At 38.2% G+C, this 54,206-nt stretch carries 38 protein-coding genes; 6 read left to right on the plus strand and 32 right to left on the minus strand.

All coding sequences use genetic code 11. The annotated features are described in order from the left end of the window. Positions 1–3,628: InlB B-repeat-containing protein (locus KHM83_RS15475; protein WP_213237948.1), on the minus strand; the 3,628-nt coding region annotated here is incomplete at its 3' end. Between the two features lie 293 nt (positions 3,629–3,921). Between KHM83_RS15475 and KHM83_RS15480 the strand changes: the two genes are divergently transcribed. Next, positions 3,922–4,548 (plus strand): TetR/AcrR family transcriptional regulator, encoded by a 627-nt coding sequence (locus KHM83_RS15480; protein WP_213237949.1) that lies wholly within the window; start codon positions 3,922–3,924, stop codon positions 4,546–4,548. Further along, positions 4,538–5,929, plus strand: a complete 1,392-nt coding sequence (locus tag KHM83_RS15485) for an MATE family efflux transporter (protein ID WP_213237950.1) — start codon at positions 4,538–4,540, stop codon at positions 5,927–5,929. Before KHM83_RS15480 ends, KHM83_RS15485 begins: the two co-directional genes overlap by 11 nt. A 94-nt stretch (positions 5,930–6,023) precedes the next feature. On the opposite strand, the gene KHM83_RS15490 is transcribed toward KHM83_RS15485, so the two are convergent. Further along, positions 6,024–7,703, minus strand: coding sequence for an SWIM zinc finger family protein (locus tag KHM83_RS15490; RefSeq protein ID WP_213237951.1), 1,680 nt, complete (start codon positions 7,701–7,703; stop codon positions 6,024–6,026). A 126-nt stretch (positions 7,704–7,829) separates the two neighbouring features. After that, positions 7,830–9,173 carry an RNA-binding domain-containing protein gene (locus KHM83_RS15495; RefSeq protein ID WP_213237952.1) on the minus strand — a complete coding sequence of 448 codons (1,344 nt, stop codon included), beginning with the start codon at positions 9,171–9,173 and terminating at the stop codon, positions 7,830–7,832. A 488-nt stretch (positions 9,174–9,661) separates the two neighbouring features. Between KHM83_RS15495 and KHM83_RS15500 the strand changes: the two genes are divergently transcribed. Then, on the plus strand, positions 9,662–10,870 hold the full coding sequence (locus KHM83_RS15500) for an ATP-binding protein (RefSeq protein WP_213237953.1): 1,209 nt from the start codon (positions 9,662–9,664) through the stop codon (positions 10,868–10,870). Positions 10,871–10,916: 46 nt separating this feature from the next. Here the strand turns inward: KHM83_RS15500 and KHM83_RS15505 are convergent, their stop codons facing one another. The 22 genes from KHM83_RS15505 to KHM83_RS15610 all read right to left on the minus strand — a co-directional run bounded on the left by KHM83_RS15505 (position 10,917) and on the right by KHM83_RS15610 (position 35,503). Then, positions 10,917–12,347, minus strand: a complete 1,431-nt coding sequence (locus KHM83_RS15505) for a hypothetical protein (RefSeq protein WP_213237954.1) — start codon at positions 12,345–12,347, stop codon at positions 10,917–10,919. Continuing rightward, the gene (locus KHM83_RS15510; RefSeq protein WP_213237955.1) at positions 12,344–15,721 is read right to left on the minus strand and encodes a P-loop domain-containing protein; all 3,378 of its coding nucleotides are present in this window, start codon (positions 15,719–15,721) and stop codon (positions 12,344–12,346) included. The genes KHM83_RS15505 and KHM83_RS15510 overlap by 4 nt, the downstream gene beginning before the upstream one ends. A gap of 266 nt (positions 15,722–15,987) precedes the next feature. After that, positions 15,988–17,154 (minus strand): nucleotide sugar dehydrogenase, encoded by a 1,167-nt coding sequence (locus tag KHM83_RS15515; RefSeq protein ID WP_213237956.1) that lies wholly within the window; start codon positions 17,152–17,154, stop codon positions 15,988–15,990. A 104-nt stretch (positions 17,155–17,258) separates the two neighbouring features. Next, positions 17,259–18,272, minus strand: a complete 1,014-nt coding sequence (locus KHM83_RS15520) for an NAD-dependent epimerase (RefSeq protein WP_213237957.1) — start codon at positions 18,270–18,272, stop codon at positions 17,259–17,261. Positions 18,273–18,293: 21 nt separating this feature from the next. Continuing rightward, positions 18,294–18,965: an SGNH/GDSL hydrolase family protein gene (locus KHM83_RS15525; RefSeq protein WP_213237958.1), complete on the minus strand. Its 672-nt coding sequence runs from the start codon at positions 18,963–18,965 to the stop codon at positions 18,294–18,296. Between the two features lie 31 nt (positions 18,966–18,996). Then, positions 18,997–19,434 carry a serine O-acetyltransferase gene (locus tag KHM83_RS15530; protein ID WP_246543146.1) on the minus strand — a complete coding sequence of 146 codons (438 nt, stop codon included), beginning with the start codon at positions 19,432–19,434 and terminating at the stop codon, positions 18,997–18,999. A gap of 42 nt (positions 19,435–19,476) precedes the next feature. Then, positions 19,477–20,709, minus strand: coding sequence for an oligosaccharide flippase family protein (locus KHM83_RS15535; protein WP_213237959.1), 1,233 nt, complete (start codon positions 20,707–20,709; stop codon positions 19,477–19,479). 55 nt (positions 20,710–20,764) lie between these two features. Continuing rightward, positions 20,765–22,027, minus strand: coding sequence for an O-antigen ligase family protein (locus tag KHM83_RS15540; RefSeq protein WP_213237960.1), 1,263 nt, complete (start codon positions 22,025–22,027; stop codon positions 20,765–20,767). Further along, complete coding sequence (locus tag KHM83_RS15545) at positions 22,024–23,127, minus strand: glycosyltransferase (protein WP_213237961.1); 1,104 nt, start codon at positions 23,125–23,127, stop codon at positions 22,024–22,026. The genes KHM83_RS15540 and KHM83_RS15545 overlap by 4 nt, the downstream gene beginning before the upstream one ends. Positions 23,128–23,159: 32 nt before the next feature. Further along, entirely contained in the window at positions 23,160–24,302 is a 1,143-nt protein-coding gene (locus KHM83_RS15550; protein ID WP_213237962.1) for a glycosyltransferase, read from the minus strand. Between the two features lies 1 nt (position 24,303). Next, a complete protein-coding gene (gene wecB, locus KHM83_RS15555; RefSeq protein ID WP_213237963.1) occupies positions 24,304–25,428 on the minus strand; it encodes a non-hydrolyzing UDP-N-acetylglucosamine 2-epimerase in 1,125 nt (374 codons plus the stop codon). 3 nt (positions 25,429–25,431) lie between these two features. Then, positions 25,432–26,541, minus strand: a complete 1,110-nt coding sequence (locus tag KHM83_RS15560; protein WP_213237964.1) for a capsular polysaccharide biosynthesis protein CapF — start codon at positions 26,539–26,541, stop codon at positions 25,432–25,434. Next, the gene (locus KHM83_RS15565; protein WP_213237965.1) at positions 26,541–27,560 is read right to left on the minus strand and encodes a polysaccharide biosynthesis protein; all 1,020 of its coding nucleotides are present in this window, start codon (positions 27,558–27,560) and stop codon (positions 26,541–26,543) included. The genes KHM83_RS15560 and KHM83_RS15565 overlap by 1 nt, the downstream gene beginning before the upstream one ends. After that, entirely contained in the window at positions 27,561–28,787 is a 1,227-nt protein-coding gene (locus KHM83_RS15570) for a glycosyltransferase family 4 protein (RefSeq protein WP_213237966.1), read from the minus strand. A gap of 43 nt (positions 28,788–28,830) precedes the next feature. Beyond that, positions 28,831–29,868: a GNAT family N-acetyltransferase gene (locus KHM83_RS15575; protein ID WP_213237967.1), complete on the minus strand. Its 1,038-nt coding sequence runs from the start codon at positions 29,866–29,868 to the stop codon at positions 28,831–28,833. Positions 29,869–29,900: 32 nt separating this feature from the next. Then, complete coding sequence (locus KHM83_RS15580) at positions 29,901–30,851, minus strand: PLP-dependent aminotransferase family protein (RefSeq protein ID WP_213237968.1); 951 nt, start codon at positions 30,849–30,851, stop codon at positions 29,901–29,903. Beyond that, positions 30,841–31,335, minus strand: coding sequence for a GNAT family N-acetyltransferase (locus KHM83_RS15585; protein ID WP_213237969.1), 495 nt, complete (start codon positions 31,333–31,335; stop codon positions 30,841–30,843). The genes KHM83_RS15580 and KHM83_RS15585 overlap by 11 nt, the downstream gene beginning before the upstream one ends. After that, positions 31,322–31,996 (minus strand): sugar transferase, encoded by a 675-nt coding sequence (locus KHM83_RS15590; protein ID WP_281415065.1) that lies wholly within the window; start codon positions 31,994–31,996, stop codon positions 31,322–31,324. Before KHM83_RS15590 ends, KHM83_RS15585 begins: the two co-directional genes overlap by 14 nt. Before the next feature lie 17 nt (positions 31,997–32,013). Then, entirely contained in the window at positions 32,014–33,144 is a 1,131-nt protein-coding gene (locus KHM83_RS15595; protein ID WP_213237970.1) for a DegT/DnrJ/EryC1/StrS family aminotransferase, read from the minus strand. Between the two features lie 328 nt (positions 33,145–33,472). Beyond that, entirely contained in the window at positions 33,473–33,733 is a 261-nt protein-coding gene (locus KHM83_RS15600; RefSeq protein WP_213237971.1) for a type II secretion system protein, read from the minus strand. Between the two features lie 13 nt (positions 33,734–33,746). Beyond that, entirely contained in the window at positions 33,747–34,781 is a 1,035-nt protein-coding gene (locus KHM83_RS15605) for a virulence RhuM family protein (protein ID WP_213237972.1), read from the minus strand. A gap of 167 nt (positions 34,782–34,948) precedes the next feature. Continuing rightward, positions 34,949–35,503, minus strand: coding sequence for a winged helix-turn-helix transcriptional regulator (locus tag KHM83_RS15610; protein ID WP_213237973.1), 555 nt, complete (start codon positions 35,501–35,503; stop codon positions 34,949–34,951). A gap of 251 nt (positions 35,504–35,754) precedes the next feature. Between KHM83_RS15610 and KHM83_RS15615 the strand changes: the two genes are divergently transcribed. The 3 genes from KHM83_RS15615 to KHM83_RS15625 all read left to right on the plus strand — a co-directional run bounded on the left by KHM83_RS15615 (position 35,755) and on the right by KHM83_RS15625 (position 39,949). Continuing rightward, entirely contained in the window at positions 35,755–37,113 is a 1,359-nt protein-coding gene (locus KHM83_RS15615; RefSeq protein WP_213237974.1) for a GumC domain-containing protein, read from the plus strand. Then, on the plus strand, positions 37,113–38,420 hold the full coding sequence (locus KHM83_RS15620) for a hypothetical protein (RefSeq protein ID WP_213237975.1): 1,308 nt from the start codon (positions 37,113–37,115) through the stop codon (positions 38,418–38,420). The genes KHM83_RS15615 and KHM83_RS15620 overlap by 1 nt, the downstream gene beginning before the upstream one ends. 314 nt (positions 38,421–38,734) lie before the next feature. Then, entirely contained in the window at positions 38,735–39,949 is a 1,215-nt protein-coding gene (locus KHM83_RS15625; RefSeq protein ID WP_213237976.1) for an ATP-binding protein, read from the plus strand. A gap of 30 nt (positions 39,950–39,979) precedes the next feature. On the opposite strand, the gene KHM83_RS15630 is transcribed toward KHM83_RS15625, so the two are convergent. The 7 genes from KHM83_RS15630 to KHM83_RS15660 all read right to left on the minus strand — a co-directional run. After that, positions 39,980–44,422 (minus strand): hypothetical protein, encoded by a 4,443-nt coding sequence (locus tag KHM83_RS15630; RefSeq protein ID WP_213237977.1) that lies wholly within the window; start codon positions 44,420–44,422, stop codon positions 39,980–39,982. Further along, complete coding sequence (locus KHM83_RS15635; RefSeq protein ID WP_213237978.1) at positions 44,406–45,161, minus strand: DUF6063 family protein; 756 nt, start codon at positions 45,159–45,161, stop codon at positions 44,406–44,408. The genes KHM83_RS15630 and KHM83_RS15635 overlap by 17 nt, the downstream gene beginning before the upstream one ends. After that, entirely contained in the window at positions 45,151–46,656 is a 1,506-nt protein-coding gene (locus KHM83_RS15640) for a replicative DNA helicase (RefSeq protein WP_213237979.1), read from the minus strand. The genes KHM83_RS15635 and KHM83_RS15640 overlap by 11 nt, the downstream gene beginning before the upstream one ends. Then, positions 46,646–47,662, minus strand: coding sequence for a Wadjet anti-phage system protein JetD domain-containing protein (locus tag KHM83_RS15645; RefSeq protein WP_213237980.1), 1,017 nt, complete (start codon positions 47,660–47,662; stop codon positions 46,646–46,648). The genes KHM83_RS15640 and KHM83_RS15645 overlap by 11 nt, the downstream gene beginning before the upstream one ends. Positions 47,663–47,752: 90 nt before the next feature. Next, positions 47,753–48,076, minus strand: a complete 324-nt coding sequence (locus KHM83_RS15650) for a nucleotidyltransferase domain-containing protein (RefSeq protein ID WP_213237981.1) — start codon at positions 48,074–48,076, stop codon at positions 47,753–47,755. 3 nt (positions 48,077–48,079) lie between these two features. Then, positions 48,080–48,481 (minus strand): nucleotidyltransferase substrate binding protein, encoded by a 402-nt coding sequence (locus KHM83_RS15655; RefSeq protein WP_213237982.1) that lies wholly within the window; start codon positions 48,479–48,481, stop codon positions 48,080–48,082. Between the two features lie 660 nt (positions 48,482–49,141). Next, the coding region (locus KHM83_RS15660; RefSeq protein WP_213237983.1) for an InlB B-repeat-containing protein at positions 49,142–54,206 on the minus strand (5,065 nt) is incomplete at its 5' end.

Genomic DNA, 54,206 nt, shown 5'->3' on the forward strand with positions numbered 1-54,206 from the left:
AACCGGTAAAGGTATGACCCGTCCATGTTGGATCTGCTGGTGCCGTTGCGGCGGAGCCGTAGTTGACGGATTCTGTTTTCAATTCTGTGCCATCGTGATCTTTGAAGACGACGTTATAACTATTGATGTTATACTGTGCTGTTACGGTTAATGCTGATGTAATGTTATCATATGCCACATCCCAGCCTGTGAAGGTATAACCCGTACGTGTCAGATCTGATGGCGCGGTGGCGGCGGAACTGTAGTTAACGGATTCTGTTTTTAGCTCTGTTCCTTCATAGTCTTTAAAGACGACATTGTAACTGTTGATCGTGTATTGTGCTATTACCGTTAGCGCCGATGTAATATTAGTATATGCGACATCCCAGCCTGTAAAGGTATAACCTGTGCGGCTTGGATCCACTGGAGCAGTTGCTGCTGAGCCATAGTTGACGGTTTCTGTTTTTAATGCTGTGCCATCGTGATCATTAAAGACGACGTTGTAACTGTTGATGTTATACTGCGCTGTTACCGTTACCGCTGATGTAATGTTATTATACGCAACATCCCAGCCTGTGAACGTGTAACCTGTGCGGCTTGGATCTGTTGGCGCGGTTGCGGCGGAGCCATAGTTGACGGACTCTATTTTTAATTCTGTGCCGTCGTGATCTTTAAAGACAACATTATAACTGTTGATGCTATATTGTGCTGTTACCGTTAGCGCCGATGTAATGTTGTTGTACGCCACATCCCAGCCTGTGAAGGTATAACCGGTGCGCGTTGGCTCTGATGGCGCGGTTGCGGCGGAACCGTAGTTGACGGATTCTGTTTTTAGTACCGTTCCTTCATAGTCTTTAAAGACCACATTGTAACTGTTGATTGTATACTGCGCCGTTACGGTTAGTGCCGATGTAATGTTGTTGTACGCCACATCCCAGCCTGTGAACGTGTAACCAGTACGTGTTGGATCCACTGGGGCTGTTGCCGCGGAACCGTAGTTGACAGACTCTGTTTTTAATGCTGTGCCATCGTGATCATTAAAGACGACATTGTAACTGTTGATGCTGTACTGTGCCGTTACCGTTAGCGCCGACGTGATGTTGTTGTACGCAACATCCCAGCCGGTGAAGGTGTAACCTGTGCGTGTCGGATCTGATGGTGCTGTTGCGGCGGAGCCATAGTTGACCGATTCTGTTTTTAGTTCCGTTCCTTCGTAGTCCTTAAAGACGACATTATAACTGTTGATCGTATACTGCGCCGTTACGGTAAGTGCCGATGTGATATTATTGTACGCCACATCCCAGCCTGTGAACGTGTAGCCAGTGCGGCTTGGATCTGCTGGTGCCGTTGCTGCGGAGCCATAGTTGACGGATTCTGTTTTTAGTTCCGTTCCTTCATAGTCTTTAAAGACGACATTGTAACTGTTGATGCTGTACTGTGCCGTTACCGTTAGCGCCGATGTAATATTATTGTACGCCACATCCCAACCTATGAATGTGTAACCAGTACGTGTCGGATCTGATGGCGCTGTTGCTGCGGAACCGTAGTTGACAGACTCAGTTTTCAATTCTGTGCCATCGTGATCTTTGAAGACGACGTTATAACTGTTGATGGTATATTCTGCCGTTACCGTTAGCGCCGACGTAATGTTATTATATGCCACATCCCAGCCGGTGAACGTGTAGCCAGTGCGGCTTGGATCTGCTGGTGCCGTTGCTGCGGATCCATAGTTGACGGATTCATTTTTTAGCATCGTACCATCATGGTCTTTAAAAGTAACCGTATAGCTATTAATTGTATACTCTGCCGTTACCGTCAACGCCGATGTGATGTTATTATACGCCACATCCCAGCCCGTGAACGTGTAACCAGTGCGTGTCGGATCTGCTGGTGCGGTTGCGGCGGCGCCATAGTTGACGGATTCTGTTTTCAATTCCGTTCCTTCGTAGTCTTTAAAGATGACATTATAACTGTTGATACTATATTGTGCCGTTACAGTTAATGCCGATGTGATATTGTTATACGCGACATCCCAGCCTGTAAAGGTATAACCTGTACGGCCTGGATCCGCTGGCGCGGTTGCGGCGGCGCCATAGTTGACGGTTTCTGTTTTTAGTTCCGTTCCTTCGTAGTCCTTAAAGACGACGTTGTAAGTGTTGATCGTGTATTGGGCAGTTACCGTTAAATCTGTTGTGACATTATTATACGCCACATCCCAGCCTGTAAAGGTATAACCTAAGCGGGTTGGATCTGTCGGTGCGGTTGCGGCAGCGCCATTATTGACCGTTTCTGTCTTTAAAGTTGTGCCTTCGTAATCTTTAAATGTTACTGTATGTGTATTGGAGGTATAAGTCGCTGAAACTGTTAAGTTTGCTGTAATATTCGTAAAAACCGTATCCCAACCTGAAAAAATATAGTTTTCACGCGTTGGATCTGTTGGCGCTGTTGCTGCCGAACCATAGTTAACGGTTTCTGCTTTCAGTGTCGTGCCGTCATGATCTTTAAAAGTCACCGTATAGCTGTTGATACTGTACTGCGCCGTTACGGTTAATGCTGCTGTGATATTATCATATGCCACATCCCAGCTCGTGAATGTATAACCCGTTCGCGTTGGACTTGGAGTTGGTGCCGTTGCAGCGGCACCATAGTTAACGGATTCTGTTTTCAGTGTCGTGCCGTCATGATCTTTAAAGGTGACGGTATAACTGTTAATACTGTACTGCGCTGTTACCGTCAAATCAGAGGTGATATTATCATATGCTACATCCCAGCCTGTAAAAGCATAACCTGTACGTGTTGGATCTGAATCCGGCGGTGTCGCCGATGTACCATGATTAACAGTATCTGTTTTTAAAGTTGTGCCATCATGATCTTTAAATGTCACCGTATAGGTACTTATGGTGTAGGTTGCTGTTACCGTTAAATCTGAAGCGACATTTGTAAAAGCGGTATCCCAACCAGCAAAATCATAGCCTGTACGTGTTGGATTAGCAGGTGCAGTGGCATCATTGCCACCATAAACAGATTCTGTCTTCAATACCGAACCTTCATAATCTTTAAAAGTAACCGTATACAGCGTTGGCGGTACTGCTGACGACTCTCCAATTGTAAAATTAAGAATATTAAAATTGTTATGATTTGTATCCGTATCCGCCTGAATTGTATACGTAATTCTAAATTTATCAATCGGCTGATTCGCCGCAACTGAGTAATCAATATTGAGATCTACTTCATTCGCTTCGTTCAATTTCGTATACGGTGTTGTTTGAAATACCTGGACACCATCTAAATAGCCTGTAACGGTTACGTCATAATAGGATCCATTGTTCGAATCATCATAATCACCCATATAAATATGCGCTAATTGAAAATTATCCAGACCATTTTGTGCAACCATATCAAAATATACAGTTTCGGTGATATTTTCACTACTGCTTATAAAAGCACCATATTGATCTGCATTCAAACCAGCCCTAGAAGCTGATAAATTAAAATACCTATCACCGCTATCAATAGAGCCATCATCTTTAACCGTTGCATCGTTAAACGTCTGTACGCCATCCGGCAACGCTTCCGTAAAAGCCAATTGTATTACTAGCCCAACACTTATTAAAGCTAAGATGATCAATACCTTCCCCAATTTTTTCATTAGTACACCTCCAAAAGGCTTATTCTACATGATCCATTTATATAGCTAAAGTTCGTTTATTAGTTCATTCAGAGTATTCACTTCAAGACTTCTCTCTTATTAGTGAGTAACGACATTGTACCTAGTTTTTACCCAATAAACACACATCAAACTAAAATCATGCAAAAACGCACTTGTTTTTTCAGAGGAGAACAAAATTGACAAACTAACACTGTTAGTTTAGAATAGAGTAGATTAATGCATATTATTAATTTTGGAAATTATTAATTTATTCGTATACAAGGAGTTTTCCAATGCGCAAAAAAGGATTGTCCTCAGAACTGATTGTCGATGCCGCTGTAGCATTGATCAAAGAAAAAGACAGCGCAATTTTTTCTGTCCGAGAATTGGCATTAAAACTGGATGTCAAAGCGGCGTCGCTCTATAATCATATTGCTAGCGTTGACGATGTCAATTTGAAAGTGGCGGAACGCGTCTCAGATAAAATTAACGACCTCCTCGTCGAAGCGACAGAAGGCAAAAATCGTGAAGATGCCATCCGCGCTATGGCATATGCCTATTACCACTATGCACTGGAAAATCCGCAACTCTATCACTTTATCATTGGACTTCCTGCTCTGGATCAGGACAATGGCATCGGCAAAGTGGGCAAACAGAGCATTCGAGTTATACGGGCACTCATTCATCGCTATCGTATTTCCCATGAAGAAGCGGTTCACTTTTCGAGATGTTTCAGAGGGGCACTGCATGGGTTTGTCATGCTTGAAACGACGGGATATTTTACTTGTTACGGTTTAAGCCCCGAAAGCAGCTTTAAATTTTTAATAGACGGTTACACGCGCTGGATTCAAGATTTAGAGAATCATCACATGCAATCAAATGACATCACAGAAAGGGATATGACAACAAATGAAACATGAACTCACCGCTAGAGAAAAGCAAATATTTATCGAAATGCCCCCGCTTCAATCCGTATTGACACTTGTTGTTCCCACCGTACTCAGCCAAGTGATCATCGTCATCTATAATCTAGCTGATACGTATTTTGTCGGTCGTGCCAATAATCCGTCCATGGTTGCTGCCGTTGCCATTTGTATGCCGCTTTTATTAATGATTACCGGCATGGCAAACTTATTTGGTATCGGGGGGTCAAGCACGATCGCTCAAAGTTTGGGCACCAATAATTTCAAAAGGGCGCGAAGCGTTTCTGCATTTGCCATTTGGGGCGCTGCCGGCATTATCCTTACATATTCTCTTGTATTGCTTTTTTTTAACCGTCCAATCTTAATGCTTTTAGGGGCCAATGCAGATACTTTCGGCTATTGCTACCACTATATGTTTTGGATTACCATCATCGGTGGGCTTCCAACCATTATGAATACGTTGCTTGCGCATCTCATCCGTTCAGAGGGGGCTTCAAAGGAAGCGAGCTTTGGCGTCTCCATGGGTGGCATTATTAATCTCTTTCTTGATCCGCTCTTTATGTTCGTCATATTACCGCCTGGACATGAAGTCACAGGTGCTGCAATGGCAACCATGGTTTCAAACTTCGTTGCAACAGCTTATTTTCTCATTTATATCTATCGTCACCGCAAAGGCTCTGTACTGTCTTTTAATCCTAAGTACATCTCTTTGGGCGACAGGATTCCAAATGACGTTATTTCAATTGGTTTACCTTCCTTCTTTATGACTATCCTCGCCAGTTTTTCTAATGCGGTCATCAACAATTTGTTTGCCCACGAAAGTTCAGCTGCCATTGCCGGCATGGGAGTTGCCAAGCGAATCAATATGCTCTCTTTCCGTGTGTCGACCGGAATCACTCAGGGATCACTGCCGCTGATTGCTTACAGCCATGCCGCTGAAAATTATGATCGCATGAAAAAAGCCATCGTACGCGCTGCGATGCTCGCCGTTGGCTTTTCTTCTATTTATATGTGTCTTTCTTACGCTTTTGGAACACATCTTGTTCGCTTCTTTATTAATGATGCCGATACGATCGCCTATGGTTCTCGATTTATCCGCATTATTTGCTTTGCCCTGCCGCTGGCTTCAACCTCAATGATTGCCATGATGCTGTTTCAAGCAACATCCAATCGTTTGCAAGCCACGTTAATGTCCATGCTTCGGAAGGGCATTCTTGATGTGCCGCTCATGTTTATCTTAAACGGTTTTATCCCACTCTACGGCGTCGCCTACGCAACGCCGATTGCCGAAGTCATTTCATGTCTTACAGCTGTGGTGCTGGTTAGTAAATACCTGCGGAATTTGGCAACGCCGGAATCGGAAGTGGGGACATTGTAAAATTTTTTACACATTTATTCTTATTTTATTTTCTCGAATCATTTTGACAGTATTTGCTATGGCAACAAGCAAAAGACTACCAAATTGGCACGTTTTATAACGTTCTTTTATTAAGCTCATCCATCATGGCTGGTCTATTTGCATAGGCAAAGCGCCAGCGCTTAACAATTTCATCAACCATCGCCTTGCCGCCATCAAGTGTATTCATATGGCGTAAAATGCTCACCAGCTGTTGATAATGTTTTCTTCCTCCGGTGTGCACTGCCATTTTGTTGACTTCTAAAGCGTATTTCTCCAGAATCTCTTGAGGGTACAGTGCAATCAGTGACGCTTCATATGCGCCCAGCATATAAAGCCCGTTTGTCTGCAATACTCGCGTCAACAGTCTATCGAAGAGGTTCTCTTCAATTAAAAGCGGCTCAATGTTCGCATACTTTGGCAGTTCATTAAAAATATGTTCTCTCATTTCAAGCCATGTCTCATGACGATATAATCCTTTCAGTTCTCTAAAATAATCGAGTTCAGCTGGGCTGTCCTTTAGAACAAGCTGCCACAATTGCGCTTTATATGCCTCTTGATTATTCGTTTTTTGATACAAGTTCTTAAGCTTAATACTGTACCTATGCAGTAGGCCTCTATAGGCTGAATCCATCTGGTAGCTTTCTTTCAAAACACAGATGGCTTCATGATCATTGCCACTTTTGATGCAATGCTCAATATAAACTTCTCGAACATCGGATAATCGCCAGTGCGCTTTTGCATACGCCTTGATTTCTGATGCATTGCAATGTGTCTTCTCCATTAACCCCATATGCTGCTGCGCCCAATAACCCGCGCGATGCTGTTGATACCAGGAATCGCTATTCGATACTTCATTGTCGTGTACTTTTTGGTCCGTTAGCTTTAGCTTTTCTTGAATGAAAAACGGCTCTTCAAAAAATGTCATTAACATGTTTTCCAGATAGCTTTCCATATAGTCCACAATTGAACCATCCAGATGCTCAACGAACCATTTGAAAAATGCTTTTTTCGTCTCAAAATCTGATTGGTTTATCAGTTTCTGCCATATTTCATTGCAATACGCTGCCAGCACACTTAAGCACCCGCTCGAATCATCCATATCCACTTGAGAAATCGTTACAAACACATAAGATGTCAATTCAAATGCCGAAATATTTTCATGGTTTGTAATCATCATCTCTACATGAGCCTCTAACAGTTCATATAGTTCGTCTATCAAACGATTTGCTTCATTATAATTGATAAACCCATGGCGATCTGTATATTGATCGATGATGGTATCCACTTGTTCTTTGTATCGGTCAAGATCTTTCGGTGATAACGCCATCTTCATGTACTGCTTAAATTGCAAAAACATTTTTTCATCTGCAGCAAGCATCTCAACCAGAAACGTCTTTAATCGCCCCACGTCTGCATTTGTAACAGCAACGATCACTTCATCTTTGACTGAGGTATTCACCACTTTTTGTATGTCAAGCATCTCCTGATGTTCATCTTGGAACTCAGAATCCCATTCATACAATACTGCCGCCATATGCTTGCAAAAATTCCCACTCCCTGCATATGGACATGAACAATCCATTGATAACACCATACCATCTTCCACCTGGATTTCAACTTCATAATCTTCTGAGCCATATACCGCAGCAGAAATAATGCCATCCTGTATTTCAAAAGATTCGACGGCGCCCTCACAGTAGTAGTCATAGCCTCTGTCCAGTATGTGCTTTTGAAACATTTTTTGCCAGTTCATTTGAGTCATCACCTATCCCACCAATCTTTTTGATATTAACGTAAAATGCGACTGCATCCATTTGTCAAAGTAACGCAATGTGCCTTCTAAAACCATCCGTCGATTACCGGTCGAAACCGGAAGATTTTATTTCGTCCGATCATAGGTCTTTAGCACGTATGTCGTTGCCCTCCCTCTCCCAATCTGAGCTATTAAGTTGAGTTCTCTTAAACGACCCAACAAGTCAATCGTTTGAGACTTCTTAAGCCCTAGGGCGTTTTCAATCGCTGATCGACTCAGCGCATCCCCTGTTTTGAGCAACGTATAAATCATCTGTTCATTTTCATTTAGATTATATGCTTCTGAGTCGACCGGACGATAATACTTTTCTTCCGGTTGATTCGTTTTTGGCAATATCACAACAATGCTATTTTCGTTGATTTCAAACAACGGCTTTTTATCATAATTGCGATAGTTTTCTTTAATCCTTCGAATACCTGTCGCTAATTTCTCAACGATTTTTAGTCTTAAAAAAATATCTGCCATAATTTGATTTCTAGGTATGGATACCCGACCATCTAAATATTCGCTTTCTGAAATACCTACTGGAAGACCACCCGGGGAAACGATCTCAATACGGTTCCCAAATATTTCAATACGAATATCAACTTGCCGCGAATAGTCTCTATGCACAATTGCATTGGCAACGGCCTCACGATATGCTACTAAAGGAATTTCCTCTACTGTTTCTCTGTAAGGTCCTTTGATAACTTCGGCAATATTTATATGCTTCCTATAAAAAGCGATACAGTCATCGTACTGTTCCAAGACAGAAACGTTTTCTAAATTTTGTCTATCCTTTATACGCGTAACGCTTTCATCTTCATAGGCAACTAATTGAATTTTAGAAGATTTTAGCGGATTCGCATCTGACAAAAGTGCAGCTGCATTATTAAAATGTCCCTTAGATTTCAATCTTAAAGTGACGAGCAAATCATCTGAAACATTTATAATATCCATCTTTTGGACCATTTTTTCTTCAAGTTTCTTAAATGTCAATTTTTGATTTTCCGACGGCAGTGTCTCAAAACTCAAATTTCTTCCAAGCAAAATCAGTTCTTGGTATGCATGACGGTCTACTTGAACACTTGAGGTATCCATTCGCTTATACGCCCTATTCTCTAGTAAATACGGCGTTTGGTCACCTTTGTATACCTTCAGCACCACAACCGTTTTATCTTGTATTAACATTTCGTTTATTTCATAGTAGGGCCTTGGTTTAATCGCATCATTTATAGCATTTTCAATACTTAAACGGATATCTGCCGCATCAATAACCCCTACGACAATCCCTTTATCATCTAATCCTACAACAATATGGCCATCATGATAATTTGCAAAAGCACTCACAGTCTTCAGCATTGTTTTTGTATAATCTCTCTTATATTCAACATATTTAGATTCACCTAACAGCAGTTCAGAAATTATCAATGGTCATCCTCCATTCTTCCGGTCGAAACCGGAAGATTTTTTTTCTTCCGGTTATAGTTTATCATGAATAGCCATAAGTGGCAATTTGAAATCGCAGCTACTATACCACTTTCCACCATTATCGTAAGATATGTTAAATGCTAACCCTATAGCCTCGAATAAGGATAACCGATTTTATAATATAACCTGAAAACATTTTATGAATCTAATTATTTTTATGGTTATAACCATAAAAACTTTATTTAGGAAAATACTGTGAATGATACAATACTTTTAACCCTTCGTTCACTGCCAGACCATCTAGAAGCCAAGAAAACGCTCGCCGCGTCAGATTTCTTACTTCAAGCTGATTGCGTGTGTATTCAGCAGCCCTCACATTTGATTTTATAACATAACAAAAGCATGATTTTAAATCTTTTTCGAGTATAGTCGAATAAATATTGATATTATTTGTTTTTTCGTCTATACTCCATTTAAGAGGTGGTGTTATGAAAAATAGAAATCTTTATCTTAATCAGCTCATTCAGTTCAGGGACAAAGAATTAATTAAGGTAATCACCGGTTTAAGACGTTCAGGTAAATCAACCCTACTTTCACTTTTCGAAAATTATCTGGTCGCTAGCGGTGTTGACAGGAAACATATTATCCGGATGAACTTTGAGTCATTTGAGTTCGATGAAATTACCAGTTATAAGGAACTCCATGCATACATTAAAAAACACATTAATGACACAAATAAAAAACATTATATTCTTCTTGATGAAGTCCAACAGGTATCTTCATGGGAAAAGGTTATTAATTCTTTCCTCGTTGATGCTAATGTCGACATCTATATAACCGGGTCAAATGCATATCTTTTATCTTCAGAACTTTCCACATTGCTATCGGGCAGGTATGTTGAGATTAAAATGCAGCCGTTATCCTTTAAAGAGTATCTAGATTTCTTGGAATCAGACAAAGAAATGAGTCTCCAAGAAAAATTTAATCAATACCTGACGTACGGTGGACTTCCCACTGTCGTTCAACTACTAGATAGTCCAGATACAATCGGTCCTTTCCTAGAAGGCATCTACAATACTGTGCTTATGAAAGACGTTATTGAAAGAAATGGTGTCCGGGATGCCGCCCTTCTTGAAAGTATTTTGAAATTTATTGCTGCCAATATCGGCAGTATCGTCTCCACTAAAAAAATAAGCGACTATCTAACCAGTAGTGGTAGAAAAACAACGAGTGATACGATTGATAATTATCTGAAGATGCTTGAAAATGCATTTATCATCTACAAAGCAAATCGCTACGACTTAAAGGGGAAGATGTTTCTAAAGACACTTGAAAAGTATTACATCGTGGATATGGGTATCCGTAATAGGCTGACAGGCCTACGTAACACAGATTATGGCCATGTTTTAGAAAATATCGTTTATCTGGAACTATTAAGACGTGGCTATGAGGTGACTATTGGAAAAATTGCTTCCTTGGAAGTTGATTTTGTCGCCTCAAAGACTAACGAAAAAATCTACTATCAAGTTTCAGCTACAATTATGGATGAGAAAACGAGAGTTAGGGAGCTTAGACCTCTAGAATCCATCTCTGATAATTATCCAAAATTCATACTCACCATGGACCAAACACCATTCAATGATTTCGCAGGCATTAAAGTGATCAATATCATCGATTTCTTACTTGAGTCATTTTAGCTCCTTAATTGGGGCTTTTTCTATTAAGTTCTCAAATCCGCAGCATTTAATCCTTCTCAATCCCCTTTATCTTACGATAAACCAAAAATGCACCAATAAGCAGTGCACCAAATACAATCGTCGTTATGGGGAGATTGCCATAAGGTACATGAAGCTCATCTAATAGTTTGCAAATCAGATCTGCCAGATCGCCGCCGCCAAGTAAAACGGCTAAAAAAGGGCCCAGTTCTGTGATCTGCTTGATTCGCTGCTCTTTTACCTTGTCCTCTTCCTGATTTAGAATATCTGTAATGGCATCAAGGCCAGTGATCTCAAATTCCAGTTCTTTTAGCAGTGCATCAATCCCCAGCGTCTTTTGCACTTCTAAGTAAAAGCGATGATACAGACTATTGTTTGAAATATCCATGTAAACGCCTGTAAGCATTAACGCTGCGATATCACTTCGGATTTTAATGAGGTTTGCCCGAATTTCCTGCTTATGTTTTTGAAAATCCCGTCCCCTCATTTTGTTATTAATCTCTGCGCCGATATGAATCAGGGTAAACCGCTGGTTTAAAATCATCAGGTAAATATAAAAATAGAGATTGGCGATGCCCAGTGGATTGGAAGCTGCAAAGCTGTTTTCCAAAAATGTATTCGTCGTGGAATCCTCGCCCAAAACACTAATATTGGCAATTCCTTCACGGGAAACACTCCACATCAGGTTATCAAAATGCTTGATCAAGCTCGCTTCAACACTCTGTTCACTGCAATTATATGAATGCTTATAACCTTTTCCAAGAAGATATGCCCTTCTCTCTGTCTCCGCTATTGGACCATCAGTGTTGGTCAGCAAGACAGTAGCGAAAACAAGTGCTTCTACGGGATAATGAACTGACGGTTGATCCTTCATCTCCTGTCCGCCATCTTCTAAAAAAGACGTAATGGTCAAAGGGGACAAAACCGCATCAAAGAGTGCAAAGAGATCGACGTTAGAAACCTCAAAATCATCCTTGCCTTTCTTTTCGTGGTATTCTAGGCTTCGGAGCTTATTCGTCTTGAGTGCCTGCAAAAAGTAACTGGCACCAATATATAAATCAAGATCATCATGACGAATATCATACGTTGTCACCAAAAAACCCATGCCTGAATGAAACAGATAAAGTTCTACCTGATCAATATTGAATACATACTTTTCATGCCCCGTTTCCTTGGCATTGCCTTCAATGACAAAAAAATCCTTTCTGCGCTTGTTAACGGGGAAAAAATGCGGCAGTGTGCCATTATCGACACATTTGAATTTCTTCAAAATATTATTTTCTTGCTTTAGATTTTGCTTGATGTAATCGTGAATTTTCGTCGACCCCTGCAACACATCATCTACCGGCACAAATCTCTGATCATTTGAAAAAACCGTGTCCAGCGTTTCAAAATCATTCTCGAACCGAAACGGCAAAATATGGCGTGTAATCGCTTTGCTAATTTGAGCTTGCTTCATATGCCGCCTCCCTCTAATAAACCTTTCAAAATAGCCTTCGCCTTGCGCGTATAGTAAAGATTGCCGTTATCGCGCATCGTTTCGAAACTTCTCTCCAAGAAATGAATGCCCTCATCTTTTGCATGATGGGTAATCAGCCACTCACCGTAAACTAAGAACTCTCTGGCTATTGATTCGGTTCTTAACAGAGAAGCGCCATTCAGCATCTCACTAAACATCTCTTTCGTCTTCGCATGATTGCCCTTAAATATAAAGGCTCTTGCCTCCAGTTTTTGTTTGGTTGACACTGCACCATACTTTTTAAACCATTCATTTTTCATGGCATCCTGATAGTTGTCGAAAAACAGCTGTTCATTTTTTTCGGCAAAGGCAATCATCGCGACATGGACATACAAATTGCAAATCCACCTTCGCGCCCTTTGATCCGTCAGTTTATGGCTCTCAAAGCAATGCATGGCATCATCTAATCGTTTCAAGCAATCTTCAGCCGGTAATAAATCTGCATGATAACGGTAAACATCCAGCACACAATACGAAATATAATACCCTACAAGATCATCAACACGCTTTGACGCCTCACCGCTTTCACTTAAAAAGTCTGACGCCGTTGCCATGTCGCCTCTTAAATAGTAAATATAGCCAATCTCATATTTCGTCTGCGCCAGCAGTGATTGATTCGATGTATTTGCCGCTAAACTTTTCTGGAGCCACTGCATCGCATCCTCAAGCTTTTGTTCACGTCGTAGCAGCCCGCCCAGATACTGACACATGCCGCTGACTGTTTGGCCATCCAGATGCACGTCGGCTTCTTCTGAAACACCCGCTAATAAGAAGTTTTGATAGAAGCTGCGATCCTGTCGATACATGAGAAAGGCATTGATCTGCTCTAGACTGATACCATTTACGTTTCTCTGCATCTTCTCGAAATGCTTTAAAAAAGCACGAACGATTGCTTCACCGTTATTGTCGACTGACAGCGCCAACCGATACGTATCATAAAAGTCATCGACAATGGCTTCCGGCATTTGAGCGGCTAGTTTCCGCATCATGAATGCATCATCCTGCAAAAACGCCATTAAATCCGTTAGTGCACTTTCATAATTCATTTCAATCAAATGCCGCATGCCCCAGCGTTCGATATACCGCTTCAGCACATCAGACAGCATTTGATAATCTTTGATCATGCGGTAAAAGGCGCGTTCGCTGCTCTCGGTGATATAGCGATTGGTCGCATTTACCTTTAAATGTTCATATAAACTATGATGGTAAAGAATATAGCCGTAATCCCCATCTGAACGGCTCACAACTCTGAGCATCATCATCAGTGTTCGCATCATACCGGATACAATATGCGCTGCATCCATATTGTCAATGAGAAGATCCCGCTGAATAAGATAGGCTTTGATAAACGATTCCGAAACGGGCTCTTTTGAGACGGCAATACAGCCAATGGCAGGGCTTTTTAACTGACTGACAAAATCGGTGCCCGACTGTACCAATAATTGCTGGTAATACTGATCAATGGACTGCGGCAATGGATAACTGCCGTCAAATGCCTTAATCTTGCCCGACAGAATGTCCCCAACTAAGTATTTAAGATAGATTGGCAGTCCTTTTGAAGCGCGAATCGCATGTTCGATAAAGGGATTGATGACTTCATCGTCATGGTCTACATCCGTTAAAATCAGTCTTTTGCGCAGCCGTCCCATTTTTTGGATCAGCAATTCCCGCACATCATCTCTCGACATCGACGGCACGCCTTCTTTAAAAATGCTAAGGCAAGTTGCTTCATTAAATTTCTCTGTGATATTGGAACGCCCTGCACAGATCCATTGGACGTTCGGCAGAATCAGCCCATTTTGTATCATATCAATAACCGACAAATCATTTCTGCTTAGTTCATCCATCCCATCGAGCATAATCACTACTTTATGATCTTCTTTAATCTGCTCCAGTAATGCAGATAGCGTCCCCAGTGTAAAATCTTTGGTTTTAACAGATGCCTGCCTGTAAATACCATCCCACTGCATAAGTCTTTCCGCTAAAAAAGTGATTAATGACTTTTTTGAGCAACGGTCGTCACCGGATCTAAAGCGATAACCCAGCAAACAAACAGAAGGATCACTATTATTTTTCAGCCAATCGTAAACACTCGACAAAATGTAGGATTTTCCCGCACCGGCATTGCCGTGTATCCAAAGAATACGGTCTGAAACGGTTTTGGTGGTCTCAATAATCTTATCGCGCTCATTGGTTCTGCCAATGCATTCAGCGGCATCTTTCAGAAAATCCTGTTCAAAACCTCTAATTATAAAAGGTTTTTGCTGTTTTCTCTCGAATGAATCTGTGGAAAAAAGTTTTTGAAAGGACTGTAGTGCTTCTGTTCCTGATTCTACTGCAAAAAGAACATTTGAACCAATCGGTGTATAATTTAGCGCTATTTCGCCGCGTCTGACATAGAGGTTTTGCCGAATAACCGTATGTTCATCTTCATCTGAAAGGTCATTCGCTTCAATAAAAGAAAATGGCCATAATGTACGAAACCCGTGTGCTGTTTCAACAAAGACATGTTTCTGATCATCTGCATGTGCTGCTATCGCAGATAACGGTCGTTTAACTTTCGGAAAGTCATTCTTATTGCCCACTAAACGCCAATAATGTGCTGTATCCCCTTCAATTTCTGTATATAAATTCAGTGCTTTAATGGTCTCAAGCGACATGACAAATGCTTCAAAATGAGGAATCCAGAATTCACAAAGCTTCTTACTCTTGCCCATCGACTGCCCGCAGCCGTGAGCCAGCTGATTACGCATGCCGATAAGCGACGACTGATCCTCTGCGCCGCTTACAAAGGGCTCCACGATTTCCCAATATGTATTCGCTAACGTAACATAATGCACACTTAACTTTTCAGAAAAGACAAAGCGCGCCATTTCACGCCATTTTCCCAGCGTTGGGTATTCCACCAGTCGCCTTAATTCCGGTAGCACTTTCTGCGCCAATACTTCATCACAGCTCAATTCTGCGATAGCGATGATCACCATGAGCCGAATGGTCAGCTCGGTAAAATCACAGATATGCCACAGCTTTAAGGTATAATTTTGTTCTTCCTCGTACTCTCCTAAAACAGGCGCTAAAACAAAAGGAAATTCATCCTTGTTAAAGGGAACTTCCTCTTTTGACTGCATTGATGCACGCCATGTATCTTCTTTAAAAGCGCTGATAATCTTTGCAGCTTTTCCCAGTGACAGACCAATCGCCCTGAGATCTGCCGCTGTGAGTTCTGCCATGATCTCAAGTGTGATCTCTTCACTTTGGAAAAGTGCTATGAATTCTTCGTTACCTGTTGCGAGTAGGAAATCTTCTATGGTCATGGGGCCTCCGATGATTTATAGTCACAATTATTACAATAATTAATCGACTTTTACATCATTCCACAACCATTAACATAAACGGTAATGGCTGTAGGGGGAATGTGAAAAAGAAAGCTGGGTTTTATTGCATCACCTTCTGATAAAAAGGAATTTTTTCAATCGTTGCTTTATGGAATTTCCCAATAATTAGAATGTCGGGGTGGAGATAGTCTCGATATACTATCATGTTACAAAGGATTAAGATGAAGCTAAATCAAGCTTCTCCATTAATCTCTGCTAAATAAATCTCTTGTGTAGACCTTGTCAACCACATCTTTAATTTCATCGGACAGTCTATTTGCTACGATAACATCAGAGATCTTCTTGAACTCATCAAAGTCCTTAATCACTCTTGAATGATAGAACTCATCTTCATGAAGTGCAGGCTCAAATACAACGACCTCAATACCTTTAGCCTTTATACGTTTCATGACACCTTGAATTGCAGACTGACGGAAGTTGTCAGAATCCATCTTCATGGTAAGTCTGTATATACCAACGATCTTAGGCTGTCTCTTAATGATCATATCTGCGATATGGTCTTTTCTTGTACGGTTAGCATCAACTATCGCAGACATCACGTTTTGAGGCACGTCTTGGTAATTCGCCAGTAACTGCTTTGTATCCTTTGGCAAGCAATATCCACCATAGCCAAAAGAAGGATTATTATAGTGTGTACCAATGCGTGGATCAAGGCCTACACCCTCAATGATTTGTTTTGTATCCAGCCCTCTTACTTCTGCATATGAATCAAGCTCATTGAAATAAGCTACTCTAAGTGCAAGATAGGTGTTAGCAAATAACTTGATCGCTTCTGCTTCTGTTGCACCTGTATAAAGAATCGGAATATCTTTCTTTATAGCTCCTTGACCCAAGAGTTCAGCAAACACTTTTGCTCTCTCTGACTGCTCACCCACTACAATTCTTGATGGATAAAGATTGTCATATAAAGCCTTGCCTTCTCTTAAGAACTCTGGCGAGAAGATAATGTTCTCAGTGTCAAACATTTCTCTTACTTTTTCTGTATATCCAACAGGTACTGTTGATTTAATAATCATCACAGCATCTGGATTGATCGATAATACATTTGCAATTACAGCTTCAACAGTTCTTGTGTTGAAGTAGTTTTTCTCTGGATCATAGTTCGTTGGTGTTGAAATGATGACATAGTCCGCATCTTTATAAGCCTCAAAATTATCTGTAGTTGCTATTAAGTTGAGATCTTTTGTTACTAGATACTCTTCAATTTCAGGATCGATTATTGGAGACTTTTTATCGTTTATCATGTCAACTTTGTCTTTAATTATATCCAAAGCGATAACCTCATTATGCTGTGCTAAGAGTATGGCATTGGACAGACCAACGTAACCTATTCCAGCTATTGTTATTTTCATTGATTCTTACCCCCTTGTTATGTAAGGTCTCAAAAACCAAGACCTAATAATTCATAATCGAAAATGGCTATTATTATCATTTAACCTATTTCCAATTCTGAAACTTACTTTTCTACTTTATAATACTCTTCATACCATTCAATAAACTTCTTGAGGCCATCCTCAATACTTGTAAATGGTTTAAAGTTAATGTCTCTCTCAAGATCAGATACATCAGCATATGTCCTAAGAACATCTCCAGGCTGCATATCCATGTAGACTTTCTCTGATTCTTTTCCAATTGCAGATTCTAAAGCGTTTATAAATCTCATGAGTTGCACAGGGTTGTTATTACCAATATTATAAATTTTGTAAGGCGCAAAGCTTGTACTTAAATCGTCCTTACTTTCATCCCAGTCTTTATTGGCAGCAGGCGCTTTATCAACCAGCTTTACAATCCCTTCTACAATGTCATCAATATAAGTAAAGTCTCTTTCCATCTTTCCATGATTAAAGACTTTGATAGGCTTTCCGGCTAAGATGTCCTTTGTGAATGAGAAATAAGCCATATCTGGTCTTCCGTATGGTCCGTAAACTGTGAAGAATCTAAGTCCTGTTGTTGGAATACCATAAAGATGACTGTATGTATGAGCCATCAACTCATTAGACTTCTTAGTTGCAGCATAAAGTGAAACCGGATGGTCCACATTATGATTTGTGGAAAATGGCGCTACCTTATTGCCACCGTAGACAGAGCTTGAAGAAGCATAAAGTAAATGCTCTACTGGATAATTTCTGCAAGCCTCTAAGATATTCATGAAACCAATAAGGTTTGAATCTACATAAGCATAGGGATTCTCTATAGAGTACCGCACTCCTGCTTGAGCCGCTAAATTTATGACGTGAGTAGGCTGGTATGTTTCGAAGATACTATCTACTACAGCCTTATCTTTTAAATCTACTTTATGAAAATTGAAGTTATTATATTTACCTAGGATTTCAAGCCTGGATTGTTTTAGGCTTGGATCGTAATATTCATTCAAGTTGTCAATTCCTATTATCTGATAGGATTGATCTAGTAATTTCTTTGAAAGGTGAAAGCCGATAAAACCGGCTGCACCTGTTATTAGTATTTTCACTTCTGATTACCTCCATCTATGTTAATATTCCCTTAAATACTCAGTTGCTTTTTTTGCTACAACTTTATGCCCATAGGCGTTTAAATGATATCCATCTGAAATGTAAATGCGCTCTAATTCTTCGTTATCCATTAGGCTATAAGGATCTATCAAATTATTACCAAATACTTTTCGCAACACTTCATTGTATTTTGAATATCTATCACTAATCAAAGGTGATTTTTCTCTATACTTTCTACTGGGTTTTGCTATTGCGACAGCAAAAATCTTAGAATTATTAAATTGTGAACAAAACCTATTAAGGTTATTTTCAAACCGATTAATATCCACATATGAAATATCTCGAACAATACTTAGTTTTGAATAATACTTTTTTATAGTTTTACTTAAAATCTTGCTGATAATTCCCAAGTGACTAACTATGCTTAATTCTCTTTTGCTTAATACACGTGGAGCACAATCTACTATGCCTACTTGCAAAATGATTATATCTGGTTTATACAATACAAACTCCTTCTGTAACATTGAAATTAATGCATCCGTATCAAATCCATTTTTAGTACTATAAAAAAATTCACTATCCTGCATATAATCTTTTGCTACCTGATAGCACCATGTATCATCAATATTTATAGTTTCATCTTCATTCCTTGGTGCGCCAAGAGAATCAGTAATAAAAAAAAACCTTTTCAAAATAACAACTCCTTCTAATCAAGTTAATGAATTAAGAATTTTCAGCATTATTGCTAATTACTTTTGCAGGTACTCCTACTGCAATTGAATTATCAGGAATATTATGAAGAACAACTGCATTTGCTCCAATTTGCACATTGTTACCTATCGTTATATCTCCCAGAATACACGCTCCTGCTCCAATTAAAACATTATCTCCAATTCGTGGCGGGCCTTCCCCATTTCTACTTCCAATAGTAACGTTTTGATATATTTTTACATTGTCACCAATAGTTGTGCGACCATGAATCGTTACCCCTAGCCCATAATGTGCAAATACAATATTACTTCCTATAACAACTGATGCAGGAATTTCGCACGAAAATAAAAATCTCGTCAAATAGTTTAAAAATGAAGTTAATCTTGTCATTCTCATCTTATATATTCTCTGTTTAAATCTAAGTAGTTTAACAAATTTTTGTTCATTCATCGGATCACCTCAATATATTTATTTCTTCATATTTAACTCTTTTCATTTTCTCTTTAAAATCATTTTTAAATTCGTAAAATCATTTTTCGTTATTAGAACAATCTTAGATATTGGTACTGAATTTTCTTTGCAAAAATATATTAGTATTGAAATACCGCTAAATGCATAAGATATCACTGAGGTTATTGCAGCCCCTATAATACCTATTTGAGGGATCAAGAAATAATTCAAAATAATATTAAGAACCACTGATATAAATAATATTGTAAAGGTAAATATTTTTTTCCCATCGATTATTAAAATACTACTAATTAACTTAAAAAAAGTCATTGGTATCATGCCAGCTATGGCTACAATTGCAATTATTGCGGAATATGAAAAATCATTGCCATATAAAAGGGTAATGATGCTATTTCCAAATATTATAAAACTTAATAAAGTGATAATATTAATATATAAAGTTATTCTAAGAGCTTTTATTGTTTCATTCATCAAATTTTCTTTAGTACTTCTTGAAAATAATACTTCTTGAATAACATTGGGGATTATACCAATAATGTCAGCGAAATTTACACCAACTGTATAAATACCTATGTTACGGTAATCTAATAAATCCTTTATTATGAAAATATCAACTTTATAATTCAACGTACTTAACAATACTGTAAACATTGGTAATATTCCAAAACGAACTACTTTAAGCATAAAAGGAAAACTAAAATTTTTAACACTAAATTTATAATCCAGTGTTTTAATCGCTAAAATAGCAAAAATAATTTCTTGTAAATATAATAGGGCAAATGTAATATAAACACTTGGCTTAAATATCGAATAGACAATCAATAATCCAGCACTGTATAAAAACAAAGTAGTAATTGTTAAGATATTCTTAATCTTTAAATTCTCGACAAGAGAAATAAAACTTACTTGACGAGAAAAAACCATTATCGGTATCAAGAGGTATATAATTAATACATTTTGGCTCTTGGTTAATAAGGAAAACAAAGATACGAGGAAAATGTTAATAATAAATAAAACAATAGTCAAATTTAAAAAAGCATTCTTCACGTTTTCAATTTTGTTTTTTTTAAAGTTTGGATAAGCTTGATACACACCTAGATTCAGTATTATAACTGCAATATTTATAACATTTAAATAATAAGCATATTCTCCTTTCAATACTGGTCCTAAATACCTATTAATGATTATTGTATTAAGCAACGTCATCAAAAACATTAGTGCTTTTATAGCAAAAGCAAATTTATAATCTCCCATTTTTCCAATCCAATTCTTGAAAGAGTTTATACTCATTTATAATTTGTCCTCTCTCTTATATATAATTTCCATTTTTAAGCTTTTTTTCTTTAGTGACTGACGCTAGATAAATCGCAGATAATGTTATAAACAGATTAAAATGCAGCACATTATACATTGTTGAACCATAATCAGAAATTAAACTCATAATCAAAAATGAGATGAAAAAGTATGACATATGCAAATTAGTTTTATTCTTTAATAACCAAATCTTAACAATGAGATAGATATAAATCCAATACCACCCAATAAACATTATTAATCCACCACTTATAAGCATTTCAATAAAATTATTATGAGCATGAATATATCCAAGCCCAATTTGGTTAAATAACAACCTAGAACTTCCTATACCATAACCAATAAATGGTTTTTGAGCGAATAATAAAAACCCCTCTTTAATTAACGAAAATCGATATTGATCAGAATTCAGCGTAGTCTGATCTACATTTGTTGTATCAAGGAACATACTCAACATAGCCTCTACTCTATAACCAAATACATTATAGATTAAAGGGATTTTAATCGATAAAAAAATAGCTAAAAATAGTATTAATCCACTCAGAACAACGTATGTCAAGAGTTTAGTTGCCTTTTTATGGTTCAGCAAGTATCCATAAATAACGAAAAAAATCAGAGGCAATAACACAGCTTTCCTTCCGCCTGTCATCATGTTCAAGAATAATGATGCTGTCGTTAAACTGATAAAGAAAATTTTATTCTTTCTAGAATAAAAAGTATACCAAATTAAAATTGCAGAAATCAAAATCGAGTAATATGAAAAAGCAGTCGCACCTCCAAACTGTTCTCCCAATGCTCTAGTTCCCAATCTACCACCATTTCCAAATGCTGTCCATTGAGAAAACAATACAAATAATGTAAAACATGATCCCCAAAATACAAAATATCTTAATACTTTTTCTACACTTGCTGTTGCTAAACTTTCATTAGTGAAATATTGAGAAAAAGAGAAAATAATCACAAAAGTCGTAAAGACCGTATAGAGTATTCCATAGTGTAATTCTTTCGCATAAAGAAGGGAAAATGCAGAGAGAAACAAAAACCCAATCTGCCAGATTATTCCTTTGTTTATTGATATCCTTCCACCAAGAAATACTTTTGCAACAAAATATAAAATGAAAAATAAACCCATCATTATATAAACAAAACTAGGTAACAATTTATCAAAAATAAAAGCTCCAATAAAAAGAAACATTACAACATCAGCCATATTATCAAAATTAAGTATATCAAATTGCTTTAGGAATTTTCTTTTCATTTTTGATCTCCATATTGTTTATTTAAAATAAACTGTTCCCATTCAAAATATATTTTATTTCGATCTAAACGGTTAATAATTTTTCTAGCATTATGTCCCATGTTACTAGCTTCAATTGGATTTTTTACCATAAACATCATAGCATTCGCAAGCTCCAAATAATTCGATTTCTCTACTAACAAGCCATTGTAATTGTTTTCTATAAGAAACTTTGCCCCTCCTGGACTACAATCGGTTGATATCACTGGAAGACCAATTGACATGGCTTCGATTAATGAATTTGGGATACCTTCAAAGTCAGAAGATAGAACAAACATAGAAGCACCCTTAATTAATTCAATCACATTAGGGTGAGCACCGGCTATCTGAACTTTATCGCTTAAATGTAATTCTTTGATCATTCTGCGAATCTTTACTTCATCGGGCCCATCGCCATATAAAACTAGTGTATAATCCTCATGATTTTTTGAAAATTCATTAAATGCTTTTATTAATAAATCCTGCCTTTTTTGATATATCCATAGTCTTGCTACAGAAACGATGACCCTCTTACGTGCACCAATATGCTCAGGAAATTCAATATTACTTGGAACTGGATTGGGTATAACTTTACTCTTATTAATTATTAATTTTTGAAAGAAATCTCTTGCACCTTCTGTTTGAAAAACAATCCCGTCGGCACGATTAAATAAAATTCTTTTAATTGTCTTCAAATAAAACTTATTATAATAAGGATCACTTCTTTCAGATATAATAATTTTTCTTTTTCTAGCTTCTTTGCTCAATAAAACATTAATATTGACCATATCATTAAAAGAAATAATAATATCACAATTACTATTTATAACTGCATCATCAATTATTTTTATACATCGACTTCTATAGATAATATTCCTTTTTATCCAATTTGATTGGATCCCCTCAATTTCACTAGTCTTAATTTCAATGTCTTTGTTGATTTGATCCTGTATCTGAATATGATTACTATAAATAAACATAGATACAGAGTGATTCTTTTCTGCTAATGCATTAGCTAAGTCGACAAACCTCCTAGCAGCTCCTCCATATGTCAATGTTTCGGCAATAAACAAAATTTTCAATTAAATTCTCCTTTGCACCAAATTATTAATAATCAAAAAATATTGTAGTAAGATAAAATGTTCTCCGAAACATTTGATTTTTCCTTACCGTACATAAAAGCTTTTTTTGAATATTTTTGGAATTCTGCATTAGTCATTTCCTGATTGTATTGCAATACTTCAATAAATTTCTTGTTATTCTGCAGCTCAATATCCCAACCAACTTGTGCCTCTTCTAGGTTTCTCCAAGGTGTTTGATCACTTATTATTACTGGACAACCTCCAATTAGCGCCTCTGAAATAACATGACCAAAATTCTCTCCTAAAGTTGGAAATAAAAATACATGATGCTTTTTAAAGACGTTAATTATTTCTTCGTGATTTATAATGCCCTGATAGACCACTTTAACATTTTTAGGAAGTAAAGTTATCTCTTGTTTACAATCATTCCAATATTCATTATCCTCAATTGGTCCATATATATTAAAAATAACAGTCCCACTAATTTTACTTAACAACTGGATTGCTAGCTTTAAATTCTTTTTCGGATGTATCCGTGAAACAAATACAACACTCAATTCACCTTTAGATTTTTTTAAATTTTTATCATAAGTTAAATTGCTATAATTAGCTGTTAGATTATTTGCGACGACTATATTAATCTCATCTCCAAATACTTTCTGGATATGCACTTTTTCTGAGTCAGCTGTTGCATGCCAACACAAGTTTTTATATAGTCCAAATATCTTTGAAACAGATATAAATAATCTCTTTTTATTACTTTTTAACCCAAGGGCTCCAGGAAAAAACTGCCCTCTCGGAGCAACTATAATTTTATCAATATCTAATTTTTTAAATTTATTTAGTATAAGAGGTACTATCGAAAATTTATAATCAAAAAAGCTATTTAGATACATCGTTTTGCAATATGAACTGTCTATAATTATTTTCGTTTTTTTTAAATCCAATGTTGAAACGTCTGTATAATAAACATTTGCTTTCCCTACTCTAATCCATTTGTCGATTTCAATATCTTCAAAAGGTTTACTATCCCCAAGATCTCTATCAGTTGCAACAATATAAAAATCAAATTCATCAGATAGATTATCAACAATATTTTTAATTGATTGAATAGGCCCTCCACCTTTTACACTTGGCAGATAATAACCAGCCATGATTAGGACTTTTTTCTTCATTCTATTTCCCCCAAACCACTCTATTCACATAATCTGTATAAGATAATATAATCCTCAACACTTTATCAGACACATTAAGCATACTATAATCTTCAACCAATCTTAAAGTATCTTTTTCTTGAGTCTCTAATATCTCTAGCCCTTGAAGAATTCTCTCTTTCTTTAGTCCAACCATCATTACCGAAGCTTCTTCCATTGCTTCTGGTCTTTCATGGGCTTGTCTAATATTGAGTGCCCTAAATCCAAGAATTGATGACTCTTCGCTGATTGTTCCACTATCACTAAGAGCGGCCTTTGCATATTTTTGAAGTTTCACATAATCATTGAATCCAAGAGGCTTCATAGTTTTAACCAATGGATTGAACTCAATTCCTTTTGCTTCAATCATCTTTCTTGTTCTTGGATGTGTACTCACGATCAAAGGCATCTGATATTTTTCTGCTATCGTGTTTAAGCTTTCTACTAAATCCATAAAGTTCTGCTCAGAACTGATATTCTCTTCTCGATGAGCAGAAACCACAAAGTATTTCTCAGTTTCAAGTCCTAATCTTTCAAGTACATCCGATTTCTCAATATCATCTTTTCTTGAATTAAGAACTTCAAACATCGGGCTGCCAGTCTTAATTACTCTATCTGCAGGAAGTCCTTCTTTTAAAAGGTACTCTCGTGCTATATCACTATATGTTAGGTTGATATCAGCCGTATGGTCCACAATTTTTCTGTTTGTCTCTTCAGGTACTCTCTGATCAAAACATCTGTTTCCTGCTTCCATATGAAAGATAGGAATATGTCTTCTCTTAGCCGCTATTGCACATAAACAGCTATTTGTATCTCCAAGTACTAAAAATGCTTCAGGCTTTACTTCTTCAAGAATCGGATCAATCGTTACTAGAATATTCCCTATAGTTTCTACTGCGGTTCCCGTTGCAGCGTTAAGAAAGTAATCCGGCTTCTTTAAGTTAAAGTCATTAAAAAAGACTTCATTAAGTTCATAGTCATAGTTCTGTCCTGTATGAACAAGAACATGATCAACCGCTTCACATTCATCTAATTTATTAATAACAGCTGACAGTCTGATTATTTCTGGTCTAGTACCAACAACTGTCATGACTTTTAATTTCTTCATCAGTTATACCTCCAAATAATAAGTATCAGGCTTTTCAGGGTCAAATGACTCATTAGCCCACATAATTGTTACCATATCTGAACTTCCAAGATTCTCTATGTTGTGTGTATAACCCGTTGGGATATCAACGACTTCCATCTTGTCACTATTTACGAAATACTCTAACACTTCATCTGATTCTATTTTTCTAAACCGGATAACACCCTTACCACTTACAACTAGAAACTTCTCATTCTTCGTGTGATGCCAGTGATTACCTTTTGTAATTCCAGGTTTTGATATATTTACTGAAACTTGGCCACGTTCAGGCGTCTTAATGAATTCAGTAAATGATCCTCTCTGATCAACATTCATCTTTAAGTCGTAACTAAACTTGTCTTCTGGCAAGTAGCTTAAATATGTACTGTAGAGTTTCTTTGTAAATGCATCTGCCATATTAGGAACTGATCTATCTTCTCTACTCTTTTTGAATGAATAAATTAAATTTACTATTTCACCAAGAGTAATAGTATGTACTACAGGTACTTCACAAAATAGGTCTACTTTTTTCTCATTTCCCTCTATTGCATCAATCAGTTCATTAACTACATCATCTATATAAACAAGGTTCATTATTACGCTTGAATCGTTCACTTTAATAGGTAAATCATTAGCAACATTATGACAGAAAGTAGCTACGGCACTGTTGTAATTTGGTCTACACCATTTACCAAACACATTGGAGAATCTATAAACGAGAACTTTTGCCCCTGTTTCTTCACCATATGAAAACAGAAGGTCTTCCCCTGCCTTCTTACTTTCACCATAAGGATTTTCTAATTTAGCTTGAGTGGAAGACGAAATCATCACTGGGCAGGTGTTATTATGTTTCTTGAGCGAATTTAATAGATCTGAGGTGAACCCAAAGTTACCCTCCATAAATTCAGATTGTTCTTTTGGTCGATTTACTCCTGCAAGATGAAATACAAAGTCAGCTTCTTTACAGAACTCATCAAGTAAAGAAGGATCTGTATCTCTGTCATATTCGAAAATATCATCGTACTTTCTATTTCTCAGTTCCGCTATTAAGTTTTTACCTATAAAGCCTTTTGCTCCAGTGACTAAAATCTTCATTATTTATCCCAACTTTCCAACTGTTTTTTTACATAATCAAGTTGAAGTAATTTTTCTTTAATCTGCTCAATATTAAGCCTTTCTGTATTATGAGAGTTGTACTCATCTTCGGATGAAAGCTTTTGATCCCCTTCAACAAAGTACTTATCGTAGTTTAAATCTCTCTTATCAGCAGGCACTCTATAGAATCCACCCATGTCTTTTGCTACAACATGTTCTTCTTTGGTTAGAAGTGTTTCATAGAGCTTTTCGCCGTGACGAGTACCAATAACTTTGATTTCATTATCAGCTTTAAAAAGTTCCTTGACTGCCTGAGCTAAATCCCCGATAGTCGATGCTGGTGACTTTTGAACCATAATGTCTCCTGCTTCAGCATTTTGGAAAGCGAATACCACAAGTTCAACAGCTTCTTCAAGGCTCATTAAGAATCTCGTCATATTGGGATCTGTAACTGTGAGGGGTTGTCCACTCTTAATCTGATCAACAAACAACGGAATTACTGAACCTCTCGAAGCCATTACATTTCCATATCTTGTACCACAAATAAGTGTTCTTTCAGGATCAACAGTCTTTGCTTTTGCTACGAAAACTTTCTCCATCATAGCTTTTGAAATCCCCATAGCGTTAATCGGATAAGCTGCCTTATCAGTTGAAAGGCAGATGACCTTTTTAACTCCCATCCCAATTGCACCTGTGAGTACATTATCTGTGCCTAGCACATTTGTCTTGACTGCTTCAAGTGGAAAGAATTCACATGATGGAACCTGTTTAAGAGCGGCTGCATGAAAGATGTAATCTACACCATGCATAGCATTCTTAACACTAGCAAGATCTCTGACATCTCCTATGTAAAACTTTAGCTTATCATTTTTATAGAATTTTCTCATATCATCTTGCTTCTTTTCATCTCGAGAAAAAATACGGACTTCCTTTATATCTGTATCAAGGAATCTTTTCATTACTGCATTTCCAAAAGATCCAGTTCCACCTGTAATTAACAAGGTTTTATGTTTAAACATTTAATTACCTCTTTCTTCTTTATTGAAGTGATTCGTTATTGTGTTATAAGCTTTTTCAGTTCGATAATTGTGTTCCAAATATTGTTTTCCATTCATCCCAATTCTACTTAGAGAATCTTTTTCCCTTATTATCATTTCAATTATCTCTTTATAGGATTCTGTCCCTTTACTCTCACACCACCAACCAAATTTACCGTCTAGTATCAGTTGACCAACATCAGTATTTGTATCTGTTGCAGCTAATACTGGAATCTCATGATTCATGTAATCCAACAATCTTGATGGGAAATTCGGTATTGTAAATCTATAATCAAGAAATATTAACCCTATATCACAGGCATCTAATAGATCATCATATTCAACTTTGTTCAAACTGTTTAATACAGTAATGTAATTCTCTGAAGTTTGCTTTTTATACTCTACTATTTTATGAAAATCCGTACCTGAACCTACCATCACAAAATGAATCAAATTATTTAATTCATTATCTTTTAGAACTTCTACAATATAATCAACATTCTGTGGTTTTCCGAAATTCCCGCCATAAACAAAGATTATTTTGTCTTTAGGTAAGTGAAAACGTGATCTTATTTGATTTCTATCTATATGTTTCTTTGCTAATGAATTGATTGTATTGGGGCAAATTTCAACATTATCTTTGTCTATATAAGGATTGTGCCTAAGAACAAATTCCACATTTGCTTCAGACATACAGCCTATATAATCACTCATTAAATATAGCTGTTTTTCTTTTCTTCTAAAATATTTATATATTAATGATTTCCATCCAGTATTGTTTAAGAGCTCAATATCAATGGCATTTTGAGGAAAAATGTCCTTTAACATTAAGTATGATGTTGCATTATCACGCTTTTTAAGAAATGATACTGTATTAGCTATCGTTATTGGTGGAGTTGAATAAAGTACTAAGTCAAACTTTGTATCTCCAAAGTATTTATTAATTGCATTTTTAAATTGCCAACCAATTAATATTGTCGAAATACCTTTCTCAACTAAGTTTGTCTTGGTGATATTACCAGTCTTAACTCTCAATACTTTTATTCCATGTTCTACATTCATTTCTGTATCTAATCCTAAACGGTTTTCTCTTTGACAGACCACATGCATCGAATGGCCTTCATCCCTAAATCTCCTTAGTAAATCAGGATAAACTGCGTTTTCACTTAAATCATTTAGCCCCCCTATTGAGAGAAATACAATATTCATAATTAAACCACCTTTTATCTTATTAATCTTCTACCAATATCACTCAAGCACGATATTTTGGAAAAAAATTAGTATCTTTGTTAAAATCCTGATTACAGCTGCGAATTTTAATTAACTCGCTATATTTCTCTTCATCAAAAATCCTCTTGCCTACATAAAATTTATGAATCCCATTTGGCGAAAAACTTTTTTTGTATCTAAATATTCCATCATCTTGACCATATCCACCACCAAGTATAAATCTCTTCAAGCCTTTATCTTTTGCCCATTTAATAATTTCAAACTTTAAGAAATCATTAGGTCTTAAACTGAAAAAATCACTATGTGTCCCTCCCAAAAACGAATAGCAATTTTCGCCTCCAAATATAACTAATTCAGTGGAAATTACTCTGTCCTCATGAATTACATGTACATAAACAAAATTGTTAATCATTTTATTTATTGTCTTGAAAAATGACTCAGGAAAGAAAAAGTTTGATTTTGCCTCATTTCTATCCATTGTTCCGTAATAGATATTCAAGAATTCTTCTATCCTTTTCCCAGATTCATCAATCTCTATTTTCAAACCCGCTTTATTTGCCTTTTTCAGATTTTTACGAACTTTATGTTCAAAGTCCATTAGCATATCATCAATATCTAAATCAAGTGATCTAACGACATTATTCGTGTGGCTTTCAACAGTTCCATTAAAGATGTCTCTATATTCGCCAAACAAATGAAACCTAACAAATTCAGAAATAAAACCATTATTTTTGCAATATTGCTCATATTCCTCATCTAATGTATTAAAATCTTCACCTTCTATCCAAAAACCTCCATAACCGTATGGGGTGGATAGATCAAACCATTCATTAGGCGGCAATTTCCCTTTAAAATTTTCACTAAGCGAAATGTCTCTTTTCATAACAACATTCATAGCTTTTGATGTATCATTCTCAAAGTAGATTAGTACCGGATAACCTTCTCCATTTTCAGCAAATGCCTTCGCATATTGACTCAAATAGTTCACATCATAGTTTTTAAAACTTTTAACGATATTATCCCATTTATCTTGTTCTTCAATAGTGATTGTAGAAATCATATAACGTCTATTTCCCCTTTCATACTGCACTATTACACTGTTTCTATACAATATTTTGCAAGTAGTTCTACCATGTTCTCGTACTCATTTGAATTTACATCCTGATGAACCGGTAAATTTAAAATATGTTTAGATAAACTCAAAGCATCGCTATGCTCTGAATTTCTAAGTGGTTCGATTAATGTGTGGTATAAACTTACAACACCATATCCAGATTGATTCATCATTTCATATATTTTATCTCTATTGCCAACTTGAATTCGTATTGGATATGTCTGTGGAATTATTCCATCATCCAACTTATCTTTTAAGGGTTCAAACAAAGAAATATACTTATCCGATCTAACTAATTTATCGATTTTCTCATAGTTGCTTTTTCTTATACATGCAATCTTCGAAATATCATACATCCATGGATTATGGTCTATTTCATTCACATTTTTTCCTTCAAATGAATACTTCTTCAAATTATCATTAATCACTTTTATGCTTCCCCCTTTACTAAATGGAAACATTTTATGTAAAGAGAAAAAAGTAGCATCTGCAGACGAATGCTTAGAGTATAAACTAGTGAAAAAACCATGAGCGTTATCTTCAATAATCCATCCATTTTTCTCTTTAATTCTCGAATATATTTCTTCAATATTAGGATCAATAAATCCAAAATAGTTCACAATCAATACTGCAAATTTATCATTATCTAGTCTATCTATTTTCTCGTAAAGACTATTTAGATCAATATTCAAGTTGTTATTCATTAGATAATATACAACAGATACATTATCGATTTTATTAATTGGATCAAATATTCCACTACCTTCTCTAGGAGACCACCCAACATAACCAGGTACAAAGACGGTTTTTATCAATCCATCATTTGTCATATTTAAAAGTAAATCATACATTCCTTCACGAGCACTATCATAATAGTAATCATAAAGTCTATAATTTCCTTTTTCGCTTGCTGATTTATTAATTATCATCTTTCTCACCTAAATTCTTTTCAAATTGCACCCTAGTTACACTAAATCCATGCTTGTTATAAAATTCAATAGTTCTTTCATTCTTACTAGTAGTTAAAAGTTCAATAATTTTAATTTCATTCTTTAACGCATATTGTTCAATGAAATCAATCATTCTGGAGCCTATTCCATAACCCCTAAATTTAGCATCTACAACAATATGACTAATATGAAGTCTTTCCTCTCCTAAAAATAATCTTCTATAAGCCCATAAAAAGCCTATTACTTTTCCTCTTGAGTAAGCTCCAACAACAAGTGCAGAACCATTATTGATATACTTTTTCATATCATTGAAGTTAGAAATCGCAAAATTCGAAAGGTCGTGATGATTAGGAAAATTGATTAAGTAATTATCGTTCAATAACTCAATAATCTCTTTGGAATTTTCATTAAGATCAACTTCACTTACAAATCCAATATTGACATCTTTTTTATGTTTTTCCATTTGGCATGTCCCCACTTCTTTCAACATCTAAATCTAACAGTACATGTTCATCTCCAACAAGAATATCTTTCTTTTGAAAGACTACTAGAACGGTTTTTACTATAATCTTGATGTCACTTAATAATGTCACATTTTTTACATATTCATTATCCGTCGCAAATCTATCATCCCATGTTAAGGAATTTCTTCCATTGACTTGAGCTAGACCAGTTATTCCTGGCCTGACATCACTTCTGAGTCTTTCGTGTTCATGATAATACGGCAAATATCTTATTAATAACGGTCTCGGTCCTACAATGCTCATATCGCCCTTTAGGATATTTAACAACTCAGGCAACTCATCTAGACTTGTAGATCTCAGCATCCTACCAAACTTAGTAAGCCTCACTGAGTCTGGAAGTAGCTCACCATTCTCGTCTTTCTCATCAGTCATTGTTCTGAACTTATACATAGTGAATATCTTCTCATTAAGCCCCGGTCTTTTCTGTTTAAAGAGCACCGGACTACCCAACTTAAATCTCACTAATACTCCAACGATTATAAGCACCGGACTTAAAACAATAATTGCCATCAGTGACAAAATGAAGTCCATTGGTCGTTTAAGAAATCTTCTATATATGCCTTTATTCACTTTAGCTTCTTCCTTCACATCACTCTGCATCTATCAGCACCTACTTCTTATTTAGACCATAGTCCCCTTATTATTGAACAAATTCTCTCAAGATCCTCATCTGTCATCTTCGTATCAGATGGTAAGCATACTCCATTCTCAAACAGCTTCTCACTAACATCTGAACCAACATAATCATACTCAGCAAAGAACGGCTGCATATGCATTGGCTTCCAGACAGGTCTTGACTCAATATTCTCTTTCTCCAATACTTCCATAACATCAAGAGGTCTTACTGGACTTGGACCATTCAATGTCATTACGCTTAACCAGTAATTAGGCTCATTCCAGTCATTAATCGGCATGAATTCAACACCCTCTAACTGACCAAGTTCTCTTTTATAAAATTCAAAGATGTATTTCTTCTTAGCGACTCTCTGATCTAATACTTTAAGTTGTCCTCGACCAATTCCAGCAACGACATTGCTCATACGATAATTAAATCCTAATTCGCTATGCTGATAGTGCCTTGCTGCATCTCTGGATTGAGTTGACCAGAATCTAACTTTCTTAATCTTCTCTTCATCATCAGAAACGAGCATCCCACCACCAGAAGTTGTAATGATCTTGTTTCCGTTAAACGAGAACACACCAAACTCACCAAATGTTCCCGTATGTTTTCCTTTATAATAAGTCCCTAAAGACTCTGCAGCATCCTCAATAACTGTTACATTGTATCTATTACAAATCTCCATAATCTTATCCATATCAGCCGAAAGGCCATATAAATGCACAACTAAAACAGCCTTCACCTTATCACCATACTTTTCGAAGGCTGCTCCTAATGCTTTAGGATCCATATTCCAGGTTTCATAATCACTGTCGATAAAAACAGGTGTAGCATTCTGGTAGATGATCGGATTGGCCGTAGCAGAAAAAGTAAGTGTTGGACAAAATACGATATCCCCCTCACCAACACCAGCTGCTTTAAGGGCTAGATGAATAGCGCCTGTACCGGATGTCATAGCGGCAGCATGTTTCGAACCAACTCTTTCAGCAAGCTCTTTTTCAAACTCATTAACATTAGGACCAAGTGGTGCTACCCAGTTTGTATCGAATGCTTCTTGTACATATTGCATTTCATAACCTTCATCACTCATGTGTGGTGAAGCGAGCCATATCTTCCTATTTTCAGCCATTTTACCGTCATCCTTCCTTATCTAAAGTCTATGTATTGTATAGAGGTGCCTTTATGTATATGAGCACCCTCTTGATTTCAAATTCATGTATTTTAGTCTGAACTATATTTTCCAATCAATAATTTGTGTGCTGTTGAAATGTACATTTTCGATTTTCCGTTGAAATCCTTGCTATTACTGCCTTACAGCCTATTTATCCTTTCACCATACTCACGTCGAAAAACCGGCTACCATTTGTTGGTAATTGTGCAAGATCTAGCAGAAGCATTTTCCCCTCTGCAAAATCTTGTGTTTAAGATTTTTTATTCATCCTTACCTCATACTTTCATCACAACCAAGGCACTTCCTCCCTAGGGGATTCTTCTTCATGTGAGTCTTCATCTTCATGATCAATACCATTTTCAACTAGAAATGCTGAATACATCCTTTTAACAGTTTTCCGATTAGCAACACAAACTCTTTCCTCTGCCACGCTTCTAATTCCCGCTAATCTTGGAACAGCTACTGCAGCAAGTATTCCTAGTATTGCTATCACAACAATCAATTCTACTAAAGTAAATCCACTAGATTTTTTATCCGTTGTTTTCATCTTGAAACTTGCATTAATCCTCTTTTGTGTTTTCCAAAAGCTTATCAAAATCGCTCCTGAACAATCGATCCTGAACAATTCGATATTTCTCAAATTCACTCTCTGCATGAGCTTTTGCAATTTCAGCGGTCACCTTTCCCGCATCCTGTAAAACATTACGGTCAGTAGCTTCTATAAAACGGTTAAGTCGTATTTCCCAGTCACTCATGGTCATGGGAATATGCCTGAGCGCCATGTCTTCAGCAATATCTAGATAAGCTGAAACAAGTCTCTGTAGTTGCGCCATCTCTGATTCATTTAGATAATTTTTAGCAACTGATACATCAAACTTCTGGATTTTCCCATTTGGCGCGTCTTTCCAACTCGTCAATCCCATATGTTTCTTTTCTGCATCTGCACGCTTATAGATGACTTCCGCAGCAGTATGTCCATGAATAGCCCAATGTAGTTTGTTCTGTACTGTTGAAAAGAATCGCCTTGTAGCTGTTGCATTCACATCATAATCAATGGCTGTGGCGTATATATCAGTAATCTTTTGATAGAATTTTCTTTCGCTCAATCGGATTTCACGAACACGCTCTAGCTGTTCTTCAAAGTATTGCTCTGTTAATATAGATCCTCCGCTTTTTAATCGTTCATCATCCATCGCAAACCCTTTAATGGTAAAATCTTTTACAATTTGATTTGCCCATTTTCGAAACTGCACAGCGCGTTCGTTATTTACTTTAAATCCAACAGAAATGATGACTTGTAAATTGTAATGTTGCACTTCTCGGTTTACCTGACGTGAACCTTCAGTTTGAACTATTCGGAATTTCCTAATAGTTGCTTCCTCTTGAAGTTCGTGATCAGAAAAGATTTTCTTGATATGTCCATTGATTGTTGGAATTTCTACATCGTATAAAGCCGCCAACATCTTTTGTGTCAGCCAAATATTCTCGTCTTCATACCTCATTTCAAAACTTTGAGAATCATCGCCTGTTGCTGCAATGTAGGTCAGATATTCTGCTGCACTCGAACGAATTGCAATATCTTTATTCTTTTTCACAAGATCACTCCCTTCATCATTTAGATCATACTATGTAAAGATATTTTGAACCAAGTGGTTTATCCACTCTACATTTTCCACTCATTCTTACATAATACTTCATCACAACCAAGGCACTTCCTCCCCCGGTTCTTCATCTTCCTCGCCTTGACTCCCACTACCATGAATTAAATATACGTCAAAAGATCAAGCGTTGCCACTCCCTTAGGTAATCTATTCACCACTTCAGCATCTGAATAAATAAAAATACAATATTCTGATCTTTCGTGAGAAAACGTTGCCAGGCTCTCTTGTGTGACCCTTTTAATATTTGTTTTTTCTTTATGAAGCTCTTCTATTGCAAGATTCGTAATCGCTAGCATTTCTTCATCATCAATAAAAAGATAGATTATCTCATACTGATCAAGAAGTTCTAAAAACAATATTTTTATTTTCTCTTTTGTCTCATAAATAGCCCTATAATGCACCTTTAAATACCGAACCGTCTTCTTTGCCTTCGCCATCATTCCTGCTGGCGTAAGCATATAAAGTACCTGCTTTGAAGACACTTGTTCAATCTTGATAAGCCCCTCCTTCGCCATCTTATTGATCAGAATGTTCACAGATCCCAGTGATACGCCTAGCTTGCTCGAAAGCTCCCGCTGCGTAATGTGTCCATTGTCCGCAATTTCCGTCATCACTGCATATTCATGATCATTTAGCATTACTTCTGGGTCTGCCAATGTGTTACTCCTTTTTTGGGGACACTTTTTATTACCATATCTGTTGACCTACTGTACTTATGTAAAACGATATTTTTATGATCGTTCATAGATTGAACATAAAAATCATACCACTTTGCCAGCACACGGTCAACGCGGTTATCGCATTTAATTTACATTTAACTTTCAAATTTTCCTTACATGCTTATTTCCTTGTGATGCCGCCTGAAAAAAGTTATAATATTAGAGAAATTCTAGTTAGGAGGGCCTATATGTCAGAACAATCCTATGATGAGATTTCATTAAAGGAATTGATTCAAATAATATTAAATCATCGGCGGCTGATTATCGCCTTTACGATTATTATGATCGTACTAGCCGGTCTTTTTTCAGTCTACCAGCAGCGTGAAGGCAAAAGCGCAGAAGTCATCGTTGCCTTTAAATTTGGCGGCATCAAATCTCATCAAAATCCTGATGGTACTGCTTTTGATCCTTACCAGATTGCCTCACCTTATATTCTCAGTGAAGTCGTGAGTGCACTTGATTTAGATGGTCAGGTATCCCCGAATAAAATTCGTTCCCTGATTGAAATGGAACCCATTATTCCCGACTCATTTGTTTCACAGCAGGAATTTGCCATGGAAAAAAACGGTGAAACCTTAACGTACTATCCGGATGAGTATATTTTAAAAGTGCACGCCAGCGAATCAAATGGTGTTGATGCAGACCTCGCACAGCGTATTGCCAACCAAATCGTCATCTCTTATCGGGATTATTTTAACGATACGTATATGGCGCAGCGCCCTGTTTCGAATAGGTTAATCGCTTTTGACAAAGATGAGTACGACTACTCAGATGTCTCCAGCGTCTTTCACAGCCAGCTCGATTCAATACGGTCTTTTGCCTCAGCGCATTCAAATTTAGATACCGATTTTCGTTCGAAGCGAACTGGCATGACTTTTGATGACATTTATCATACAGTTGCTATCTTAGATGAAGTGGAAATGAATCGACTTGATTCGATGATCAGTGCGTATAAGCTCACCAAAAATAGAGAGCGTCTGATCATTTATTATGATTATATGATTGAACAGCTGGAATACCAGAAATCGAAGTATTCTGCGCAGACGACGGTTACCACCGATATTCTCGCGAGCATTGAGGATTCTAGCAATGACATCATTACGGGACTTTCCGGCAATATGGAGCTCGATAACGGCGAGAGTTATTTTAACAGTCTCATTCTTCGAACCGCTTCGCTTGGTGCCAACAGCAGTACGTTGCAGCAGCAAATTGATTACTATAAATCCGAAGTGGAAGATTTGAGATCCGGTAATTACGTGGTTGATTTTGATGAAGCACTGGTCACTGCAAAAGTGCTGGATATGATTGATCATATTGAAGCGTCACTTTATGAATGGATTGACATCACCAATGAAACATCAGATGAATTTTATGATCAATATCTCAGCAGTGCTTTTTATGCACTCTCTCCTGCAGAAGTATACAGCAGTGTGCACATGTCGCTCAACTTAGCCATTGGTGCTGTTCTCGGTTTAATGCTCGGCGTTTTTGTCGCCTTCTTTAAAGCATACTGGCACAATGAACCCGGCAGAAAGGGGGGCTATTAATGACTGTTTACCGTAAGACCAATAACCGCCCGAAAAATTTTGTATTCCTCTCACTGATCATTGCAATGGTCATCACAGGGCTTCTTTATTTTTTAACCCCTGTAACGGTGTCTACGAGCATCAGTTTGCAGTTTGAAGGTATTGATAAAGGCAAGAATCCTGACAATACGCGTTTTGACTATACAAAGCTCGTCGCTGAAGATGTCCTCATGCAGCTTTTTGAAGATGCGGAACTGGTGTATGACGCTTCTTATCTCGCTCAATTTGAAGTAAAACCAGTACTGCCGGCACATATTGTTCAGACGATTAAAGACAAGCGCGTTGCCGGTGAAGACTATACGTATTTCCCAAATGAATTCGTCATTAAGGTAACGCCAAGCCGTACATTAGGGCTTACTGAATCCATGTGCGAAACCTTGATGGCACACTATGCCAGTACCTATGAAGCCTATTTTAATGACCATTATACATTTCCTTTTATGGATCTGGAAACACTCGTCAACAGTTTTAATTTTGACAGTTATGATTATCCTGAGTATCAGACGGTGTTCGAAAACGAATTCGCCATTATCAGCAGTTACTTAAACATTTTAGAACGTGATGATCCCGAATTTATCTCTTCAGAAGGCTACACATTCTCTGATTTACAGCAAGGGTTACAGCTTACGAAAAGCCTCGACATCAACAAGATGTCTTCTATTATCAATAGCTATAAGCTCTCCAAAGATGCCGAACAGCTTCGTATTAAATACCTTTATATGATTCGCCGCTACACACTTCAAAAGAGTAAGGCGCAGAGCGAATACCAAATGAGCCAAACGCTGCTCGACATCGTGAAGCAAAATAAATCAACGGTTATCGTGCCTGGTATGACAGGTGAAGCGCTTACTTACAGTGCTGTGAATGACACATATGACACCATTGCTTCACAAGTAACGGACGCACAAGTGACTTCTGTGAATATTGACGAGGAAATCAGTTATCTGAACCAAAAGCTTTATGAGCTCGACAATCCGACACATACAGCTGCTGAAATCACACATGCTAAAAATGATGTGAATCGCTTGGCACTAGCTCTGATGGATAAGGTCAAGGATTGGGTGAACCGCATTACATCGACTGCGACAGAGTATTTTGCCTACAAATATGAGAACGTTTTAACGCCGGTTTATCAGATGCGCATTAGTCGCGTTTTATCGCCGCTCAAAGCGGGTGTACTGTGTTTCGCCTTATGGTTGTTTTTAAGCTTCATGCTATCTCGGATTTCTTATCAGCGAAGTCGATTTGAAAAGACTAAGGCGAAATAAGCTTAGTCGCATCTTGATTTTTGCTTATGATGGATGGTTTATGGCGAAAATTGAACTTTAGATAAGAAAAGGTTGAGATCCGATCAGACGGTCTCAACCTTTTTTGGCTTTTGTTATGTCGTTTATCGTCGCAGTTTAATGTTAGCTTGATGTATGATGGTAAACGGCGGGGGCAGCTGTAGCGCACCGTGTTTATCATTCGTGTAATCTATAATATCATTTTAAATCACACGCACTCTTGCTATGAATGCAAAATTCGTGTAATCTATAATTAGATTTTAAATCACACGAAAAAATAGGAAAGGTGGCATACGATGTATATAAAGAGAGCACTAGAATCTGTCATAAAAGAAATGTCTAATACTTTTCCGGTTGTACTCGTGACAGGACCAAGACAAGTGGGGAAAACGACGCTTCTGGCGTCCATTGCAGAAGATAATCGTCAGTATGTAAGTCTGGATGATCCTATAGCAAGGCAATTAGCGAATACTGATCCGCTGCTATTCCTGCAAAGGTATGCGCCGCCTGTTACAATTGATGAAATTCAGTACGCGCCTGCTCTGCTCCCTTATATCAAGCTGCATGTTGACCGTACAAAAAACAATGGTGATTTTTGGCTCACGGGGTCTCAAATGTTTCAAATGATGAAGGGGGTTAGCGAAAGTTTAGCTGGAAGAGTTGGAATCGTGCCAATGCAAGGGCTCTCAATTTCTGAGATAAACGGTTGCCAAAACGAACCCTATACAACCGATCCAAAGCGGCTCATGGCAAGAATGTCACATGTAAAAAAAATGAATTTGCATGACATCTACACGCAAATATTTAAAGGCGCCATGCCCGCTGTTCATACATCGGCGCAAAGCATCGAAAGGTATTATGCCTCATATGTCGATACCTATCTTCATCGCGATATTCGCGATTTATCACAAGTTGCTGATGAAATGCAATTTCAGCGCTTTTTAACCGCATGTGCTGCGAGGACGAGCCAAATGGTAAATTATGCTGAGCTTGCGAAGGATGTAGGCATCACCTCTCCTACAGCAAAGAGGTGGCTTTCGCTTTTGGTTTCTTCAGGCATTGTCGTCCTCATTGAACCCTATTTTAACAATGCTCTCAAGCGCATCGTAAAAGCGCCAAATATGTATTTTATGGATACGGGTCTATGTGCCTATTTAACGCGGTGGACTTCAAGTGAAACGCTTGAAATTTCAGCCATGTCCGGTGCTTTTTTTGAAACCTTTGTCGTCTCTGAGATTATCAAGAGCTATTTAAACGCCGGTAAAAGGCCGCCCGTATTTTATTATAGAGATTTTGATCAAAAGGAAATTGATCTCATGATTGAAGCGGATGGCAAGCTCTATCCGATCGATATTAAAAAAAGCAGTCATCCAAAAAACAACGCCGGTAGGCATTTTTCACTTCTGGATAAGACAGGCACATCGCCTGGCATGGGAAGCATTATTTGCATGGCCGATGACTTAATCCCTGTTAATCAATCTGCCTGGGCAGTGCCTGTGTGGCTGATTTAGTCCTAAAAATCAGCCACACTTTCTCATATTTTATAGAACGCCAAACAAATTCATCTGTTGAATCTGATCTTCTTCCAATCGGTGAATGCTCATCGGATTGTGATCTGCCAGATAGGCATAGTTGATGCTGCTTTCTTTTGACATCACTTGAATTTTAGGGTCTGTTGAAGGCCTAAGCTTACAGCTGTAAACCACAGGAAAGTACTCACTGATAAAATTACCTTCGGCAAGCGCTGTTAATGCAATGAGCTGGAAACCCAACTGTTCGGCAATGCTAAAAACTGGTCTGAGGACATGTCCGCTCGACGCTTTACCAAATGGATTATCCAACACGACTGTCCGGCTCATCTGGCGACTGCCAAAGTGATGATGTCGCTTTTCAGCCAGATAATTGAGTAACCCAAGGAAGAGTGTCATGTTTTTACTCCATTTTTCGCCACCAGACCATTTATTGGTCATTTCCCAATCCGATGGTAAGCTACTGATTAAGCCATCATTTGTCACCTTGCGGCATTTAACTTTTATGGGTTCTCCTTGATACACTTTCTGGAGCAATCGGGATGTTTTCAGCCATGCTTTAACATCTATTCTCATTTTCTGCGCATCTTCATTCCCGGTATCGTCACGGTAGGCATTGCCCTGCAATTTATCCATCATCCATATCAAGTATTCTCGAATCGCCGTTCTGGCATTTTGTTCATCCCATACGGGTAATTTAATACTGTAGATTTCTTTGGTTTGTGCTTGAAATTTAATACGCGTTTTCCGCTGGATCATTGACAGCTCCGTTGCGACTGTATAAAGATAATTGTAGAGCAAGTCGATAAACTTCGTAATCTCACGATCATGTTCACGAAGATTGTTTTCTGTAATCTCAATGATTCGCATAACCTTCTGCTGCATTTCGACATCCCATTCTTTAATGCGTTCATAATCATCGCGATGGTTTAAAACAGACAGCGTTTGACTGCGAAGTTTGAGATCGTCAATATCAGATCGGCAAAAGGTTTCGAATTCACGTTTATAGTCATCTTTCCTCCCTGCTTCTCGATCGCGTTCCTGCTTTATTTGTTCTAATGCCTTGAGCATGCTCTCAGTGAAATCTTCGCGTTTATAAGGGTATTCCTGACACATGGCATCTGAAATTTCAATCGCTTTAATACATGGATTCAGATAATCATACTTGCCATTTTGCGTACTAAGCAGACGTTCAACAGCATTTAATGTATGGTCTAATTGCTGCCAAACAGTTGTTTTTGCCGCATGCTGCTGTCGAGCGTTCTTGAGCTCGAAACGCATTTTAACGATCTGCTTTTCGACTGCGTCATTGGCCATTTCAATTGGTTTTCGCGTGCCGTAAATTTCTAAATGATGATTTACGTTCGCTGTATAAGCCGCGTCTTTTGCCGACCAGCCTGTATTCAGACTTGCTTGTTCATCTTGCTGCTTTTTGCACAGCGCATCTACTTCTTTATGCCGGCGCTTTATCATTGCGAGTTCTGTATCAATATCCATTGGCCGTAAATGCGCCTTCGGCAGTTCCTCGAGCTGCATTTCCATTTCGGCTAACAGTCCCTGCCATTTTTGAAGTTCGTTCTCAGAGCGCTCTTTTTGTTGTTGTAATGATCTGTAGTTCTGATCCTGATCTGCCAGCATATCGGATAAATGATGGTATCGGCTTTCTAGTACTTCTAAAGATTCTGACGTCTGCTCCGGCAGATCGGTACTGACCCTCCGGTATAAATCCTGCTTCAATAGCATCTGGCGTGTATTTGATGCCTGCTGTACGGCTGTCTGCATCGTCTGGATAGTCGTTTCAATTGCAGTGATATTTTCTTTATGCTGCTGAATAATTCTCGCCTGCTTTTCAACCGCTTCATTGAGTGTAAACTGTTGCTTTTGCAGGTCTTCAATTTCGGCTTCTGTTCGAATAGCATCTTCTGTTACCTGATACCATTGATTGAGCTGATGAATACTATCGACAAGACTGTTTAACTTTTGTCGGTTGCTTTTCAGCTTCTCCGCTGTGAGTGACTGATCGCGTTCCGCGTATTTTATTTTTTCAGATAATTCGGTAATGTGCTGCGCTGCTCGATTTAGTTGTTCGCGATTCTGCACGACTGTTTCAACCGGATAATTTTGAAGGTGTTCAGTCAGTTGGGATTTCATAAGCTTATAGGAATCGATGAGGGCACGATTCGCCTGTGCTTCTTCTCTGAATTCGGCTAACATCGACGCCAAATTTTCCCGCCACGTTTTAAATACATCTGTATCAATATAAGCCTGCCACGCATCGGGAATAATCGATACTGCCTCTTGGGGGCGAATAGGCGTCTCTAGCATATTTCGAACATCTTGGTCAGATATGACAAACAAAATATGCTTTAGCGCTTGGCGATGATGCTCAAGACGTTCTGCCACTGCTTTTTTGTACTTTTCAAGTACCACGACACTTACACTCCAATAGGGGTAGGCGTCTATGAGGTCGTCAATTTTTTGATTGTCCAAAATGTGTTCTTTTAAATAGGTCGTTCCCGGCACAACCAGTTGGTATTGCTGTTCCCATTGCTGCATTTTTTGTATCCAGACAGGGTCTGCCATATATACCTCGGCATCGTGATGTTGCTGGGATTCATACTGATGCTGTGCAATGTCATATTGCAGTATTTCATCACGTTTCTCTTTAAATGCCACGGTGCTGTTCAATCCTTCAAATAAAACCTGCTGCTGCGTATCAATTTTTTTCTGTGTCGTGCGCTGACCCGTCAGTTCGGTATAACGTGCTTTTAAAATACTTTCAGCTTCTTCATAGTTTTTAAAATAATTCTTTAAGACGGCTGCCGTCTCACTTTCCCGCTGCCGTTCCTCGCGATCTGTTTTTATTGTCGTTTCAATTTCTGATAGGCGCACTTGCTCGTTATCAATTTCTTTTAAAATAGCGAGCTTTTCTTCTTCTTGCTGTCTTAAATCCTTTTTGAGCTGTATACGGTAGTCTTTTAGCACTCCATCTTGATCCAGTGTGAAAAGCTTTTGACGTTTTTTCATCAGTTGTGCTTCTTTTTCGCCAATGACGCCGCTATTATGGCTCACTTGCGCACTGCTTGCCCGATGTACTTTCTCTGCTTCTTCTTGCAAGTGGACTGTATTTATTTTTTGCTGCATCTTCTCTTCAAGCGCTTCAGATTTTAGTTTAATGTCACTTTCCAATTGGGAGAGCTGCATTTTAAAACGAAAATTAAGCTGTCTTTTGCAAGACGCTAGTGCCTCTTTCACTTTTTCAAAAGCGGTATCTGTTTTTAACGCTTCTAACCGTCGATTAATCCCATTTAAATTTTCAGTTTCGCGTTCAGTCCTTGAAAGATATTGAAAATACTCCAGTTCACTTAGTTCCCTGTTCATTACATTTAACGCTTCCAGCGTCTCTTCATACCGATTTACAGCTTTTGTTTTAGCTATCGTCAGGTCCTGAAGCAATGCTGCTTCACGTGCCAATGTCAACGAACTGTCTAGGTTATCAACATCTTTTTGTCGCGCTTCAAGCGCCTGCGCCTCAGCTTCGATCGCTTGTCCATGTGCTTCATGGTCTTTTATTTCATTTAGCACATGGTGATAAAGTCCTTTTATGACGCCTTGTTCACGTGTATAAGCTTTTTCTTTCTCGTGATATGCGCGAAATACGGACACATAAGCTTCAATATGCTTAAGAATAGACTGGTTTTGATGGATCGTTTTCTGCAACTCTTTAAAGTCTTTAAGGTGTCCACGATGTTTTTCAAAAGATTCGACAAACAGGTTTTCACCGTACTGCTCCAGTGCATCTTCAATTGTTGGAATCAGCAAATTGTTAACCAGCTGCGATGTCGTTGTGCATTGATCAAAAAAGCCTTCGACACCACCTTCCAATTTGTTGATTTTAGAAATATTTAACCATTCACGGTTTGAAATGCCGTAAGTCTTTTCGAGCACTTCGTGGTATTGATAATTTCGATCAAAAAGTTGTGCCGTCATTTTCTCATTTTTCATGCGCAAAAAATACTCGCGTATTTCTTCTTGCGAAGAGGGGCGCATATGACCAGATTCCATTTGAATGGTAAAGGGCAAGTGTTCGATATCATGGGCATCCTGAGCACCGTATTCATAGATGTATTTATAGCTTTCAAGCTGGTTATTCTTGATGAAAAGTGCTACGGCGGTTAATAGATATTGCCTAGGATGTTCGTTTAGAATCCATTCAATCGCAATATAAGCAGGATTTGCGTCTAGCATGAGTGTTTCGCGAATTTTGCGATCCGCATGTGCGTGACCTGGGAGTATCGCCTGTAAAATCATTTGTACCAGGACGGTTTTCCCGCCGCCATTCTCTAGAAGAATCGCAGTGTTATTGCCATCCATAACAAAAACTTCATCGTTGTAACGTTTATTACCCTCTTCATAAATAATATTTGTGAGCCTGATTTTAGAGATTGACGCCATGATACACCTCGTTTACTTCGCTTTTCTCATCACCATAAATGATTTCTAAGATGCCTCTGTTGTATTCGGAATCCATATAATAACGGGTAACAATATCCATAGATTTATCTGAAATCCCAATTTCCTGATTGCCATAGTGTATAATTAAGTGCTGATCGTCCATAAATTTAATGACACCATTTAAGAAGCTCAATCGGCTTAGTGTTCTCAAATCTTGATTTTTTACTTTTTCATTTGTGTCATCCAGTGTTTGCCATTTGTCAATAATGGCTTTCCAGTTATATTGCATATCCTTTTGAATGTAGGTTACGTAAGCTTCATCAAGCGAGGCCAATGTTTCAATCGCTTCACTGATTGCTTCAAGCCAGATATCATAGGTTACAAAATCACGTATGGGATCCGTCGTCTGGTAGCTGTCATAAAAGAGACCATAAAAGATAATCATGCTGAAATACAACAGATAGATATCACTGTTTTGCGCTTTTGATGGTAAATAATCACGCTTTAACGCATCATTGGCAATATGAAATGGCGAGGCCATGCTAAGCGGCAATAGCAGCAGGTATTCACTCGTCACAAGAACAGCTGCATTCATTTCAGATGCAAAGGTATCGACGAGTCCACGTATGTGGTCATCATAGATGTAGGCTTCGCTTTCTGCGATTAGTAGCTCCCCGCGGACGCTTAGTTCTGCATAAATTCGAAATGCCTGTTGAATTTGCTGTAGGTTATAGTTCATATTTCACCTCTAATTGAATGGTCATGTCCTTTATGGCAAAGCGAGCATTCGGCGTTATGATTTCTGATTTCTCTTTGACTTGCAAAGCACTAAAACGCGTTTTGCATACATCTACAACGACTTGGATTAGGTCTTTGTGCGATTCTCCTGTAATGCTTTCAAAACGTATTGGCGATAGCTGATGCAATACCATCCAATAATCATAAAAAGTTCGCGTCTCCAGCCATGCATGTTGATCTGTTTCTCTGATCAGCGCGATATAATCAGATAAATCAATGGTTGTCTCATGGCCTAAAGATGTGATTAAGTGTTCTGTAATGATTTGAAAAATTTTTGCGCGCTGGCTATTTTCAATCGTTTCATTCTGCGTAATTTCAAAAAAATAAGCGGGATTTGTCTGCCCCTCTCGATTGACAATCCTCTGTGTAAAGAAAACAGCTGTCGGCGACCACACTTCTGCTTTTTCTAATCTTAAAAATGGTGCCATGAGCTGTTTAGTCACTTCAACGGGAAATGGCCTTGACAACATGCTGCCAACGATTTCTTTGTTAAAATTAAATGTTTGAAGACCCACATGATACAAAGCTTCTCGCGCTGCAATCAAGACACTGCGTTTAAGTTCAATACTTTCGTTGAACAGCCGATGGTGCAGACGATGTACTTTATTAAGTGCCTTTTCAACACGCAAGGCGCTATTATAGATATCAAAGTCCTTATCTTCTTTTAATGTCCCCGCCAGCGTCACCAATGTATCTTTGACAAATTGCGCCAGCAAATTGAATTCTTCATTTTCTCTTTCCAGTCGGTGATGAATATCTTCTATCAATCGCTTATAGCGTTTTGATACTTCTTCAGAAGTGATGTTTCGAATCACTTCGCGTTTAAGCCTTCCAATATGATCCTGCAAAGTGTTAACGTTCATTTGCATCTCTTCAATTTGCCTTAGGGCACCGTTGTATTCACCCTTTTCAAGTTGCTTTCGAAGCAGCATCTGACTGATCGAAATCTGATATTCACTAAAGTATTCTTTAGTGGAAAAAACAAGCTCCAAACCGTCTTCATCCAATTCATAATATTGTCTATTCGTCTGCAAATCAGATTTTGATGCTTTAAGAATAGAATAATAGATGGTTTCAGTTACACCTGTTTCATAATTATGAAATACTTTTGCAAGCCGTTTGCCACTGGATGGCCGAAAGGCTTGAATAACATCATTGGCAATGCGCAGTGCCAGTTTATCGTCCATTGTGTATTGGTTTTGCGTCACATGCATGACAAAACGCGCTAGCTCTTCAATGCCGGTTTCTTGAATTCTTGTAAGTTTGCATTCAAAAAAGAATAAAAGGGTCACTAGGCCCATGTCGTACATGTTAATCCGTTCACCTGAAAGATCTTTTAGCTGTTTGCGTTCCAGCTGTATAAGCGGCTCATGGAGCGCCATTCGTTTCACGCGTTCTTGGTACTGGCTAAAAATCATCGCATAATCAAAGTTCATGACACTGCTCCCACAATCGCTTTAGTTCTTCTTTCTTTAGTGATTCTTGAGGATAGTAAGCACCCTCTGCTAATAATGTTTTGATTTTTTCTTGACTTTCATCATCAAAGTGGCTTAAAAAGTGATCAAGTGCATACGCATCCGGTAATTGATTCGTTTTACCTGAGCTTCTGCTCTTTTTCAGCATTGCTTTGTAAAAGGGAATCGCCAAGATCATGGCTTGCTTCGCGTTTAAGGCTTCATAGATTTTAATGCCTTCATGGTCTAAATCGCCAAAATAATAGTATTTGTTCGGCACATTCTGAAACGGAAACTGCTTTGTAAACAAGTCAATTCCAGCGAGGATACGCCATCCTGCACCGAATATAAGCGTTGAAAAATTTGAGGTTTCAAGCTCTGTCAGAAGCCTCAAATAAATCGCTTTGTTTTCAACGATTAAATGTTGATGACACCTTTTTTCATAAAACTTAGATTGCAATGCAAACATCACCGGTTCATCTGATATGATATTCTCCCGTAAGCTTTTTAAACCAAGTCGATTAAGCACTTTTACGCCATCACCTTCGATAAGCCATTTTTCATCTCCTACGAGATCATAAGCTCTTTCTTGAATCGTCGCCGATGAAACAGCAAGGCCATTTTCATTTAAGTAGGCATTGATTTTTTCAATATGTATAAGATCCCTCTTGAAAACCTTTTTCGGCAGTTCATAATAAGCATCTAGCAGTATGTGCTTATTAAGCTTCAAGGCATAGCTTTGCAGATCTTTATAGTCTTCTTTCTTTAAAAAGGACTTATCAATGGTATAAGCGTTATAGACTACCGGATTTTCTAATCTTAAGCCACTGTTTAGCGTTGGTAAAAGATAGCCTTCGGATGCAATTATTGACACAACTTCATAAACACTTTCCATCGGTGTATCCGGCGGTACAAAATCACAAATTTCAAGAAACGTGATGCGCTTTTTGTTGTACTGTTTTAACTGTCTTAAAATACGATGCTTCATTTTCATCACCTTTTTTGATATATGTGGCATTTTCGCTTAGTCGTTTTGTAGCCTAAAAATTTCATTTTGATATTAGCCTTGCACTGCTGCTCATTTTATGTGTTCATTATTTGCGCGTTTGTAGATAACTTTTCCAACCTGATCAATATGTGCTTTGAGTTCTGTATTGGCAATGTCATGATAGCTTATGACGTCAAAAAAGTACGGCAACGGGTATTCTTCATTTAAATAATCACTAATTCTCCTTAGTATCGCTCTGTCAATGCGCTTTCCAACAATGGCGAGGTCAACATCAGATCCTTTTTTATAGTTCCCCATCGCTCTGCTGCCAAAAATAACGACTTCGTCGATCTCCGTAAAATGAGCCATTACTCTGAGAATGTATTTTAAGTCTCTATCAAGTAATCCATACATTGTTTATAACTCCTCGTAGAGTTTTACATATAGCTTTTTTAATTCAGGAAAATAAATATTTGTAATATCTGCCGTCATCTTTTTTGCAAATGCTTCATCATAGGTATGAACCGTTAAATTTCTGTCCGTGAGCGCGTCAATCCAAACATGACCATCCTCAATGAGTCCTATCTGAAAAGCCTGTTTGATCGTTTCTCTAGGGCTTTTTACGCTGAAGGCCTGTGCTTCAAGGTAGTCTTTCATTACCTTCCATGAAAGTTCGAAGGCAATTTCAAAAAGCTGTATGATCCCCGCCCGTTCAAGCTCAGTTTCAATCGGTTTATCGATGTATTGACTTAATAGATTATAAGCCTTTTCAAAATTATTAAACCGCTGTTTCCAGCGAATTTCTTTAAAATGATCCATTTTGCGCTCCGTTCTACTGCTTCTTGAGTACGCCGATACATTCGTGCATTTCTGCCACGACCAAAACTTATATGAGCCTTTAATACTCTGGTGTTTCCACTTCGGTATTGATGCTTCAATTATACCAAATTATCATTCAGATCTCTAACGTTCGTTTTCATTGAAAAAATAAAGTCATTCGGGCCGGAAAGATTATAATCGCACCATGTTATTTTCCGTTTTAATCTATACAGTATTTAAGAGGGATTAGACCAGTCAATCCTTTGTACAGGAGATATCGTCTATGTGTGGACGACGGCAAATAGGTGAATAATATCTGCGTAGCATTATCTCAGTGGGTAAGGCAATGTCATATCAGACAAGCAATAGCATTGCTTTCTGCTGTGAAAAATAGCGTTATTTGATCAAATCCAAAATAAAACTGCTAGATTTAGGCATTTCAGAGGTCCTATTTCTAGCAGTTTATTGTTTTTGGAGCAGCAGGTCTTTAAAATTCATATTTCCCTGACAATCTCTCATACTTTAATATAAAGCATACCAAAATGATTAAGAATGGCTGAACAAGATCAAACAGTGATCATAAAGTCATCTATAATCCTGTAAGACATTGAAGCAACATCCCAATTTTTTATATATTTAAACTCTAATTATGCAATCATTCTATTCATTAATCAAATCGGCTCTGATCAAAATATTTTCGATCGTAGCAGCCGCCTCCGCATAAGTAAGGTTACCATGTGGATCAACTGATGACGTATCCTCATCAATCATAATGCGCTGTGAAATCATACGATTAACGGCGTAACTCGCCCATTCGCTTGCGTCACCGTAATTAGCTGCCGTCATTGCTTCTGCCCCATTTTGTAAAACAGCAAACGCATCTACTGTCTGAGTTAAAATGACCATAGCTTCTTCCTGTGTTATTTCGGATGATGTCCGTACAGTCCCATCCCCATAGCCGTTTACAATACCATATTGATTTGCGATGGTTATGACACGGGCATATTGTGGATCCATATCCTTAAACAAAGACATGTCCGCATCTCCTGATCGGTAAAGGCCGAAGGCTTTTAGAGCGTACTCAATAAATTCACCACGCGTAATGCTGGCGTTCGGTTCAAAGTTATCTATCGTTTCAATGATTAATCTTGATGCCAAATTATTGATTGACGATTCCGCCCAGTGTCCTTTTGCACCATCAACTGAAACTTGATGATAAATCACAGAATAGTTTGAATTCGTCACAGAATTCATAACCGCGTAATAAATACCGTCTTCCAAAGTAACAGTCGTCGGAATATGACTAAATGTGCCATCTTCATTATAGACAACACCCGTCGTAATCTTTGAGCCATTAACACCTTCAGGCAAAGCTACTTTGCGCGTTACAAAACTTTTAAATTGACTTATATCCACTTGCTGTATTTCATTGTCTTTTGTCGTTACAGTTGCACGAATGTTAAATGCAATTGGTGGATAAATCACTTCTAAATTACCATTTGCAGCTTTTTCAATAATTGTTCCAACGGTTGCATCATCCAATTTATCAATCGCAATATCAATAACGATGTCTTTAAGATTTGCTTCTTCAATACCTAATTTAGCCGCGACAGTGCTAATGTTAACTTCTTTTGCAGGTAACGCGTATTCAACATTATCCGCTGAAATTGTTAATTTAAAGTCTTCTTGCTCCATCTCTTTTACAAGATCACCTGTCAGTTGAGCGTGTACGGCAGTGCTTTCTTTATTGGAAACTGGTATGATAATTGAATTTTCTTCTGTATTTTCCTGAATCATTGTCTCTGCGATCTTCTCGCGAACAGTTTCTGGATCAACGACGATCGTGGTTATTTTCTTGCCGTCAATCATTGTTGTCGATTCCGTTCCCGCCTGTTGTCCTTTTCCGTTAATAATCACTTCAACGGGTACTTTTAACGGATTATCTTCATTATTATTAGCCGTAGGCTTCGACGATTTCCGTTCTCGTGTTACATTTATGATGTAGGTCTTTTGATTGCCATTTTCCGCAGTTACTACAAATTCAAACGTATTAACGCCTATCGCTAACTGCATCGTCTGCGTCACGCCGCTCATAACAGGCTCACCATTTAATGTCAAACTTTGTATTCGAGATGACGCAGCAAACGGCGTCAAACCCACTGCATTATTTTCCGTATCCGGCAAATGATAGATGATGCGATTGCCGCTGTTCGTTACGTCTACATCGCGCCCATTGATCTGAAGCGCACGTAAACCGGCTTCGCCATCTTTATTGATAACGGTCAACACATATGTCTTTTTATCAATACCATTCGCGGCTGTTACTTCAAACGCATACGTATGTGTGCCATAACTTGGCGTTACAGATACGGTGGTATAGGTCAGATAACTGCTCGTCGTAATCTGTATACTGTTTACAGATGTTATGTGATAAGCTGCCAAGTCAACATTTGCATCTGCTTCCGGAACCAACGTTACAGCCAATGAACTACTTGTTGTAACATTGACAGTATAGCTTGTCGCTGACGTTGTGAATTTCGGAACGATATCATGCTCGTCAACATTTAGAGCCAAAAGATTTGCTTTATCACTAAGTTTATTAATAATAATCGTATATGCTTTCGTTGTTATGTCGTCTTGAGCCGTTACAATGACTTTAACAACATTTGCACCGTTGGCAAGTGCAATTTCAATTGGTGAACCATCTGTGACCATTTCACCATTGATTGAAGCACTTGCATATTGGGCGGGATCTAACAGCGCCTGAACCGCTACTGTTTTTTCAGTTACACCATCAACGGAATACGTCATCACATTGGCATCAAAACTTTGATTAAACGAATGTCCAATTACCTTCAATCCATTCAAGTCAGAATTAACAATCATTTCCCATTTTGCATAAAGGTCTAAGTCATTCGCCGGCATGGTATCACTTAAAAAGTGCCATGCATCTTCAAACGTATTATCATCCGTATACCAGCCGCCAAATGTATAGCCTGATCGCGTTGTCGCCTTTGGGGCTGTAATCCTATTGCCATAAGTCACTAAGATATTTGGTACACTGCTACCGCCGTTGCTATTATAAGATACATGGTATTGATTGATCGTCCACTTCGCACAAAGCGTTAAATCACTTGCTGGCATCGTATCTGTGGTAAAATCCCACTTCTTTGCAAAAGTCTCGTCATCTGTATACCAGCCACTAAATGTATAGCCGCTACGCGTCGTCGCTTTCGGCGTCGTAATCTTGTTGCCATAAGTCACTAGAACATTTGGCACACTACTGCCGCCGTTGCTATTATAAGAAACATGGTAACCATTAATTTGCCATTTTGCATACAGGGTTAAATCACTTGCTGGCATCGTATCATTGTCGAAGTCCCATGCACTTGCAAAGGTATTATCGTCCGTGTACCAGCCGCCGAATGTATAGCCAGTACGCGTCGTCGCTTTCGGCGTCGTAATCTTGTTGCCATAAGTTACTAGAACATTTGGCACACTGCTGCCACCGTTGCTATTATATGTCACGTCATAGGCATTAATCGTCCATTTTGCATAAAGGGATAAATCGCTTGCCGGCATGACATCATTGGTAAAATCCCATGCATCTGCAAACGTATTATCGTCGGTGTACCAACCGCCAAATGTATAACCTGTTCGCGTTGGATCAGTTGGTCTTACAAAAGTACTATTATAGTTCACCGTCACGCCTGTAACACTGCTGCCACCGTTGCTGTTATATGTCACGTCATAGGCATTAATCGTCCATTTTGCATAAAGGGATAAATCATTTGCAGGCATGATATCTGTGGCAAAGTCCCATGCATCCGCAAAAGTACTGTCATCCGTGTACCAACCACCGAAACTGTAACCTGTTCGCGTTGGATCGGTTGGTTTTGTAAAAGTACTATTATAATTTACCGCCACGCCTGTAATACTGCTGCCGCCGTTGCTGTTATATGTCACATCATAGGCATTGATCGTCCACTTCGCATAAAGGGATAAATCGCTCGCCGGCATCGTATCTGTGGTAAAGTCCCATGCATCTGCAAAGGTATTATCGTCCGTATACCAACCACCGAAACTGTAACCTGTTCGTGTTGGATCGGTTGGTTTTGTAAAAGTACTATTATAATTTACCGCCACGCCTGTAATACTGCTGCCGCCGTTGCTGTTATATGTCACATCATAGGCATTGATCGTCCACTTCGCATAAAGGGATAAATCGCTCGCCGGCATCGTATCTGTGGTAAAGTCCCATGCATCTGCAAAGGTATTATCGTCCGTATACCAACCACCGAAACTGTAACCTGTTCGCGTCGGATCGGTTGGTTTTGTAAAAGCAGTATTATAGCTCACAGTTGTACCTGCAACACTGCTGCCACCATTGCTGTTATATGTCACATCATAGGCATTGATTGTCCATTTCGCATATAAAGTCAAATCACTCGAAGGCATGGTATCATTGTCAAAGTCCCATGCATCCGCAAAGGTATTATCGTCCGTATACCAACCACCGAAACTGTAACCTGTTCGCGTTGGATCAGTTGGTTTTACAAAAGAACTATTATAGTTCACCGTCACGCCTGTAACACTACTGCCACTGTTGCTATTATATGTCACGTCATAGGCATTAATCGTCCATTTTGCATAAAGGGATAAATCATTTGCAGGCATGGTCTCTGTGGTAAAGTCCCATGCATCCGAAAAAGTACTGTCATCCGTGTACCAACCACCGAAACTGTAACCTGTTCGCGTTGGATCGGTTGGTTTTGTAAAAGTACTATTATAATTTACCGCCACGCCTGTAATACTGCTGCCGCCGTTGCTGTTATATGTCACATCATAGGCATTGATCGTCCACTTCGCATAAAGGGATAAATCACTTGCAGGCATGGTATCATTGTCGAAGTCCCATGCATCTGCAAAGGTATTATCGTCCGTATACCAACCACCGAAACTGTAACCTGTTCGTGTTGGATCGGTTGGTTTTGTAAAAGCAGTATTATAGTTCACCGCTTCACCAGTAACACTACTGCCACTGTTGCTATTATATGTCACATCATAGGCATTAATCGTCCATTTTGCATAAAGGGATAAATCATTTGCAGGCATGGTATCATTGATAAAGTTCCATGCATCCGAAAAAATACCATCATCTGTGTACCAGCCGCCAAAACTATAACCTGTTCGTGCTGGATCGGTTGGTTTTGTTAAAGTACTATTATAGTCTACCGTCACGCCTGTAACACTACTACCGTCGTTGCTATTATATGTCACATCATAGGCATTAATCGTCCATTTCGCATAAAGGGATAAATCATTTGCTGGCATGGTATCTGTGGTAAAGTCCCATGCATCCGAAAAAGTACTGTCATCCGTGTACCAACCACCGAAACTGTAACCTGTTCGTGCTGGATCGGTTGGTTTTGTAAAAGTACTATTATAGTCTACCGTCACACCGGCAACACTGCTGCCGCCGTTGCTATTATAAGAAACATGGTAACCATTAATTTGCCATTTTGCATAAAGGGATAAATCGTTTGCAGGCATGATATCTGTGGCAAAGTCCCATGCATCTGCAAAGGTATTATCGTCCGTATACCAACCACCGAAACTGTAACCTGTTCGTGCTGGATCGGTTGGTTTTGTAAAAGTACTATTATAGTCTACCGTCACACCGGCAACACTGCTGCCGCCGTTGCTATTATAAGAAACATGGTAA

This window comes from Fusibacter paucivorans, from assembly GCF_018390735.1.
Classification (GTDB): domain Bacteria; phylum Bacillota; class Clostridia; order Peptostreptococcales; family Acidaminobacteraceae; genus Fusibacter; species Fusibacter paucivorans.

Bases quoted from the DNA above. Each gene is read 5' to 3' on its own strand.
- KHM83_RS15615 (WP_213237974.1), top strand. From the start codon at position 35,755: ATGTCAGAACAATCCTATGATGAGATTTCATTAAAGGAATTGATTCAA.
- KHM83_RS15645 (WP_213237980.1), bottom strand. From the start codon at position 47,662: ATGAAGCATCGTATTTTAAGACAGTTAAAACAGTACAACAAAAAGCGC.
- KHM83_RS15585 (WP_213237969.1), bottom strand. From the start codon at position 31,335: ATGGAAAAACATAAAAAAGATGTCAATATTGGATTTGTAAGTGAAGTT.
- KHM83_RS15515 (WP_213237956.1), bottom strand. From the start codon at position 17,154: ATGAAAATAACAATAGCTGGAATAGGTTACGTTGGTCTGTCCAATGCC.
- KHM83_RS15540 (WP_213237960.1), bottom strand. From the start codon at position 22,027: ATGAAAAGAAAATTCCTAAAGCAATTTGATATACTTAATTTTGATAAT.
- KHM83_RS15530 (WP_246543146.1), bottom strand. From the start codon at position 19,434: ATGAATGAACAAAAATTTGTTAAACTACTTAGATTTAAACAGAGAATA.
- KHM83_RS15595 (WP_213237970.1), bottom strand. From the start codon at position 33,144: ATGGCTGAAAATAGGAAGATATGGCTCGCTTCACCACACATGAGTGAT.
- KHM83_RS15490 (WP_213237951.1), bottom strand. From the start codon at position 7,703: ATGAACTGGCAAAAAATGTTTCAAAAGCACATACTGGACAGAGGCTAT.
- KHM83_RS15560 (WP_213237964.1), bottom strand. From the start codon at position 26,541: ATGAAGATTTTAGTCACTGGAGCAAAAGGCTTTATAGGTAAAAACTTA.
- KHM83_RS15635 (WP_213237978.1), bottom strand. From the start codon at position 45,161: ATGAACTATAACCTACAGCAAATTCAACAGGCATTTCGAATTTATGCA.
- KHM83_RS15620 (WP_213237975.1), top strand. From the start codon at position 37,113: ATGACTGTTTACCGTAAGACCAATAACCGCCCGAAAAATTTTGTATTC.
- wecB (WP_213237963.1), bottom strand. From the start codon at position 25,428: ATGAAGAAATTAAAAGTCATGACAGTTGTTGGTACTAGACCAGAAATA.
- KHM83_RS15650 (WP_213237981.1), bottom strand. From the start codon at position 48,076: ATGTATGGATTACTTGATAGAGACTTAAAATACATTCTCAGAGTAATG.
- KHM83_RS15500 (WP_213237953.1), top strand. From the start codon at position 9,662: ATGAAAAATAGAAATCTTTATCTTAATCAGCTCATTCAGTTCAGGGAC.
- KHM83_RS15565 (WP_213237965.1), bottom strand. From the start codon at position 27,560: ATGTTTAAACATAAAACCTTGTTAATTACAGGTGGAACTGGATCTTTT.
- KHM83_RS15550 (WP_213237962.1), bottom strand. From the start codon at position 24,302: ATGAAGAAAAAAGTCCTAATCATGGCTGGTTATTATCTGCCAAGTGTA.
- KHM83_RS15505 (WP_213237954.1), bottom strand. From the start codon at position 12,347: ATGAAGCAAGCTCAAATTAGCAAAGCGATTACACGCCATATTTTGCCG.
- KHM83_RS15575 (WP_213237967.1), bottom strand. From the start codon at position 29,868: ATGATTTCTACAATCACTATTGAAGAACAAGATAAATGGGATAATATC.
- KHM83_RS15485 (WP_213237950.1), top strand. From the start codon at position 4,538: ATGAAACATGAACTCACCGCTAGAGAAAAGCAAATATTTATCGAAATG.
- KHM83_RS15580 (WP_213237968.1), bottom strand. From the start codon at position 30,851: ATGATAATTAATAAATCAGCAAGCGAAAAAGGAAATTATAGACTTTAT.
- KHM83_RS15630 (WP_213237977.1), bottom strand. From the start codon at position 44,422: ATGGCGTCAATCTCTAAAATCAGGCTCACAAATATTATTTATGAAGAG.
- KHM83_RS15625 (WP_213237976.1), top strand. From the start codon at position 38,735: ATGTATATAAAGAGAGCACTAGAATCTGTCATAAAAGAAATGTCTAAT.
- KHM83_RS15480 (WP_213237949.1), top strand. From the start codon at position 3,922: ATGCGCAAAAAAGGATTGTCCTCAGAACTGATTGTCGATGCCGCTGTA.
- KHM83_RS15655 (WP_213237982.1), bottom strand. From the start codon at position 48,481: ATGGATCATTTTAAAGAAATTCGCTGGAAACAGCGGTTTAATAATTTT.
- KHM83_RS15510 (WP_213237955.1), bottom strand. From the start codon at position 15,721: ATGACCATAGAAGATTTCCTACTCGCAACAGGTAACGAAGAATTCATA.
- KHM83_RS15590 (WP_281415065.1), bottom strand. From the start codon at position 31,996: ATGCAGAGTGATGTGAAGGAAGAAGCTAAAGTGAATAAAGGCATATAT.
- KHM83_RS15600 (WP_213237971.1), bottom strand. From the start codon at position 33,733: ATGAAAACAACGGATAAAAAATCTAGTGGATTTACTTTAGTAGAATTG.
- KHM83_RS15640 (WP_213237979.1), bottom strand. From the start codon at position 46,656: ATGAACTTTGATTATGCGATGATTTTTAGCCAGTACCAAGAACGCGTG.
- KHM83_RS15535 (WP_213237959.1), bottom strand. From the start codon at position 20,709: ATGGGAGATTATAAATTTGCTTTTGCTATAAAAGCACTAATGTTTTTG.
- KHM83_RS15570 (WP_213237966.1), bottom strand. From the start codon at position 28,787: ATGAATATTGTATTTCTCTCAATAGGGGGGCTAAATGATTTAAGTGAA.